This window comes from Streptomyces sp. NBC_00400 (assembly GCF_036048035.1).
GTDB lineage: Bacteria > Actinomycetota > Actinomycetes > Streptomycetales > Streptomycetaceae > Streptomyces.
In genome coordinates, this window is sequence record NZ_CP107940.1 from 1,985,012 (window position 1) to 2,042,682 (window position 57,671).

A 57,671-nucleotide genomic window follows, 5' to 3' on the forward strand; every position below is an offset into this window, starting at 1 on the left:
CGGCAAACCGGTGTACACGGGTAGGGCGCGGCAGCCACGCAACACGCGGCTGCGGCGCCCGTCCGCTCCAGGGCCAGGGCCGGCCCGACCCTGGTGTATCGGAATGTGTCGAGCGGGCCTAAGCCGCCCCCGCCCCTGTCAGCGCCCGTACCTCCGTCTCTGCATGCCGCGCCTCATCGGCGGCCTCCGGGGAAAGCACCGTTCCCAGCCACCCCAACAGGAATCCCAGCGGGATCGATACGACACCAGGGTTGTCGAGCGGGAAGAAGGCGAAGTCCATCCCGGGGAAAAGTGACTCCTGGCTGCCGGAGACCACCGGTGAGAGAACGACCAGAGTGATCGCAGGGATCAGACCGCCGTACACGGACCAGACCGCGCCCCGGGTGGTGAAGCGGCGCCAGAAGAGCGTGTACAGCAAGACCGGCAGATTGGCCGATGCGGCAACGGCGAAGGCCAGGCCCACCAGGAAGGCGACGTTGAGGTCCTGGGCCAGCAGGGCGAGGCCGATCGCGACCGCACCGACGGCCACCGCTGCGATGCGCGCCACGGTCACCTCGGCCCGCTGGGCATCCTGCGCCGTGCCGCGCGGACGCCGCAGCGAGGCATACAGATCGTGCGCGACGGAAGCCGACGAGGCGAGTGTGATGCCGGCGACCACCGCCAGGATGGTGGCGAACGCGACTGCCGCCACCACGGCGAAAAGAACCGTGCCGCCGGTCGACCCCGCGCCGCCTCCCAGATCGAGGGCCAGCAGCGGGACGGCGGTGTTGCCTGCCGTATTGGACTTACGGACGGCGTCGCTGCCGAGTACCGCCGCAGCACCGAAGCCAAGCACGATGGTCATCAAGTAGAAGCCACCGATCAGCCCGATGGACCAGACGACGGACCGACGGGCGGAACGTGCCGTGGGGACGGTGTAGAAGCGGGAGAGGATGTGCGGCAGCCCGGCGGTGCCAAGGACGAGCGCGATGCCGAGGCTGATGAAGTCCAGCCGAGAGATCCAGTCCGCACCGTATTTGAGGCCCGGCGCGAGGAAGTCGCGGCCGTGGCCACTGCGTTCGGCGGCGGTGTTCAGCAGGGCGTTGAAGTCGCCGTGAAACCGGACGAGTACCAGGACGGTCAGAGCGATGGCGCCCCCCATGAGGAGCACGGCCTTGACGATCTGGATCCAGGTCGTGGCACGCATCCCGCCGAAGGCGACGTAGACCACCATCAAGGCACCGACCCCGATCACCATCCAGGTACGGGCTTGCTGACCCGCGCCCCCCAGAAGCAGGGCGACCAGACTGCCGGCCCCGACCATCTGCGCCACCAGATAGAGCACCGACACGGTGACGGAGGCCGCCCCGGCCGCCATACGGACGGGTCGTTCCCGCATCCGGGCTGCGACGACATCGGCGAGGGTGAACCTGCCGCAGTTGCGAACCAGTTCGGCGACGAGGAAGAGGACGACGAGCCAGGCGACGAGGAAGCCGACCGAGTACAACAGGCCGTCGTAACCGAAGAGGGCGATCAGGCCGGAAATCCCGAGGAAGGAGGCGGCGGACATGTAGTCCCCCGCGATGGCGAAACCGTTCTCCATCGGAGAGAAAAGCCTCCCACCCGCGTAGAACTCTTCGGCGGAGCCGTGCCTGCGACGGCTCACCCAGGTGGTGATCGCCAGGGTGACGGCGATGAACACGCTGAACAGAACCCAAGCAAGGGCCTGGTGGTCGTCGGTCACCGTACGTTCCCTCCGGTGAGCTCCTGGGTTTCCCAGCGGATATCGAGCGCCGCGCTGTCCCTGCACAGCCGGGCATGGCGCGCGTACGCCCAGGTCAGCAGGAATGTCGTGGCGAACTGACCGAGTCCGGCCAGCATCGCGACGTTCAGGGCGCCGGCGACACGGTGGGCCATGAGGCCGGGCGCGGCGGTCGCCGCGATCACATAGGCGAGGTACCAGGCCAGAAAGACCGCCGTGCCGGGCAGGACGAACCGCCGGTAGCGGCGGCGCACCTCCTGGAAGGCCACGCTTCTTTGCACCGCAAGATAGATCTCGTCATGCGGCGAGGACCGCTCGCTCTCAGGTACCGGTACCGGCCGGGGTGACGGCCCACTGCCCCACTCGGCCGCTGCCTCCGCTGCGCCGTCCAGTTCGCCCCACCCGGAGGCGAGAGCGTCGTACCAGGGGTCGTCGAGCCGTACGCCCCCTGATTCACCGGCCGAGCGGCCGTCCTGCTTGTCCACCGAACTCTCCTTGGTGCACGGGGCTGTTGTCCGTGCGACCCAAGGTTGGACAGAAAGGAAGATCCGGGACTCTTCATTCCGAACCCTTCACCCCATCAGGTGATGGGCTGTCCGGGCGGCTGTGCCAGGCCGTGGCGGTACGCGTAGTGGATGGCTTGGGCCCGGTCCCGCAACCCTGCTTTGGCGAAGAGGTTGTTGATGTGTGTCTTCACCGTCGCGGTGGAGACGTGCAGCGTCCGCGCGATCTCCGGATTGGACTGGCCATCGGCGACCAGCCGCAGCACCTCCACCTCGCGGACGGTCAGGCCGTCCGGAGGCACGTCCGGCGGTTGCGGCAGGGGCCGTACGGGCTCCGCCACCCGCTCCAGCAGCCTCCGCTGGATCGTGGGCGACAGACCGGCTTCGCCCGAGAGCACACCGTCGATGGCGCGGACGATCTCATCGCCGTCCGCGTCCTTGGTCAGATAGCCACGGGCACCGGCCTGCAGTGCAGGAAAGAGCGAGTCGTCGTCCGCATAGGTGGTGAGCACGACGACCTGAGTACCGGGATGTTCGGCACGGATGCGCCGGGTGGCCTCGACACCGTCACAGCGCGGCATACGCAGGTCCATCAGTACGACGTCGGGGCGGAGTTCGGCGACGAGCCGGATGGCGTCCGCGCCGTCCGCGGCCGACCCGACGACCTCGATACCCGGCAGCAGTCCCAGCAGCATCACGATTCCCTCGCGCACCACCGTCTGGTCATCGGCGACCACCACCCGTGTCACTGTGCGTGCCGTCATACAGGCACCCGCAGCCGCACCACGAAACCCTCCTCGTCGGGGCCGGAATCCAGCGTTCCACCGAGAAGTTCGGCGCGCTCCCGCATCCCGAGCAGACCGTATCCGGAGCCGCTGTCCCCGAGCTCGCCGGGCTTGCCGCGGCCGCCGAAGTCACGCACCTCCAGCCCTACGCCGTCCCTCCCGTACTCCAGCCGCACATTCACCCGTGCCCCCGGTGCGTGCTTACGTACGTTCGTCAGCGCCTCCTGGGCGACCCTGCGGACCGCGAGGCCCGCCTCCGCCGGCAAGGCACGGCCCTCGCCCGCCACCTCCAGCTGAATGCCCTCAGCGGCCGCCAGGCGGCGCAGAAAGTCCTCGACCGGGATCATCTCCCCGCGTAGCGCGGAAAGCGCCTCACGGGTGCCGTCCAGCCCTTCACGGGCCATCCCCCGGCACGCGACCACCCTGTCCAGGAGCTGATCACGGTCCGCCTCGAGGTCGGTGCTGCGCTGGATCAGCTGCCGCGCCGCTTCCAGGTGCACCAACTGGGCGCTGAGGCTGTGGGCAAGGACGTCGTGGATCTCGCGTGCGATCCGCCCGCGTTCGGTGAGCGCCGCCGATTCGGCCTCCGCCTTGCGGGCAGCCCGTTCCTGGGCCAGCAGCCGCTGGGCGTTGCCGCGGGCCTCGGCATCCAGCCGTACGACATAGCCCGCCAGTGCCAGACCCACGGTGGTCGCGGTGGTCGCGATCCAGTTACCGTCGCCCACCACCGCGTACGAGCCGAGGGCTGCGGCGGCGCACGGTACCGCGACGCTCAGCGGAAGCCGCTCCAAGGCGATGACGGCACAGGCACACCACAGCACGATCGCGGGCACCTGCGCCCCGGCGAACGCGAAGCCGAAGGCCGCCGCCACCAGTAGTGCGAACAGCCCGATGGACGGCCCCAGACGGCGGGCCAGCGTCATGCGGAAGAAGCCGCGGAAAACCAGGACGGTGACGGCCATGCCGACACACGCCGCCACCCGCCCCCAGCCGGTGAAGCCCGGCCCCGTCAGGGTGATCCACACCAGGCCGGCGAGCACCACGACACGCACCGCTCGACCGATCCACACCCGGGCACCGCTGACGCCCTCACGGGACAGTGACTCCCGCAGGGGCCACCTCGTCCAGTAGTTCAGCGGCACGTACGGTCCTTCCCAAGGCGCGCGGGGGCGTCAGCCCGCAACAGGGACACGGTACGTCTGCTGCAGGGCCTGGGCCCGCCAGGTGGTGACACCGGCACGGGCCAGCAGCATCGCCGCAACGGAGAGCATGGTGGCCGCGCCGCCCTGGTGGACCCCCACGGCCGCCGCGATGCCCATGAGACCGAGCCGCAGCACCATGCCGCACAGCCACACACCGGCCGCCGCCCAGCCTCCTTTGCTCCAGACCGCGCCGTCCGCGTCCGTCCAGATGCGTGTCGTCCACGCCCACCCGACGCCGCAGGCCAGCCCGATAAGGATCTCCACGCCGAGCAGGACGGCGGATGCCGCGTGGTGTCCGGGGTCCAGGAGGCCGGGCTGCCGCACCGCCAGGGCCGTCAGGACGACCGGAATCAGCCACCACTTCTTGCCCTCCGAGGTAACACGCTGCGCCGTGAACTGCCGGATGAACACCCATGCAACCGCCGCGGTGATCACAACGATGTTGAGCAAGCCGCTCATGGACTCAGGCCCTCCGTGGGACGGGGAATTCGACGTTTCCGACGCTACGGAGCGGTATCGACGGCCGGATCGGAGACAGGGTGGGGGCCGGGTGGAAATGCCACGGGCGCCCGTCCACCCAGGGGTGGAGAGGCGCCCGTCGGGAGCTGCGTTCCGGTCAGGTGTCGATGCGCGAACGGTCGAGAGTGGATGCGGAGTTGGTGATGAACTCCTTACGGGGGGCGACTTCGTTGCCCATCAGGAGGTCGAAGGCCTTCTCCGCCGCTTCGAGATCGCTGATGTTGATGCGGCGCAGGGTGCGGTGGCGCGGGTCCATGGTCGTTTCGGCGAGCTGGTCGGCGTCCATCTCCCCCAGGCCCTTGTAGCGCTGGATGCTGTCCTTGTAGCGGACCTTCTTGCGCTGGAGCTCGAGCAGCGTCTGGCGCAGCTCGTTGTCCGAGTACGTGTAGATGTACTTTTCCTGACCCTTTTTGGGGTTGATCAGCTCGACCCGGTGCAGCGGCGGGACGGCCGAGAACACCCGGCCCTGCTCGACCATGGGCCGCATGTAGCGCTGGAAGAGCGTCAGCAGCAGGCAGCGGATGTGCGCGCCGTCGACGTCCGCGTCGGCCAGGAAGATGACCTTGCCGTAGCGGGCGGTGTCGATGTCGAAGGTGCGACCGGATCCGGCCCCTATGACCTGGATGATGGCGCCGCACTCGGCATTCTTGAGCATGTCCGAAACCGATGACTTCTGGACATTCAGGATCTTGCCGCGGATCGGCAGCAGCGCCTGGAATTCCGAGTTCCGGGCCAGTTTTGCGGTGCCCAGTGCCGAGTCGCCCTCGACGATGAAGAGTTCGCTGCGGTCAACGTCGTCACTACGGCAGTCCGCGAGCTTGGCCGGCAACGAGGAGGACTCCAGCGCCGTCTTCCGCCGCTGGGCCTCCTTGTGCTGGCGGGCGGCGATGCGCGTCCGGGCCGCGGCGACGATCTTCTCCATGACGGCGCGCGCCTGCTGCTTGTCGTCCCGCTTGGTGGAGGTGAGGAACGACTTGAGTTCCTTGCTCACCACCTGGGCAACGATCCGCGAGGCGGCGGAGGTGCCGAGCACCTCCTTGGTCTGGCCCTCGAACTGCGGCTCCGCGAGTCGTACGGTCACGACGGCGGTGAGGCCCTCCATGGCGTCGTCCTTGACGACGTCGTCCTCGGCGACGCGCAGCAGCTTGCTCGACCGCAGCACCTCGTTGACCGTCTTGGCGACCGACCGCTCGAAGCCGGAGACGTGGGTGCCGCCCTTGGGTGTCGCGATGATGTTGACGAACGACTTGAGCATCGCGTCGTAGCCGGTGCCCCAGCGCAGCGCGATGTCGACACCCAGTTCCCGGGTGACCTCGGTGGGTGTCATGTGGCCGCGGTCGTCGAGGACGGGCACGGTCTCCTTGAAGGTGCCCTGGCCGGTCAGCCGGAGCACGTCGCAGACGGCCTTGTCCTGCGCGAGGTACTCACAGAACTCACTGATGCCGCCGTCGTAGCGGAACGTCTCTTCCGTCTTGCCGGCGCCGTCGATGCCCCGCTCGTCACGGACGACCAGGGTCAGGCCGGGTACGAGGAACGCGGTCTGGCGGGCGCGGGCGTGCAGCGTCTCCAGGGCGAGCTTGGCGTCCTTGAGGAAAATCTGCCGGTCGGCCCAGTAGCGCACCCGGGTGCCGGTCTTCGTCTTGGCGATGCGCTTGCCCTTGAGCAGGCCGTTGCCCGGGTCGAAGGGGGCGTCGGGGCCCGATTCGGTGAAGATGCCGGGGACGCCGCGACGGAAGCTGATCGAGTGCGTCTTGCTACTGCGGTCCACCTCGACGTCCAGCCGGGCGGAGAGGGCATTGACGACCGAGGCGCCGACGCCGTGCAGACCGCCGGAGGCCGCGTAGGAGCCGCCGCCGAACTTTCCGCCGGCATGCAGCTTGGTCATCACGACCTCGACGCCGCTGAGGCCGGTCTTGGGCTCGACGTCCACGGGGATGCCGCGGCCGTTGTCCCTGACCTCCACCGACCCGTCGCCGTGGAGGATCACCTCGATGTGGTCGCAGTAGCCGCCCAGCGCCTCGTCGACGGAGTTGTCGATGATCTCCCACAGGCAGTGCATCAGGCCGCGACTGTCCGTCGAGCCGATGTACATACCGGGGCGCTTCCGGACGGCCTCGAGCCCCTCGAGGACGAGCAGATGCCGCGCGGTGTAGTTGGAACCGTCCCGGTCTGCCCCGGTCAGCACTGCGGTGGACGGCACGGACATCTCGGCGGTCACGCGGTTCGCTCCTCGCTGAATTTCTGGCAGCCCGCATTCCGCGGACTCGGTTGTGGCGGTGTCGCCCGTCAGAGGGTACCGAGGCCTGGTAGAGCCGATGTGACGCCACCCGTAAGCATGCCCATGGTAGTAGAATTTCGCTCGTACGTTCGATCCCTCGATGGGGTGACGTCCGAGTGACGTGCACATCACGTTCCCTTCGAGGCATGAACCATTTAGGCTCCGGGCACGTCCTCATCAACAACCGGCAAGCCAGCCGGGAGGACACAGATCCAACAACCAACGTGAATCAGACCACCACGCAATACGGCTCATTCGCCGCCACCCGGCAGCACCCGGCCCCCTCCGAGAATTTTTTCGAGGAAAAGGCACGAGCGGGAACGTTTTCGGCCTGGTTGGATGTTGACCCTGGTACGACAGCTCGTCGAGCTAGAGAAGAGGCGACGTGACTACTGTTCTGACACCCGCGAGCCCGCTGACGGCCGCTGACCGCTGCGACCGCTGCGGCGCCCAGGCATACCTGCGCGTCGTCCTGATGTCCGGCGGAGAACTGCTCTTCTGCGCCCACCACGGTCGCAAGTTCGAGCCAGAACTCAAGAAGATCGCCGCGGAAATACAGGACGAGACGGAGCGGCTGACCGCTTCTCCGGCGTCCGCGTCCGATGAGGAACGCTGACACTTCGCATCCACGACGAGCGAGCAGCGGCCCAGCGCCGTATCGCGGGCGGTTCCCCGACACCACCGGGGACACCGCCCGCACTCGTACGCGCATGCATGCCTGTCAGTGCCCCGCACCGGTCAGCCGGCCCCGTTTGCGGACACCGCCGGGAGAATGGCCGAGGCGCGCGTATAGACCCCGGGGCTGCCCGGCCGACCGCAGCCGGTCCCCCACGACACGAGACCCACCAGCCGTCCGCGCACGACCAGCGGCCCGCCGCTGTCCCCCTGGCAGGCGTCGTGGCCGCCGCGCGGCGCCCCGGCACACAGCATCGTCCGCGCCTTGTACGTACCGTCGGCACTGCCCGGGTACGCCCGCGCACAGACCGCATCGGGCAGCACATTGACGTGCGCCGCGCGCAGCCGTGACGCGTAGCTGCCTCCGCCCGTGGTGTCCCCCCAGCCGTAGACCGTGGCCGCATTGCCGGCCCGGTAGGCACTGTCCTGCCGTCCCGCCATCGGGATGGGCCGGTTCGGAACCGGCTTGTCCAGCGTGAGGACAGCCATGTCACCGTCGTTCGTGTAGCTGTCATAGCGCGGGTTTACCCACACCTTCGCCGGCTTGAGTTCCTGACCACCGCCACCGCTGATCTTGTCGCGGCCGACGACGATCCTCAGGTCCCGCACTTCCCGCCAGGGGACGCCCAGCACCTCCTTGCTCAGACAGTGCGCCGCCGTCACCACCGTCGAGTGCCCGACGAGCACACCGCCGCAGAACTGCCCGGAGCGCTGGGCCCCGAACCGCTCATGGGAGGCCAGTGCCACCGCCCAGGGGCTCTGTGACAGCGCTGCGGGCTTACCGCCGATCACCAACTCGTCCGCAGTCGCCGACACCGGCAGGACGAGGACCAGCGCGAGGGCACCGAGGGCAGCAGGTGCGGTCGGGCGCATTCGGACTCCTGACTCTGGGACAGCGCGCACACACCCAGAGTGACCCAAACGGCGGCCCGGCGCACCCCGGACGAGCGCGAGCCCGGCCACTCCAGCTAAGGAGTGACCGGGCTCGTGGCGCTCTTGGGGCGGTCGGACTAGTCGAGGTAGTCGCGCAGCACCTGGGAGCGCGACGGGTGACGCAGCTTCGACATCGTCTTCGACTCGATCTGACGGATCCGCTCACGCGTGACGCCGTAGACCTTGCCGATCTCGTCCAGCGTCTTGGGCTGGCCGTCGGTGAGGCCGAAGCGCATGGATACGACGCCGGCCTCACGCTCGGAGAGGGTGTCCAGAACCGAGTGCAGCTGCTCCTGCAGAAGCGTGAAGCTGACCGCGTCGGCCGGGACGACCGCCTCGGAGTCCTCGATGAGGTCACCGAACTCGCTGTCGCCGTCCTCGCCCAGCGGGGTGTGCAGCGAGATCGGCTCGCGGCCGTACTTCTGGACCTCGATGACCTTTTCGGGGGTCATGTCGAGTTCCTTGGCCAGCTCCTCCGGGGTGGGCTCGCGGCCCAGGTCCTGGAGCATCTGGCGCTGGACACGCGCGAGCTTGTTGATGACCTCGACCATGTGGACGGGGATACGGATCGTACGGGCCTGGTCGGCCATGGCACGCGTGATGGCCTGACGGATCCACCACGTGGCGTAGGTCGAGAACTTGTAGCCCTTGGTGTAGTCGAACTTCTCGACCGCACGGATCAGACCGAGGTTGCCCTCCTGGATCAGGTCCAGGAACAGCATGCCGCGGCCCGTGTACCGCTTGGCCAGGGAGACGACCAGACGGAGGTTGGCCTCCAGGAGGTGGTTCTTCGCCCGGCGGCCGTCCTCGGCGATGATCTCCAGCTCACGCTTGAGCTTCGGTGCGAGCTTGTCGGAGTTCGCCAGCTTGTCCTCGGCGAACAGACCCGCCTCGATGCGCTTGGCGAGCTCCACTTCCTGCTCGGCGTTGAGGAGCGGGACCTTGCCGATCTGCTTGAGGTAGTCCTTGACCGGGTCGGCGGTGGCGCCGGCCGCGGCGACCTGCTGTGCCGGGGCGTCGTCCTCGTCGTCGTCGGACAGGACGAAACCGGCGTTCTCCGTGCCCTCGGCGGCCTCGGGAGCCTCGCCCTTGCCGGGCGTCGGGGCCTCCTCGGTCACCTCGTCGTCGAGCAGCTCGTCGACGTCCTTCTTGGACGCGGTCTTCTTGGCGGTGGCCTTCTTGGCCGTGGCCTTCTTCGCAACCGTCTTCTTGGCGGTCGCCTTCTTCGCCGCTGCCTTCTTTGCAGGCGCGGACTCGGACTCATCGGCCGACGGGTCCGCCACAGGGGCGGGGGCCGCGGCGGCGGTGGTCTTCTTGACCGTGGCGGCCTTGGCCGCGACGGTCTTGGTGGCGGTGCGCTTCGCCGGACTCTTCGCTGCGACGCTCTTGCGGGTGCGCTTGGGCGCCTCTGCGGCACTGACCATCAGCGTCACACCCTCCTCGTCGAGGATCTGGTTGAGGCTGCGCAGAACGTTCTTCCACTGGGTTGGCGGAATCTGGTCAGCCTCGAAGGCCCGACGCACGTCATCGCCGGCGATCTGCCCATCTGCCTTTCCCCGCTCGATGAGCGCCATCACAGACTCGGACTCGGCGATCTCCGGCGGGAGCGTACGGGATGTGCTGGCCGACACGAACAACCTCTCGGAACGATGGAAACGGCTTCCGACCCCGTCCAGTATGGATCGGAGCCGACGACCGCCGGTGGGGATGGACCGACGGCGCAGGGGCAACCGGGGAGTTGAACAGCGTCACGAACGCCGCTCGTATTCCCTCCTCGGCTATCACCTCTTAAGTCATCGCGCTTCCCGGAAGAGCGTTACGCCCAAACTGCGTGGCCCGAGTCACACCCCATAACGACCCATTCCCAGTCATATGACATGCAATCCTCCCAAGACCTGTCGCCGGATCCGGTCGATGACGCGGATCCGGCGATATCTCTGCGCCTCGCCGCGTACGGCGTGCCCTGCCCCGAGGGGCGCGCAGGGCACGGGGCCGCGCGGCGCCTACGGTCCGTACACGGCCGGGTACGGGCCTTCAGTGCTCGCGGGGCGCGGGGACGACGTGATCCACGGGCGTCCCGGAGCCCTGGCCGCCGACCTCGCCATGGGCGGCGAGGAGCTGGCGCATCGCGGATTCGGCTGCCGTGGCGTCGCCCGAGCCGATGGCGTCGACGACCCGCATGTGCTGGCCCACGGAGGTCTCGACCGGCCGCTCGCAGCCGCCACCGGGGCCGCCGGAGACATGCAGGGCGGCGGAGACGATGCCCGAGAGGTGCTCGAGCATGCGGTTGCCGGCGAGCTGCAGCAGCAGCGAGTGGAACTCGGCGTCGGCGCGGGAGAAGGTCATGGTGTCGCCCTGGGCCGCGGAGTGCCCCATGATCTCGACCATGTCGGCCAGCCGCTGCTGGATGTCCTCGCGGCCGTGGCCGGCGGCGAGCCGGGCAGCGAGGGGCTCGATCGTCCAGCGCAGCTCGCTGAGCTCACGGCGCTGGTCGTCACGCTGAGGCCCGTAGGCCCGCCATTCGATGATGTCGGGGTCGAGGAGGTTCCAGTCGCTGACCGGGCGCACCCGGGTACCCACGTTCGGGCGGGCGCTGACGAGGCCCTTGGCCTCGAGGACCCGCAGCGACTCACGGACGACGGTGCGGGAGACCTCGAAGCGCTGGCCGATCTCCTCGGGGACGAGCGGGCGGTCCGCGCCGAGATCTCCGGAGACGATCATCTGGCCGAGCTGTTGGACGAGTTGGCCGTGCAGGCCGCGGCCGCGGCTGCCGGCGGCGCGACGGCCGACCCGGCCGATGTCAGCCTCGGAGCCGTCCCAGACCTGCGAAACGCGCTCGGCACGGTCATGGCCGGCTGCGTTGTTGGCGTTCGCGGCGTTGGCGGCGTTCGCGTAGGGGTAGCGGTCAAGCTCGCCCGGGCCTGCGAGGCCGGTGTCGCCGGGGCGAGCCGCGGTCATCATGGTGTGCGCAAGGGTACTCACGCATCTTTTGTCGGCGACACCCTGAACACCCTTGAGGTCTTTGGTGAAAAGCACACGAAAGGGTGATCGCCCCCCATCCCCGAATTGACGCTTTATCGGAAAGAAATGCGCTCTCCATGGCGAGTTGTGGACAGCGGCCGCAACAACAGGGCGCCAAAATATATGCCTTACTCGATCAGCGATAGAAGCCGCACAGCGCTGTGAGCGCATATCCGCAGACCAGACCGGTCGTCGACAACATCGTTGCGCCGCCTGCGGGTTGGGGCGTGTGCCGCATCACGAACAGGTGCGTCTTGGTCAATTGCGAAGGGGCACTTGACGCGGCCGCCGGCCGGCAGATCACACCCTTGTTGAGGGCCATGACAGTCCCTGTCGACAATCCCCGTTGTGACGGAACGGAATGCATCGAAGGGCAATAATCCAGCCTGAATCCAGCCGTTCGGCGACCCTGTTCAACTGGCAGTGAGAACAGGGCACTCGGCACAGTGCACTCCACAAGGACAATCACGGAACCCCCAGACGCCGCATCGAAGCCGAGGGGAAGCAGAGAAGGCACCGATTGCCCGGCGAGCGGACAACCGCGGGCCGGATGGGCGGCTGCCGCCGGGGCCGGCGGGACGCTAGCGGGGCGGCGGCGCGGGCGGACGGCGCTGCGCGACCGGAGGTGCCGACCGTGGCCGGATGTGGGTCACGGAGTCCGCCGGACGACCCGGCGGCGCAAGGCACCACACCGCTGACGGGGCGTGAGGCCGGCCGGAGACTGCTTGGGGCGCGAAGGGACTCACCCGGTCACAGTACCGCCATATGTCCTATTTTCCAGTAATTGTGCAACTTTGACGGCTCATCGCGTCACTGCGGGTGAACTTCAGCCCCGCGGTGCCGTGAACGCTGCCCGGGCTCAGACCTCGGGGCGCAGCATCGGCGGATTGAGCAGCGTCGCTCCACCGGCTCGGAACAACTGTGCGGGACGGCCGCCCTGACGCGTCGTCGTGCCGCCTGTGGGCACCAGGAATCCAGGGGTGCCGGTCACCTTGCGGTGGAAATTACGGGGATCCAGGGCGACGGCCCAGACCGCCTCGTACACCCGGCGCAGCTCACCCACGGTGAACTCCGGCGGACAGAAGGCGGTGGCGAGCGAGGAGTATTCGATCTTCGAGCGGGCGCGCTCCACGCCGTCGGCGAGGATCCGGGCGTGGTCGAAGGCCAGCGGGGCCGCAAGCTCGCCCTCGCGGGTGAGGGCGTCGTCCTGTTCCAGCAGAGTCTCCACGGGCGCCCAGCGCGCACTGTGGGCGTCGCCGCCGGCCGTGGGCGCGGGCAGGTCGGGGGCGAGTACCAGATGCGCGACACTGACGACGCGCATCCGGGGGTCCCGTTTGGGATCACCGTAGGTGGCGAGCTGTTCGAGGTGTGCGCCATAGACAGGGGACGGGCCGGCCGGGGACTGGGCGTGCAGACCGGTCTCCTCGGCAAGCTCCCGGGCGGCCGCGGCCTCAAGATCTTCGTCGCCCCGGACGAATCCGCCGGGCAGGGCCCAGCGGCCCTGGAACGGCGGCTCACCGCGGCGCACGGCCAGCGCGCACAGAGCATGGCGGCGCACGGTGAGCACGACCAGATCGACGGTGACGGCGAAGGGCGGGAAGGCCGACGGGTCGTAGGGAGGCATGGGCGTGATCATAGTCGTCCGCTTGACGATAAACAGGCCCCGGAGCCCGTCACGACCCCAGTTGCAGGCCCTCCGCGGCCGTCTCCACCATCCCCATGCCGAGTCTGCTGATCCGCATATCGAACGGCCGCTCGGCGACACACAGACCGGTGAGCTGCATCGCGCCGAGCGGGGCGGTCCCGAGCGGCCGCACGGACACCGTTCCGGCGGGAACGTCCGGGCGCAGGCCGGCGAGCGCGACGAGTATGTGGACCGCGCCGCCTGCCGCCACGGCAGCGGGACGACAGGCCGCCGGATGCGGTACGGGGGCACCGCCCTCGGTGCGCTGCTCGCCTGCGTACATCTCGGGGAGGCGGTACCCGAAGCTCTCCGCGGCGTCGAGCACTCCTTTGATCAGGCTGCCGGCTGCCTGCTCGTGTCCGGCTGCGGCCAGGCCGGCGGCGGCGACCGCCGTCTCATGGACACGGACCGCGCCGGTCCGGTGGCCGAAGGGGTTGTAGCCGCTCTCCTTGGTGCTCAGCCCGCGCAGGCCCCACCCCGAGTCCATGGCCGGGCCGGCCAGCAGTCCGGCCAGCTGGCCGGTCTGTGCCGCGTCCAGCAGGCCGGGGGCCGAAGTCCCGCCACCGAGCAGTCCGGTGTCGAGGAGGTGGGCCGTGGTGGAGCCGAAGTGCGGGACGGGTCGGCCGTCCGCGGTGAGCAGGGCGGCGGGCCGGCCGCCGGCCGGGTCCTCCAGCCAGAAGTCCCTGCGGAACCGGGTGCGCAGGTCGGCTGCCCAGTCGCGCAGGGCCGCCGCGTCGGAAGGCCGGGAGGCATCGAGGAGATCGGCGCCCAGGTGAGCGGCGCGATGGGCATGAGCCTGGGTCTCGCAGCGGTACGGTCCGCCGGGCACCGGGTCGGGGACGTAGCCGCTGCGGCCCCCGCCCGGCGGGTCGGTGATCCTCCTCAGCCACGTCAGGCAACGCTCCGCGGCGGGCAGCAGCCGCTCCGTCTCCTGCGGGGGCAGGCCCCAGCGGCACGCCTCCGCGAGAACGGCGGGGAACAGAAGGGTTGCCTCGATGCCGGTGCAGCTCGGTGGGGAGTGCGGCCCGGCGTCCCGCAGAGCGCCGGGAATTCGGCCGAAATCCGCTCCTGGCGCGGCTTGTTGGCTACGGGCGAGCACGCGCAGCGTGCCCGCGGCGAGCCGTGTGCCCAGGGGCAGCAGCATCCGGGCGGTCCACAGCGCCTCGGCCGGTGCAAGGCCGCAACGCCACGGGAATCCGCCGGCGACATATCTGTCCGTAGCGGCGGCCGGGTCCCGCATCAGCAGGCCGTGGAGATCGTCGAGGCTGCTCGCCATGAGCGCGTCGGCCCGGCGGTCGTCGCACTCCAGCCTGGCCGCCGTCCAGGGGCGCGGTGGCCGGTCGCTGCGCGTTCGCCGGGCGACCGCCCCCGTGCGTGGTGCGGGGATGCGGACGTCGGCCGCACGCCTGGGGTGGTCCAAGGTTCCGTCCGGTCTGTCCGGCTCGTACTCCAGTGAGGTGCGCAGTTCGATACTGCGGTAGCCGCCGGGCGGCAGCTCGAGTGCCCAGCGCAGCAGGCCCGCCGAGGCGAGCGCGTCCTCGGGCGAGGGCGTCGCGGAGGCCACCGCGTGCACACCGGTCCCGGACCAGCGGAGTCCGGCACCGTGGACGGTGGCCCGCAGTTCCGGGCCCGGGAGGCCGACGGCGATCGCTCCGAGTTCCGTGAGGTCCGTGCCCAGCCGGATCTCAACCGCCAGCCGGACGGGCCGGGTGGCACTGCTGCGGAACGTGATCTGCTCGGTGCCGTCGGCGGAGCGCAGCCGCTCCACGCGGATCTCGGGGTCCGGCCCCCGCTCTCCGGCCCTGCGGATCGTCCCGATGAACCGGGCCCGGCCGGCACCGGTCAACCGCCCTTGGACGACGAGTGGTTCATCACCCGCGACCCGCAGTTCGCAGCGGGACAGAACCCGTCGGCCGTCGCGGTAGAAGCCGTCCATGCCGCGGCCGGTCAGCTGCCCCGACGCCGGGGACACGGCGAGAGCCGGAAGGGCCAGACAGACGAGTGAGGAGTGGACGGGCTGGGGTTGCGGGGCCCGGGGCGACGGCGGGCGCCGCTCTCCGGGGAGCCGGTGGGCCGGCCGGGTAGCGGGGACGATGCCTGGCACGTGGTGCGCTCCCTGATGAGGTCGGGGCTTCGTACGGGTTGCTCCACTCGGGTGAACGGCCCGGCCGGCGCGCAGGTCACGCCGGCCGGGCCACGACGGCACGGTCACCGCCGGCTCCGGTCGCCGTCCCGGCCGGCCCGGCGCCTGCCGCGCCCGTCGGTCGTACGGGTGCCGGGGCCCGTACCGCCGCGCGGTCCGCGGGGGCGGCCGCCCGGTCCGGGCCGGCTCGGCCCGGGGCGCTTGGTGGACTGCGGCGCCTTCTTGGCGGCGGCCGCCGGGGCGGCGGGTGCGGCTGCGCTCACCGCCTCTCGGTGCTGCTCACGCAGGCAGCGGCGCAGTGGCTCCGGATCGAGGCCTTCGTTGATGGCACGGTGCAGCAGCTGGGCGAAGGTGTAGTCGGGGTCGAGGGCCAAAGCGCAGCTGAGGGCGACGCGCGCCGAGGGCCCGTCCTCGGTGGACCAGCAGACCCAGCCGGCGAGGGTGAGGGGCGCCACCGCGTGTTCGACGTAGCCGCCGGCGCAGCGGCGGGCGAGGGCACGCCAGAGCCGCAGGGCCGGCGCGGCGGCGGAGCCGTCCATCCACTCCGCTGCCCGGTCGCGGGTGACCCGGTCCTGGAGGCCGAGGATGAGATCGGCGGCCTCGGTATCGGTGATCAGCGCGTCGTCACAGGCATCCCTGGCCCGGTTGCTGCCCGAGGGGGTGTCCTGACGGAAGCGGTGGATCATGGCGCCGGCCAGGTCGAGGGTGTCCCGGCGGACTGCCGCTGCACCGTCCTGCCGGAGCATGCGCGGAACCAGCGCGCCGGCGGCCGCGTCCAACGCCTTCTCCTGTTCCACGGCCCGCGGCCCGGTACGGGGCGTGAGCCTCGCCTCCATCTCCTTGAGGGAGCCGCGCACCTGCATTCCCGCGTAGGCGGCGGCCGCGGCCATCACGGATGTGCCCGGCATGACCATGGGTGTGCCGTCCGCGGGGCAGCACCGGAAGTCGGGGCAGCAGTACGACCAGAATCGGCCGCTGGAGAGGCACAGGGCTTCGAGAACCGGTACGTCGAGCGTGCCGCAGGCGGTGCGCAGCCGCTGGGCCAGCGGGCGGAGGCGGTCTTTGACGTCCTTGCCGCTCTCCCCCGCCGCCGGCTCCTGGCAGAGGTAGACGATGATCGCCGCGGGGCGGGCGTCCCGCTCCTGGCCTGCGGAGATCAGGCACTCGGCGAGCTGGTCGGCGACGTCCGGCCACTGCGCGGTATCGGTCGGGATGCCGATCCTGACCCGGCCGCCGAAGCGTCCGCGTTCGCCGTTCAGCGCGACCATGACGATGCTGTCGTCCGGATAGAAACCCATCAAATACGGCAGGGCGTCGGCGAGCTCGGCCGGGCTGCGCAGGGTGACCTGGGCATCGGCGGACGGGGCCTTGGGGGCGTCGGAAGGGACGGAGGAGTGGGAGGGGCGGGACGGGATGGACGGGGCCGTGGGGTCGGTGAGGTGGGACGGGACCGAGACGAAGACCGGGTCGGAAGGAGTGGAAGGGCTGGTGGTTTCCGCGGGAGCCGGCGGGAGGGCGGATTCGGTGGGGTCGACCGGGTCGGTGGGCGTCGTGGGGCCGGATGTTGCGGGTGCGCTGGGCGGGTCGGCGGGGGCCTGTGGCTCCGGCGGGCGGGGAGGGCGAGGAGAGTTCGAGGGGTTCGGGGCGGCGGGGTCGGCGGACGCGGGGGTCGAGTGGCTGTCGCCGAGGCGTTTGCTCGGTTCGCTGTGCGGATTCATGGCTTGAAGATCCCGCGGCCGGCCGCTGCGCCGCGACCCCTGTGGATAACTCTCGGGCGGCGAGGTTATCCACAGCTTCGGGCGGGCGTTCGCGCGTTGTCAGTGGCATCGGGTTGCATGGGGGCATGAGCAACGAAGATCTGCGTGCCGCAGCCGACGCCGTCCTGACCCGCCTCGTCGGGGATCCCGGCGGCGAGGCCAGGCTGCGCGAGGATCAGTGGCGAGCCATCGAGGCGCTGGTCGCCGACCATCGCCGCGCGCTGGTCGTCCAGCGCACGGGCTGGGGCAAGTCCGCGGTCTACTTCGTCGCGACGGCGCTGCTGCGCGAGAGCGGCAGCGGACCGACCGTGATCGTCTCCCCGCTGCTCGCGCTGATGCGCAATCAGGTCGAGGCAGCCGCGCGGGCGGGAATCCGTGCCCGCACGATCAACTCCGCCAACACCGAGGAGTGGGACACCGTCCAGGCCGAGGTGGCGGCGGGCGACGTGGACGTCCTGCTGGTCAGCCCGGAGCGGCTCAACAACCCCGACTTCCGCGATCAGGTGCTGCCCAAGCTCGCGGCGGCCACCGGTCTGCTGGTGGTCGACGAAGCGCACTGCATCTCCGACTGGGGTCATGATTTCCGGCCGGACTACCGCCGGCTGCGCACCATGCTCGCCGATCTCCCGCCCGGCGTGCCCGTGCTCGCCACCACCGCCACGGCCAACGCGCGGGTGACCGCCGATGTCGCCGAACAGCTCGGCACGGGCGAGGGCTCCACCGAGGCGCTGGTGCTGCGCGGTCCGCTGGACCGGGAGAGCCTGAGTCTGGGTGTCCTCCCGCTGCCGGACGCCGCGCACCGGCTCGCCTGGCTTGCCGATCATCTGCACGAGCTGCCGGGCTCGGGGATCATCTATACGCTCACCGTTGCCGCTGCCGAGGAGGTCACGGCCTTCCTGCGCCAGCGGGGGCACACGGTCTCCTCGTACACCGGCAAGACGGAGAACGCCGACCGCCAGCAGGCCGAGGACGATCTGCTCGCTAACCGCGTCAAGGCCCTCGTGGCGACCTCGGCGCTGGGCATGGGCTTCGACAAGCCCGACCTGGGTTTCGTGGTGCACATGGGCTCGCCGTCGTCTCCCATTGCCTACTACCAGCAGGTGGGCCGGGCAGGGCGTGGGGTCAAGCACGCCGAGGTGCTGCTGCTGCCCGGGCGGGAGGACGAGGCCATCTGGAAGTACTTTGCCTCGCTGGCCTTTCCGCCCGAGGAGCAGGTGCGGCGGACCCTGGACGTCCTGGCGGCCGCCGGCCGTCCGGTGTCGCTGCCGGCTCTGGAGCCACAGGTCGAACTGCGCCGCTCGCGCCTGGAGATCATGCTCAAGGTGCTCGATGTGGACGGCGCCGTGCAGCGCGTCAAGGGCGGCTGGACCTCCACCGGCCGGCCGTGGTCGTACGACGCCGAGCGCTATGCGTGGGTGTCCCGCCAGCGCGAGGCCGAACAACAGGCCATGCGGGAGTACGCCACCACGACGGGCTGCCGGATGGAGTTCCTGCGGCGGCAGTTGGACGATGAGGCGGCCGTGGCGTGCGGGCGCTGCGACAACTGTGCGGGGGCACGGTTCACCGCCGAGGTGTCCGCCGCTGCGCTGGATGCGGCGCGCGGTGAGCTGGGGCGGCCCGGGGTGGAGGTGGAGCCGCGGCGGATGTGGCCGACGGGGCTGCCGGCTGTCGGTGTCGATCTCAAGGGACGTATCCCGGCAGGTGAGCTGGCGGCGACCGGCCGGGCCCTGGGCCGCCTCTCCGACATCGGGTGGGGCAACCGCCTCCGGCCGATGCTCGCGGCGCAGGCGCCGGACGGCCCGGTCCCCGACGATGTGGCGGCTGCGGTGGTCACCGTGCTCGCCGACTGGGCCAAGGGGCCCGGTGGTTGGGCCTCGGGGGCGGCGGATGCCCCGGCCCGCCCGGTAGGTGTCGTCGCGCTCTCCTCGCGCAGCCGCCCGCAGCTGATCCGGTCCCTGGCCGAGCGGATCGCCACGGTCGGCCGCATGCCGTTCCTGGGCACGGTGACCTCGGTGGACGACGGCGCCGACGGCAGGATTCCGCGCAGCAACAGTGCCCAGCGGCTGCGGGCGCTGCACGGTTCACTGGGCGTTCCGCCCGAGCTGGCGCAGGCACTGGCTTCGGCGGCCGGCCCCGTGCTGTTGGTGGACGATTACGCCGATACCGGCTGGACGCTGGCCGTTGCCGCCCGGCTGCTGCGCCGGGCGGGGGCAGCGGAGGTGTTTCCGCTGGTCCTGGCCGTGCAGGGTTAGCAGCGGACGGCATTGCACCGATGCGGCGGCGGGCAGGGACATTTGCCCTTCCCCAGGCGATTCCGGTCGTGGGCGGGAATTGCTCGTTGCCGCATGCCGGTGCGGCCGCAAGAATTGGAGTTGCTTCCCCGTACCGGCCGTCCGCGGTCAGGCAGGGCCATGCCGTGGTGCGTACCCGCGCACGGCCGCCGCCCGAGATGCGGACGCGTAGACGATGGGAGGAACGTGTCCTTCGGCTTCGCCCCGCCCCCGCAGGTGTCCCCGCCTCCGTCCGCCGACTCCGCCGCCCGACTGGGCCGGATGCTGGAGCCCGCCGAATGGGCCTCGGCCGGTATTCCTTTGCTGCGCAATCCCCGTGAGGTCGTCACCGGCCTGCACGCCCGTCATCGGCCGTTGCCGTCCACGGCCATCGTCGCGGTGCTCGACAGTCATGAGCGGGTGACGGCCAGCGCCTCCTTCACGGAGCTCACGGCCGCTCCCGACGGCTGGGAGTTCCGCAATGTACTGCTGGCGCATCTGCGCCGGGTCATCCCGCACGACCTGCGGCTGCGCGCCCCGGTCCGGACCGCCGTGCTGCTCTACTGCCGTGAGGGCGAGCCTCTTTGGACGGAGACGGACGGGGCGTGGATGTGGGGGCTGCGTGACGCCTGCACCCTGCACGGGCTCCGCTGCGGGGCGTACATCACGTTGACCCCGGACCGCTGGCAGGTCCTGGGAGAGGGGCGGGGCGGGCGCCGCCCCAGGGTCTCGTCCTTGAACGAGCCGGTCACGGAATCACGCCGTACAGCGGCCGGGTCCCAGGAGAACCGTCGCACGACGGCGCCTCCGGATGCGCCGCGCACGGCCGCGGATCTTCCCGTCGCCCGCGGCCGGCCGGTGGCGCGGCGCACGGCAGGCGGCGCCCCGGAGGCCCGTCGGCACACGGCAGCACGCTGAACGGACCAGCTGGGCATACGTCCGCGTCCGGCTTCCGTCAGACGGCGGAAGCCGGGCACCCCACCGGCCGTTCCGGCACTGGGGGCAGGGCACCCTACGGGGCACCCCGGCACACACTGCAGGGCTCACCCGCTCGGCGTGCCGGTCCCCAGCAGACAGACGGACCGCCTCGACCGGTACAGCCGCAGCCCTCCCCCGTCGAAACGCCGGGCATCCGGACCTCGCCGGACCTCGTTCGACAGGGACGCAAGCGAGCCCGACGGCCTCCGGGGCCGACGGGCTGCTGCGAACCGGCAGCGGTCAGGCGGGGGCGCCGAGAACGGTGTTGATCCGCTGCGGGTCACCGCAGACGATCAGCAGCGTTCCGGCACGGGCCATCGCCGCGGGCAGCGCCTGCGCGGTGACCTCGTCCGTACCGCCGTTGACGGCGACGACCACGACGGGCCGGCCGGTGGCACGCCCGGCCCCGGCGTCCGCGTAGAACACATCGTCCGCGGCGTCGTGTTGGGCCCAGTAGGACGCTTCACCGAAGGACAGTTCATGCGCGGCCCACGGGTGCGTTTCGCCGGTGGTCAGCACCAGGATCTCGCCCGGCGTACGCCCGGAGTCCAACAGCAGGTCGACGGCCTCGTCGGCGGCGTCGACAGCGCCGTCGGCGGGTGCCGGGATCAGCTGGAGCTGTGCTCCCGCGGCGGTGCCGGTCTTGCCGGCGGGCGGCTGCGGGGAGCTGGTGCGCTGCGCCGGCGGAGCGGCGACAGGCCCACGCGGCGGGGCGGCAGGTCCGGGCTTGCCCGGACGGACACTGGCCGCGGGAGCGCCACGCGGCGGCGCGGGGCGGGGACCGGGACCAGGAACGGGACGGGGGGTCGGCGCGGTGCGGCCGGCGGCCGGAGTTGCGCGGGGACCCGGGACACTCTCGTGAATCTGAGGCTCCTCGGGGATGAGAGGCATAAAGGGATGTCTATCAAACGTAAGTGCGGAACACGTCATCGGGTACCGAATTGATGTCCGTACCGCTCAGAAATCGAAGCCGAGTTGGCCACCGGCTTCCAGAGCGGCTGCTTCGGGGGTGATGCGCACCTTCTTCAGATGCCGCCAGCGGGGCAAGGCATCCATGTAGGACCACGACACTCGGTGGTGCGGCGTAGGACCGTACTCCTCCAGGGCAATGCGATGGGTCGGCGAGGGGTAGCCTGCGTTGGCCGCGAAGTCGAAGTCGGCGTACACCAGGCCCAGTTCGGCCATCATCGCGTCGCGTCGCACCTTGGCGATCACGGACGCGGCGGCGACCGCGATACAGGACTGGTCGCCCTTGATGACCGTGCGGACCCGCCATGGCGCGCCCAGGTAGTCGTGCTTGCCGTCGAGAATGATCGCGTCCGGCCGGACCGGCAGCGCCTCCAGGGCGCGTACGGCCGCGAGCCGCAGGGCTGCGGTCATGCCCAGTTCGTCGATCTCCTGCGGCGAGGAGTGCCCCAGGGCGTACGACGTGACCCACGTGCCGAGCACATCACACAGTTCGGTGCGGCGCTTGGGGGTCAGAAGCTTGGAATCGGTGAGTCCGTCGGGCGGTCGGCGCAGGCCGGTGATGGCTGCGCAGACGCTGACCGGACCGGCCCACGCTCCGCGCCCGACCTCGTCGATACCTGCAACGATCTTGGCGCCCGTCGTGGCGCGCAATGATCGCTCGACGGAATGGGTGGGGGGCTCGTACGGCATGGCGCCAGCAAGGTTACGCCTATTCGGCCGAGCCGTCCGCACCGGATCCCCACCTGGTGGCAAACGGTGTGGGCGACGGCGTGAGCAGCATGCGAACGGGACCCTTCGCTTCCGCTACCGAGGGGTAGCCGCGAGGAGGCCGAGGCGAGGCGAGGCCGCCACGGGACGCCGCCGTCCCCTCGGTCCGAGCGCGACCCCGCAGGGCGAAGTGGCCGCCCGGCACCGCATGTTGGAGGACATCGACAAGAGAGCAGCGGACGGACGTGGACGAGCCGCAGCAAGGCGGGGCGGGCGGCACGGACGAGTCACAGCGGGCCGGGGCGGCCGGCGGCGGGACGGAGCGATGTGATCAGCCGGCGAGGACGGGTGTCCAGGACGGGAGCGGTTCGGTGCCGTCCAGCCACGCCTCGGGCGGGTTGCCGTCGCGGCCGGCGGCGACGATGCCGCCGACGATGGCGCAGGTGGTGTCCACATCGCCGCCTGCCTGAGCGGTGGTCCAGAACGCCCGCTCATAGTTGCCCAGATGCCGGGCCGCGGCCCAGAGGGTGAACGGCACGGTGTCGTGGGCACTGGTGCGCCGCCCGCAGCCCAGGACGGCGGCGACGGTGCCGGAGTCGGCGTAGTCGAGCATGTCCCGGGCGCGGCGCAGCCCGGCTTGTACGGCGCTGCGCGGGATCAGCTCCAGCACGCCGTCCAGCAGCTGTTCGGGACCGGTGTCACGGCTCGGGTCGGCCACCAGGGCGGCAGCGGCGGCGACGGCCATGGCGCCGACGACGGCCTCACGGTGCTGGTGAGTGGTGTAGGCGGAGATCTCCGCCTGGTGGGTGGCCTGCTCGGGGTCGTCGGCGTACCAGGCACCGAGGGGCGCGATGCGCATGGCCGCTCCGTTGCCCCACGAACCCTGGCCGTTGAAGAGCTCCGACGCCAGCTCGCGCCAGTCGCCGCCCTCGCGGATCAGCCGCAGCATGCGGTTGACGGCCGGGCCGTAGCCACGGTCGAAGTCATGGTGGTCGGCGAAGGAGCGCGCGAGTGCGTCCTGGTCGACCCGGCCGTGGGCGGTGAGCACGGCCAGGACGGAACAGGCCATCTCGGTGTCGTCGGTCCACTGCCAGGGAGACGGGGGCAGCGTGCGGCGCTTGAGCGAGGGGTAATGGGCGGGGACGAAGAACTGGGATCCGAGCGCATCACCCACGGAAAGGCCGCGCAAGCTCGCCAGAGCTCGCGCACAGCGGTCTGCGTCACGGTGGTCGGGGTTCATCGCTGTGCACTCTAACCGGTGACGCCATAAGGCTCGGGTACACACCAGCGCGCGAACGGCCGGTCGAGGGCGTAGCGGCCGTCCGGGCCGAGCAACAGGGTGCGCCATTCCGCGTTGTCCGGATTGGACAGGGACTCGAAGTCGGCCACCGTCCAGTGGAACCAGCGCATACAGAACAGCCGCATGGTGAGACCGTGCGTGACGATGAGGACGTTCGGCGGGTGGTCCGGGTCCTCGAAACTGCGCCAAAGGCTCTCCAGGAACGCTCCGACCCGGTCGTAGACATCCGCGCCGGACTCGCCCTGGGCGAAGCGGTAGAAGAAGTGGCCGTAGGCGTCGCGGTAGGCCTTCTGCCGTCGTACGTCGTCGCGGTCCTGCCAGTTCCCCCAGTCCTGCTCGCGCAGCCGGGGCTCCTCGCGCACCCGGACCCTGGCCGGGTCGAGGCCGAGCGCGCGGAAGGTCTGGTGGGTGCGGCGGTAGGGCGAGACATAGCCGGAGATCCGTTCCTCACCGAACATCTCGCGCAGCGGGCCACCGGCCTCCTTCGCCTGCCGCAGACCGGTCTCGGTGAGGGCGAGCGCGTGATCGGGCTCCCGCTCGTACACGGTGTCGTCGATATTCCCCGCCGACTCTCCGTGGCGGATGAGGACGATACGTCGGGGCCGAGCCATGCCGCCAGCCTAAATCTCCTGCTTTGCACCTGCCGCGCACGGCAGGACGGCAACAGCAGGGCGGTCAGCTCCACCACCACCCCGGCAAGGCCGCGGCGACACGCAGCGAGCAGGAGCCGCACACAGGTCCGGGCGGCGTCGCGTAACGAGATCCGAGCGGACATTCCCCCTCCTCACGCAAATGCAACCTTCGTCGCATTACGATGAGAGTGGCACACTGACCCAGCTAACGCAAGAGGAGTTGCAATTGCCTGACGAGACGGTGCACGGGAGCCGGCGCGAGTCCGCCGATTCCCCGCCCACCCCCGGCACCCGGCGCCCCGGCGGCCGCACGGCCCGCACCCGCGCAGCCGTCCGCGACGCCGTGCTGGCCGGGCTCACCGAGCACGGCTATCCCGGCTTGACCGTCGAATACGTCGCGGAGCACTCCGGCGTGCACAAAACGACGCTCTACCGGCGCTGGAAGGACGTCGAGGGCCTGGTGGCGGATGCCCTCGACCTTGCGGGCGAGGACAGCTGGGTCCCGCCCGACACCGGAACCCTGGAAGGTGATCTGCATGCTCTGGCGCGCGAGGCCGTCGCTTCCTTCACCGACCCGGCGGTGGCCGCATCGGGCTCCGCGATGATCGCCGCCGCCTTCCAGTCGGAGCGGGCGGCCGTGGCGCTGCGTGACTACTACGCCGAGCGGTTCACGCGCTGCGAGGTCCTTGTCGAACGCGCCGTCCGGCGCGGCGAATTGCCGGCGGCCCCGGGCACCGTACCGACCACCCCGGACGCCGCTCCGCCGGAGACCGCCCCTCCCGGCCCCGCCTCCCCCACCGCCCCGGACAGCGCCATCGACGCCGGCGCGCTCGTCCGTTCCGTCTCCGCGCCGCTCTTCTTCCGCCTGTTCATCACCCGGGAGCCGGTGGACGACTCCCTCGCCGACCAGGCCGTGGCGGCCACACTGGCCGCCGCCCGCGCCGGGGCGTTCACCACCGGCACCGCGGTCGGCACGCCCCCCGGCACATCCCCCGGCGCGGCCCCCTGACCGCGCCGCCCCTCACACCGTCCACGACGGTTCGAGCTGCACCACATCGCCCGCGATCGCCCGGACATCCGCGGCTATCTGGGCCCGCAGCGCCAGCCGCTCCACCCGTTCAGGCCGGTACTTCCCCCGCTCTGCCGCCGACTGCCACAGCGACAACACCAAGAACTCCTCCCCCGGAGCCCGCCCCAGCATCCCCCGCAGCATTCCCGGCGAACCCGCCATCGCGGGGTTCCAGACCTTCTCCTGCATCAGCATGAAGTGCTCCACCCGGTCCTGGCGCACCTGGCAGTGCGCCAGCCGCAGCACATCCACATCGCCGAACGACGGGCGGAATCCCACCTTCACATCAAACTCGTGCTCGAACAGCCGCACTTGGGCGTCCTTGTACGTGCCGGACTGGGCGGCCGCCAGCCGGTCGTGCGAGCGCGCCATGAAGGAGTCGTAAAAAGCCCGGCTCTCCCAGAAGGCCACCAGATGCGCGACGCCCGGCCGCCCCCGGCTCCACCCACCGCCCTGCCCTCGAAATCCCGGCTCACCCAGCAGCCCCGCCCATTTCCGCTGCCCCCGTTCGAACCCTCGACGGTCCACAACGGTGAGGCGAATCCACTTGACCAGCACCGCGCCATCGTACGGCCCAAGAGCGGGGCGGGATCACTGCGCGTCACCTTCGGACCGGCCCGAACTTCCTTACGGGCGCGGGCCGATCGCCGCCAGGACGGCACCGTCGCCGCCCCACCGCCTCTCCGCCCCCGGCCGCCTCCGGCCGCCTCCGGACGCAGGCCTTCCCGGCAGGAGCGCCCGAAGCAGGGCGCTTTCCAGCCACCCGAACCCGAGGCAAAGCACGGGTGACCAGGGGCAGTTCACTCCGCGCGGGGCCCTCCGGGCGTGGCACGATGGGCAGTCAACGGGAAGTCCCGGGAAGGGGTCCGCGTGCCCGTGTGGGCCTGCGCCGCATCCCCGGGAGATGACGGGAGGGAAAGTCCGGTGAACACGTTCAACAAAGGGATCGAGAAGGTCGAGGTAACGCTCCAGTGGGACCCCAGCCCCCTCGGGACGCCGGACAATGACCTCGACATCGTCGCGGCGACCTATACGGCGGACGCGCCGCACGGCGACCCGGCCTATCTGGTGCACTTCGACAGCCGGTCGCCCGACGGGACCATCACCCTCAACCGGGACAGCAGGACCGGCCAGGGCTTCGGCTCCGACGAGGTCATGACCCTGGAGCTGGACCGGCTGTCCGACACCTACACCCGGGTGATCGTGGGGGTGGCCATCCAGCAGGGCGAGGGCCGCAAGGTCTTCGGCGACATACAGAACACGCTCGTACGGATCCGCGAGGGCTACACCGATCTGGCCGAGAACGACTTCACCGAGGTCGCAGGTGCCACCGCGGCGACGGTGGCCGAATTCATCCGGGACGAGACGGGGCAGTGGCGCCTTCGCCCGGCGCTCCGGGGGTTCGACACCGACCCGGCCGGGTTTGCCTCACTGATGGGCCGCTAACGGGAAGCGGCACCGAAACCGGAGCAAGAACCGCGGCACGAACGAGAGCACGAACCGCATCACGAAGGGGAGGGGACCGGCGCCGGCCGGTCCCCTCCCCTTCTGCCACGGCCTGTCAAAGCCCGAGTACTGCCCCGGACCGCCTCAGCCCGAGGCGCGGGCCCGCGCGGAAGGGGAAACCTCCCGCGCGGGCCCGCTCACGCTCAGCTGCAGCCGCTGGTCGACCCGCAGCCCTCGCACAGGTAGCAGCTGCCGGCCCGCTGCATCTTCGTCCCGCAGGAGAAGCACAGCGGCGCGTCGGCATTGATGCCCAGCTGCATCTCGACGAGTTCGGCGTTGGTGTGCGCCTGCTTGGGCGCAGGAACGGCGGCGTCCTCGACGACCTGCACCACCGGGGTGGACTCGGTCACCGGCTCCGCCCCCCGGGGCGCGGACTGGGCCAGGCCCTCGACGTCCACCTCGTCCTCGGAGGGCTCGTACGAGCCGGTCTCCAGGTGGCGCTGGCGCTCCTCGACGGAGTGGATGCCGAGCGCCGAACGGGTCTCGAAGGGCAGGAAGTCCAGCGCCAGGCGGCGGAAGATGTAGTCGACGATCGACTGCGCCATCCGCACGTCCGGGTCGTCCGTCATGCCGGCCGGCTCGAAGCGCATGTTGGTGAACTTCGAGACGTAGGTCTCCAGCGGCACGCCGTACTGGAGGCCCACGGACACCGCGATGGAGAAGGCGTCCATCATGCCCGCGAGGGTCGAACCCTGCTTGGACATCTTCAGGAAGACCTCACCGAGACCGTCGTCCGGGTAGGAGTTGGCGGTCATGTAGCCCTCGGCGCCGCCGACCGTGAAGGAGGTGGTGATGCCGGGACGGCCCTTGGGGAGGCGCTTGCGCACCGGGCGGTACTCGACGACCTTCTTCTCGGCCACCGGCTCGGCCTTCTTCTCCTCCTCCTTCTTCTTGGCGGAGAGGGGCTGGCCGACCTTGCAGTTGTCGCGGTAGATCGCGAGCGCCTTCAGGCCGAGCTTCCAGCCCTGGAAGTAGACCTCCTCGATCTCCTCGACGGTGGCCGTCTCCGGGACGTTGACCGTCTTGGAGATCGCACCGGAGAGGAAGGGCTGCGCGGCCGCCATCATGCGCACATGGCCCATGGCGGAGATCGAACGCACACCCATGGCGCAGTCGAAGACCTCGTAGTGCTCGTGCTTGAGGGCGGGGGCGTCGACGACATTGCCGTGGTCGGCGATGTGGGCGACGATCGCCTCGACCTGCTCGGGCAGGTAGCCGAGCCGCTTGAGCGCCTTGGGGACCGTGTTGTTCACGATCTGCATGGAGCCGCCGCCGACCAGCTTCTTGAACTTGACCAGGGCCAGGTCCGGCTCGACGCCCGTGGTGTCGCAGTCCATCATCAGGCCGATGGTGCCGGTCGGGGCCAGCACGGAGGCCTGCGCGTTGCGGAAGCCGTTCTTCTCCCCGAGGCGCAGCACGTCCTGCCAGGCCTCGGTGGCCGCCGCCCAGACGGGGTTGTCCAGGTCGTCCATGCGCACCGCGGTGCCGTTGGCGTCGGAGTGCTGCTTCATGACGCGATTGTGGGCGTCCGCGTTACGGGCGTAGCCGTCGTACGGGCCGACGACCGCGGCCAGCTCGGCGGAGCGCTTGTAGGAGGTGCCCGTCATCAGCGAGGTGATGGCACCGGCCAGCGCGCGGCCGCCGTCGGAGTCGTAGGCGTGGCCGGTGGCCATCAGCAGGGCGCCGAGGTTGGCGTAGCCGATGCCCAGCTGGCGGTAGGCGCGGGTGGTCTCGCCGATCTTCTGGGTGGGGAAATCGGCGAAGCAGATGGAGATGTCCATCGCGGTGATGACCAGCTCGACGACCTTGGCGAAGCGCTCGGCGTCGAAGGACTGGTTGCCCAGGTCGTCGTCGCGCAGGAACTTCAGCAGGTTGAGCGAGGCGAGGTTGCACGAGGAGTTGTCCAGGTGCATGTACTCGCTGCAGGGGTTGGACGCGGTGATCCGGCCCGACTCCGGCGAGGTGTGCCAGTGGTTGATGGTGTCGTCGTACTGGATGCCGGGGTCGGCGCACGCCCAGGCGGCCTCCGCCATCTTGCGGAAGAGACCCTTGGCGTCGACCTCCTCGATGACCTCGCCGGTCATCCGGCCGCGCAGCCCGAACTTCGAGCCGGCCTCGACGGCCTTCATGAACTCGTCGTTCACCCGGACCGAGTTGTTGGCGTTCTGGTACTGGACGGACGTGATGTCGTCGCCGCCCAGGTCCATGTCGAAGCCCGCGTCGCGCAGCGCGCGGACCTTCTCCTCCTCCTTCACCTTGGTCTCGATGAAGGCCTCGACGTCCGGGTGGTCCACGTCCAGGACGACCATCTTGGCCGCACGGCGGGTGGCGCCGCCCGACTTGATCGTTCCGGCGGACGCGTCGGCGCCGCGCATGAAGGAGACCGGGCCGGAGGCGTTGCCGCCGGAGGAGAGCAGCTCCTTGGAGGAGCGGATGCGGGAGAGGTTCAGGCCGGCACCGGAGCCGCCCTTGAAGATCATCCCCTCTTCCTTGTACCAGTCGAGGATCGACTCCATGGAGTCGTCGACGGAGAGGATGAAGCAGGCACTGACCTGCTGCGGCTGCTGGGTGCCGACGTTGAACCACACCGGCGAGTTGAAGCTGAAGACCTGGTGGAGCAGGGCGTACGCCAGCTCGTGCTCAAAGATCTCGGCGTCCGCCGGCGAGGCGAAGTAACCGTTCTCCTCGCCGCCCTTGCGGTACGTCTTGACCACCCGGTCGATCAGCTGCTTGAGGCTCGCCTCACGGGTCGGGGAGCCCACCGCACCACGGAAGTACTTGCTCGTGACGATATTGACCGCGTTCACCGACCAGAAATCGGGGAACTCGACGCCACGCTGCTCGAAGTTGACCGAGCCGTCGCGCCAGTTGGTCATGACGACATCACGAGACGCCCACTCCACCTCGTCGTACGGATGCACGCCGGGTGTGGTGTGAATGCGCTCGATACGCAGACCCTTGCTCGCCTTGCTGCCCTTGGCGCGGGAGCCTCGTGCCGGGCCGCTCGTCGTCTCTGTCATGCCGCCTCCCTGTATACGGGCAAACGCCCATATGTGCGCACGCATTCCGTGGCACGGTGTATGTCTTTCCGTACCGGGGCGCCCTGCTCTCGCCCCGGTAGAGGTCCTGGATACGCGCCGAGCTCAGTCGGCGGCGGTGGCGGGCACGGGAACGGCCGGGCCGCCGGCCTCCCCGTCGGTCCCGCATTCCTGCCCGGGCGGCCCCTGCTCGCGCTGCTCACGCAGCTCGGCGATGGCCGCCTCGAAGTCCTCGAGTGAATCGAAGGCCCGGTAAACGGACGCGAAGCGCAGGTACGCGACGAGGTCGAGTTCCTGCAGCGGGCCCAGTATGGCGAGCCCGACGTCATGGGTGGAGAGCTCGGCGCTGCCGGTGGCGCGCACCGCCTCCTCGACCCGCTGGCCCAGCTTGGCGAGAGCGTCCTCGGTGACCGGGCGCCCCTGGCACGCCTTGCGCACACCCGCGATGACCTTGTTGCGGCTGAAGGGCTCGGTGACCCCGCTCCGCTTGATCACCATCAGCGACGCCGTCTCGATGGTCGTGAAACGGCGGGAGCAGTCGGGGCACTGGCGGCGCCGGCGGATCGCTGTCCCGTCATCGGTGGTGCGACTGTCGACGACCCGGCTGTCCGGGTGCCTGCAGAAGGGGCAGTGCATGGCTCCACCCTCCTCACCCTCGATATACGGACGTACGTACGCCAACGAACCCGGCGTACGCCAAAAGACCTCCGACGGTCCGCGCGGGCCCTTCGGAGCAGCCTCCAGCATAGGCGATTCCTGACCCCCGGAGGGACCAGGCACCACAACTTCTGGGTGACCGATCGCATGCAACCACTAGATGTGGTGTCGGGGCGCTTACATCTGCCTACCGCGTGTCGTGGCGGCGACGGGCCGGACGGTCGCCCACGAGAGTACGGGAAGCCACCCGGCCGGCGGCGCGGCGGGGCGGAGATGACAGAATCGGCCGGGTCGCGACGACCGGCCACCGACCCCCTTCGCGCACCCCTCCACGACCCCTCGCGCCCCCTTCGCGTATCGACGGCCCGACGCACCGGACGGCCGGGACATCCGGGCGGCAGCGCCCGGCCGGGCCGGAATCACCGCTCGGCCATACACCCAGCCACTCGATCCGGGCAGCCATTCGCTGAATATTTCACTCGAACGTGTGTTTGGCGCAACCTTTCGAAAGCAACTACCGTTGGCTAACTAGGGAGAACATTTCGAGAGGGGCCGACGTGACCACCACCGCAGACAGCGCGACCATCACCGCACAAAGCCACTCCCAGAGCCGGTTCGATCCGCAACAGGCACAGCGGCCGCCGATGGACGACGCCACGTTGGACTCCGAAGAGCAGAAGCCGGCCCGTTCGCTGCCCGGCCGGCCCCCAGGGATCCGAGCCGACAGTTCCGGACTCACCGACCGCCAGCGCAGGGTGATCGAGGTGATCCGGGATTCGGTGCAGCGGCGCGGCTATCCGCCGTCCATGCGTGAGATCGGCCAGGCCGTCGGGCTGTCCAGCACCTCGTCCGTCGCCCACCAGCTCATGGCTCTGGAGCGCAAGGGCTTCCTGCGGCGCGACCCGCACCGCCCCCGGGCGTACGAGGTCCGCGGGTCGGACCAGACCACCGCTGCCGCGACGGAGACCGCCGGCAAGCCCGCCGCCTCCTATGTCCCGCTGGTCGGCCGGATCGCCGCCGGTGGCCCGATCCTCGCGGAGGAATCGGTCGAGGATGTTTTCCCGCTCCCCCGCCAGCTCGTCGGCGACGGCGAACTGTTCGTCCTGAAGGTCGTCGGCGATTCCATGATCGAGGCAGCGATCTGCGACGGCGACTGGGTCACGGTCCGCCGCCAGCCGGTCGCCGAGAACGGCGACATCGTGGCCGCCATGCTGGACGGCGAGGCCACCGTCAAGCGCTTCAAGCGCGAGGACGGCCATGTGTGGCTGCTGCCGCACAACTCCGCGTACCAGCCGATCCCCGGCGACGAGGCGACCATTCTCGGCAAGGTGGTGGCGGTGCTGCGCCGCGTCTGACCCGTCCCGACACGACCGGGCCCCGGAACCACTGCGCCGGTTCCGGGGCTTGGTTTTGCCGTCTCCGTGTCAGGAGGCGTCCGCTGCCGGCTGTGCCGCTTCGGGTGCGGGCGCCGCCTTTGCCGCTGCGTCGATGGCGGCGAGGGAGCGGCGGACCTGGTTGCGGTCGGTGGTGTACCAGAAGTCGGGCATCGACTTGCGGAGGAAGGAGCCGTACCGGGCCCGCTCCACCCGGGGGTCGAGGACGGCGACCACACCGCGGTCGCCGGTGGCGCGGACCAGACGGCCGGCGCCCTGGGCCATCAGCAGCGCGGCATGGGTGGCGGCGACCGCCATGAAGCCATTGCCTCCGGCCTCCTCCACGGCCTTCTGCCGGGCGCTCATCAGCGGGTCGTCCGGGCGCGGGAACGGCACCCGGTCCATCACCACCAGCTGGCAGTTCGCACCGGGAACATCGACGCCCTGCCACAGGGACAGCGTGCCGAACAGGCAGGTACGGGCGTCGGAGGCGAAGGCCCGGATCAGCTCGCCCAGCGTCTCCTCGCCCTGGAGCAGGATCGGCACGTCCAGCCGGCCGCGCAGCTCCTCGGCCGCGGCCTGGGCGGCGCGCATGGAGGAGAAGAGACCGAGGGTGCGGCCGCCGGCGGCGTCGATCAGCTCGGTGAGTTCGTCGAGCATGTCGGTGCGGCTGCCCTCACGGCCCGGCTGGGCAAGGTGCTTGGCGACGTAGAGGATGCCCTGCTTCGAGTAGTCGAAGGGGGAGCCGACGTCCAGGCCTTTCCAGGGCGGGACGTCCTCGCCTTCCGTGCCCTCGGGGGCCAGGCCCAGGGAGGCCGCGACCCCGTTGAAGTCGCCGCCCAGCTTGAGGGTGGCGGAGGTGAGGGTCACCGAGCGGTCGTCGAAAAGCTTCTCGCGCAGCAGGCCCGAGACGGACAGCGGGGCCACCCGGAGGGACGCGCCGAAGCGGTCGTGGCGTTCGTACCAGACCACGTCGTACTCGGAGCCGTTCGCGATGCGCTCGGCGACGGCGTGGACGTTCTCCAGCGAGGCGAGGGCCTGCTTGCGGACGGCGTCCTCGTCCTGGACCGACTTGTCACGAGTCGAGCCGAGCGCCGAGATGACCGTACGGGCCGCGTCCCGCAGTGCCATCAGGCAGTAGCCGAGATCCTCGGGGATCTCTTCGAGGCGGCCGGGCAGGGCCAGCTCCATCAGGCGCTCGAAAGTCTCCGAGGCGGTCTGGAGCTGGTCGGCGGCCTTTTCGTTGACGAGCTTGGCGGCCCGGCGGACGGCACGGTTGACCTGGCCGGGGGTGAGCTCGCCGGTGGCGACGCCGGTGACCCGGGAGACCAGCTCGTGGGCCTCGTCGACGATCAGGACCTCGTGCTGCGGGAGGACCGGCGCGCCCTCGATCGCGTCGATGGCGAGCAGTGCGTGGTTGGTGACGACGACATCGGCGAGCTTGGCGCGCTCCCGGGCGGCCTCCGCGAAGCACTCCGCCCCGTAGGCGCACTTCGAGGCGCCCAGGCACTCCCGGGAGGAGACCGAGACCTGGCCCCAGGCCCGGTCGGAGACGCCGGGGGTCAGCGCGTCACGGTCGCCGGTCTCGGTCTCGCCCGCCCAGTCGCGCAGCCGCAGCAGGTCCTTGCCGAGCTTGCTGGTCGGCGTCGCCTGCTCGAACACATCGAAGAGGCCGTCCTCCTCTTCCTGCGGGACGCCCTCGTTCAGGCGGTGCAGGCACAGGTAGTTGGAGCGGCCCTTGAGCATGGCGAACTCGGGACGGCGGCGCAGCACCGGATGCAGCGCCTCGACCGTGCGCGGCAGATCGCGCTCGACGAGCTGGCGCTGCAGCGCCAGGGTGGCCGTGGCGACCACGACTCTCTCGCCGTGCGCGAGCGCCGGCACCAGATAGCCGAGGGACTTTCCGGTGCCGGTGCCGGCCTGCACCAGCAGATGGGCCTGTTCGTCCACGGCCTCGGCGACGGCCTCGGCCATCGCCACCTGGCCGGGGCGTTCGGTGCCGCCGACGGCGGTGACGGCGGCGTGGAGCAGATCGGGGAGAGAGGGCTTCGTCATAGCGTGGCAAGCCTACGCGGGACCACTGACAGCCGGCCCGGTCACGGGTGGTGGAGCGGATTGGGGACGGTGCCGTGCACGGCCGCGTGCGGGCGGTCGCGGCGGTCCCGGTAACCGTCCACATGCAGACGGTTGCGGTTCAGGCACAGCCGCTCGATGCGCGGGGTGAGCAGGTCGAAGGTCTCGTACCGCTCCTTGAGGGCCGGGAAGCGCTCGTGGTGGCGCAGGATCTCTGCCCGTACGAGTGACCAGAACGCGACCTCGGGGACGTCCAGTTGGTCCGCACACAGCGGCGCGAGGTAGCGGAAGACGCCGACGAACAGGCCGGAGTGGATGAACTGGGTGAGGAAGGAGGGCGGTTCGGTCAGCAGCACCGCCCGTACGTCGTCCGGCATGGAGTCGTGCTCGGGGAGCGGCCGGGAGCTGGTGTTGACGTCGTCGACGAAGTCCTTGACCGCGAGGCGGGTGGGGACGTCGTGCTCGTCGAAGACGACGATGGCGTTCTCGCCGTGCGGGGAGAAGACCGTGCCGTACCGGTAGAGGAAGTGCAGCAGGGGCGGCAGCAGGGCGGCGAACAGCCGTGCCAGCCAGTCGCGCGGGGTCAGCCCCGAGCGGTGCACCAGCTCGGCGGTCAGGGCGCGCCCCTGGGGATCGGTCTGCAGCAGCGCGGCCAGGGTGCGGGCGCGTTCGCCGGGGTCCAGATGGCCGCTGACCGGCTCGCGCCAGATACAGCCCAGCAGTTCCTTGAACTGGTACGGGACGCCGGGAAGCCGGTCGTACAGGGGGTGCTCGACGGTGACCGAGGCGGTCTCGCCGAGCAGGATGACCCGGGTCTCGTCGCGGAGATAGGGGTCGGCGTCGCGCAGGCCGTGGACCCAGCGGGTGACGGCGGGCGCGGCGAGGGTGCGCTCGGTGGGCAGCCCGCGCCAGACCAGGGTGTTGAGGATGGACAGCGGCAGTTTGACCGTACGGGCCCGGGGGCGGCTGAGATTGAGGAAGGTACGGATCGACTGCTGCGGCAGGCGGAGGTCGTTGTCAGTGGGCAGCGCGATGATGGATCTGTCGGCGAGCTGCGGGGCGAAGAGCGGGGCGATGGTCTCGTCCCACTGCCAGGGGTGGACGGGGAGGTAGAGGTAGTCGGCGGGGTCGTGGCCCTCGTCGGCGATGGTGCGGGCGAAGGCGTGCCGGGTGGCGGGGGCCAGCTCCTCGCCGTAGAGACGGTCGGGGGTGGCCAGGGTGGGGATACCGCGGTAGTGGGCGATGCTGTGGTGCGCGGCGAGCCAGGGCAGGCGCTGGGGTGTGCGGGCTTCGGGGGCCCAGGTCGCCGCGTCGTGCGCGGAGAAGCCGAGCCGGCCCTTGTTCGCGACGAGCCAGGGGTGGCCGGTCTGGTGGCCTTCGAGGGTGGCGTAGTCCAGATCGGCGAGGTCGGCGGCGCTGACGGCGGTGGCGTCGAGCCGGGTGTCGGCGGCGAGGGTGGCGGTCAGCTCGCGGACGAGATGGCCGGTGGTGTCGCCGGACAGGCCCAGCACGGTGTCGTGCGCGTCGGTGAGGAAGCGGAAGAGATCGGCGTCGGGGGTGATCGAATCGGGGTCGACGCGCCAGTGGCCGTAGGCGCCGCGGCGGGCGCGGAAGCGGTAGACCAGGCCGTCGGTGACCGGCAGGCGGTATTGCGGGGTGCCGTCGGGTGCGGTGCCGTCCGCCTCGGGGGTGAGGACTTCCTCGTACGCGAACTCCGCCAGGGTCTTGGCGAACAGTCGGCGCGCGGCGTGCTGCCAGGCGCTGTGCGAAGGCTGGGGCTCGGGCGACAAGGCGGGCTCCTCGAAGCGGGACCGCCCCGGCACGTACGGGGGACAACCGGGGCAGCGGGGGTGGACGGCGGGCCGGAGCGGGGCCGTCGGCGGACGGCGCCGGGGTCAGAGCAGGTGGCGGTGGGCGCGGTCGCGGACCATCAACGCCGCGCGCTTGCCGGGCAGTTCGATCTCCTCGCCGTAGCGGAATCCGGCGCTCAGGAAGGCCGCGACGGAGGCGGTGTTGCGCAGATCGGGCTCGGCGAGGACCCGTGCGCACCGCGGCCGGTGGTCGAGTACGAGATCGGAGGCGGCGCGCAGCAGCATGCCGCCCAGCCCGCGTCCCCGGTCGCCGGCGCCGCCGATGAGCAGATGGATACCGGTGTCCTCGGGCCGGGCCGGATAGCAGCGGGCGAGGGGGTCCAGATCCGCGCGGTAGATCTCCCAGTAGCTCATCGGGACACCGGCCAGCACCCCCAGGCAGGGCACGCTGCGGCCGTCACCGTCGAGCTGGGCGCGCAGATGGGCCGCGGTGGTCTCCGGCGGGCCCGCCAGTTCCCAGAAGGCCGCCACCGCCGGATCGTTCATCCAGCCGGTGATCCGGTCGAGATCGCGGGACGGCCGGACGGGGACGAGTGCGAACGGCCCGGCGGGGGTGTCGGCCGCTCCCCAGCCCGCCAGGTTGTCGAGCAGCGGGCCGGCAGCCGGGACGTCCGGGGGCGCCTGCGGCCCGCGTCCCTCGGCGAACAGCGCGCCGAACTCGGGCGGGAGCTGCAGGTCGAGGGTGTCATCGGAGCTGGAGCCGAGGCCGGATTCGGTGGGTGGCACGGCGACTCTCCTCTCGTGGCCGCGTGCCGCGTGGCCTGGTGGGTCGCGGGGCGCCGGGGACGGGGGCTGAAGGCTGCTGTCGGAGGGTGCGGTGGGCGGCTAGAGCCTGTCTTCAAAGTCCCGCCTGCCTCGCGGTGTCTGGCACGCGCTCCCCCACGCCTGAACGGCGCGGGAGGGGGACCCCCATCCGCGTTGTCGGGATCTCCCCGGTACACCCAGTACCGGGAAGACCCTCCGCCTTGCGATCGTGCTCGGCATCCACGGACTTCATAAGGAGCCGAGACGAAGCGAGCGGAGCGAGTGAAGTGCACCAGACACCGCGAGGCCCGCCCTGCGGGCGAACGACGGGACTTTGAAGACATGCTCTAGGGGGCGAGGGGGTTGGGCAGGGTGACGTAGACGGACTGGGTTTCGACCGGGCCGACGAGTTCGTCCAGGCCGTGCAGGCGGGTCGCCAGGTTGGCCTTGCAGCGCAGCGTGCGGGCGGCGAGCAGCTGTTCCGGGAGGGGCGAGCGGTGCGCCCGCGGTGCCGCGGCGGCATCGGCGAGGAACCGCCGGAAGGCGGCGAGCAGGATCTCCTCGCGGACCAGGCGCTGGGAGCCGAAGGCGCCGATGAGGCCGAGGACGTTGTTGATGCCGAGGTAGTAGGCGAAGCGTTCGTCGGTGACGTCGTCGGCGACGAAGCTGTCGCCGGCCACGCCGATACCGGGCAGGCGCCGCTCCAGCTCGGCGCGGCGGGAGGTGCGGAAGTAGTAGCCCTGGTTGTCGCGGTAGCGGCCGCCGACCGGCCAGCCATCGGGGTCCAGCAGCACCACGGTGTTCTGCTGGTGGGCTTCGAGCACGATGCCGGCCGTGCCGTCGAGCCACAGCACGGGCCGTACGACTGCTTCCAGGTAGCGCAGGAACCACTCGGTGGCCACCGCCCCCAGGGGGCGGCCGGTGCGCGCGCCGAGCGTGCAGACGAGGTCTTCGAGCCGGGAGCGCACGCCCGAGCGGCCGGGCCAGGGCCGCGGGGAGGTGAGGCCGGCGATGCACACGGCGTCGTCGGTGGTGCTGAAGGGGTTGTGGCGGATGACGGCGTCGAGGCCCTGGACGGGTGCGCCGTCGAAGCCGTCGACGGCGAGGTAGGCCGGGTCGCGGACGATGTCGAAGCCGGGGTGGACGGTCTGCCACTGCTCGGCGAGGCCGGTGCGCAGCAGTCGGTGCACCTCGACGCCGCGGGCCAGTTCCTTGCGGAGGTTTTCCCGGCGGGAGTTGGTGATGCGCAGCCCGAGGGAGAGCTTCAGCATGGCGTTCGCGTCGGGGCGGTAGACCGTGCGGACGGAGGAGGTGGGGTGCCAGAGCGGGCCGTGGGCGCCGAGGTCGTAGAGCAGACCGGCCTCGCGGAGGGCGGCGATGTCGGCGCGGTCGGCGAGCTCCCTGGCCTGCCAGGGGTGCAGTGGCAGGGGCACGGTGTCGTCGGGGAGCCGGAGGCCGTCCCCGGCGAGGTCCCTGGCAAGCTGCTCGGCCGGTACGGGCTTGCCGCGTTCGGTCCAGGCGGAGTCGGCGGCCAGGACGGAGCGGTGCACGGCCGTCCAGTGGAGCGGGAAGGCGCCGCGGAGTTCGGGCGAATAGGCCCGGGTCTCGGCCTCGGAGAGCCCTTCGCGGCTCTTGGGGGTGGGGTGCAGCGGGTGGCCGAGGAGAAGGGACTGTTCGGCTTCGAGGAAGAGGGCGCCGTGGTCGTCGGCGGGCCGGGCACGCCGGTCGGTGAGGAAGAGGGCGACGTTGCGTACGGAGTTGGCGACCCGGCCGATGAGTTCGGCGCCGCCGCCGTCCGGTGCCGGCCGGCCCATACCGTCCGGGTCCGGCCGCTCGTCGGTGTCCGCCACCCGGTGCTCCCCGCCATCGGAGGCCCGGCGGTCGCCGTATGCGGCCTCCCGGCGCAGCAGCGCGGCGACGGTGACGGCGTCCAGCGGGGCGGCTCCGGCCGGGGCGCCGTCGAGGGTGGGGGCGCCCAGACGGTGCCAGCCCGTGGGCGACCAGTAGCGGACGGGGATGCGCAGGGCGCCCGCGGCGGCGCGCAGGGGGATCACCACCTCGCCCTCGGCGGGGTGCGGGGTGCCGCTCTCCCGGAGCCAGCAGCGCAGCAGGTGCTCGACGCCCGCGGCGTCGGCGGCGACCGCCGGGTCCGGGTGGTCGAGGGGGTCGTGGTCACCGGACACCCGGGCGCGGTCGTAGGGACCGGGGGCGCCCCGCTCCGGGGCCTCGTGGGTCTGCTGGTGGCAGGCGGCGTCGGGGGCGCGCCGTTGCTGGCGGGGTACCGACTCGATGGTGCCCGCGCCCTGGTGGGCGGGGATGCGCTCGGCGGGCTGGCCGCCGTCGGGGCCGGGGCGTTCGTTCATGGGGAGGTGCCTCGCATTGTCGTGGGGGACGAGCCCGTCGGCCCGGGGGTGGTGCGGACCGCCGCCGTGAGGGCGTCGGCGAGGCGGTCGAGGATGGCGTCCGCCTGTTCGTCGGTGATGGTCAGGGGCGGCAGCAGCCGGACGACGGCGGACTGCCTGCCGCCCAGTTCGACGATCAGGCCGCGGTCCAGGCAGGCGTGCTGGACGGCCGCCGCGAGCTGCGGGTCGGCGGGGCGGGCGCCCGTGGCGTCGGCGTCGGCGGTGCGGTCGACGAGCTCGATGCCCAGCATCAGTCCGCGGCCGCGGACGTCGCCGATGCAGTCATGGGCGGCGGCGAGGGAGGTGAGGCGGTCGAGCATCCGGGCGCCGAGCTCCGCGGCGCGCCGGTCGAGGCCGTTCGTGCGGACGTAGGCGAGGGTGGCGGCGCCGGCGGCCATGGCGAGCTGGTTGCCGCGGAAGGTGCCGGCGTGGGCGCCGGGCTGCCAGGCGTCGAGTTCCTCGCGGTAGACGATCACGGCGAGCGGCAGACTGCCGCCGATCGCCTTCGACAGCACGATCACATCGGGCACGATGCCGCTGTGGTCGACCGCCCAGAAGGCGCCGGTGCGGCCGACGCCGGTCTGTACCTCGTCCACGATCAGCGGGATCCGCCGGGCGGCGGTGATCTCCCGCATCCGCCGCAGCCAGGCGTCCGGCGCGGGGATCACGCCGCCCTCGCCCTGGACGGGTTCCAGGATCATCCCGGCCGGCCGGGGCACCCCGCTCTTGGGGTCGTCGAGCAGGCTCTGGGTCCAGCGCGCGGCGAGCTCGGCGCCGCGCTCGCCGCCGGTCTGGAAGGGACAGCGGTAGTCGTACGGGTAGGGCAGCCGGACCACGCTGGTGTGCTGCGCTCCCCCGGAGGCGGCGAGCGCTTCCGAGGTCATGCCGTGGTAGGCGCCGGAGAACGCCATCAGGCCGTCCCGGCCGGTCGCGGTGCGGACGAGTTTGAAGGCGGCCTCCACGGCGTCCGTGCCGGCCGGGCCGCAGAACTGGATGCGTCCCTTTTCGGCCAACTCCCGAGGCAGGGTGGCGAAGAGCTCGGTGGTGAAGGCGTCCTTGACGGGGGTGGCCAGGTCGAGGACGTGCAGCGGCGCGCCGGAGTCGAGGACCGTCCGGATCGCTTCGAGCACCACCGGGTGGTTGTGGCCGAGCGCCAGTGTGCCGGCGCCGGAGAGGCAGTCGAGATAGCGCCTGCCGTCGGCGCCCTCGATGGTCAGTCCGCGGGCGCGCACCGGGACGATGGGCAGCGAGCGCGCGTAGGTACGGGCGGCGGACTCGCGCAGGGACTGCCGCCGCAGGATCCCCTCATGGGCCGGCGGCGCTGCCGCCGGCACGGTTTCGGTCAACACCACGGCAGTTGTGTCCTCCTGCTGGTGAGCTGCGGAATGCCGCGCGGGCTGGGGGCAGCCCGGCCGTCCCCCGTACGTACCAACGACGGCGGCGACCCGAGATCACGGTTGTCGGCAAGATCCTTGATGGCGTGGAACCGGGGACCCGAGTACCGCCGTCCCCATCGTCACCGGCATAGTGGGGTGTTGCGCCGGGATCTTGGGGTTCATGACAAAGACCGGACCCGTGCACACCAAACGAGCCACACCGGCTCAGTCCGAATTCACCAGGGGGAGCTCACCCATGCGATCCATACGCCGGCCAGTCCTGGCCGCCGCCGCCCTCACCGCTGTCGTGGCGCTCACCGCCACCGGCTGCGGACCCGAGAGCGACAACGCGGACGCCAAGCCCGGCCAGTCCGCGGCGCAGGACTCCACGGGCGGGGGTGACTTCAAGATTCCTCAGGACATCCAGGACAAGCTCAAGGAGCACGGCTTCGACCTGGACAAGTGGAAGAACGGCGAGTGGAAGAACTGGAACCGCGACAAGTGGCTCCGGGAGGCCGGGGAGTTCATCAACCCGATCATCAAGGACTTCTGGGACAAGGACAAGATCGACAAGGTCAAGCCGCCCCAGGACCCCAGCAAGCCCGAGGACATCTCGGAGGACCAGGGCAAGACCGACCCCGAGCCCGCCGCCGTTCCGGCTCAGGCCGTCAAGACCCCGTACACCTCGACCGCTCCCGGTGTGGGCCTGCTGCTGTTCAGCACTCCCGAGGGCGGGTCGCGCTGCTCGGCCACCGTGGTCAAGGACCCGGCGCACCCCGGTAAGTCCAACCTCGTGTGGACCGCGGCGCACTGTGTGCACGCCGGCAAGAACGGCGGCTGGTACCGCAACATGATGTTCGTGCCGAACTTCAACAGGACCGGCGGCAGCGCCGGCCAGATGAAGGGCAAGCCCTACGAGGACCGCGTCCCGTCGGGCAAGTGGTGGGCGGACGACATGGCGACGTCGCAGCAGTGGATCAAGGCCGGCGGCGCCGTTCCGGGCGTGCCGATGGCTCCGTACGACTTTGCGCTGATGCATGTGAAGCCCGAGGAGAGCACGGGCGGCAAGTCGCTGGAGGAGGTCGCCGGCGGTGCGTACGCGGTGGACTTCAATGCGCCCGCGATGGCCAAGATCCCGAGCCTGACGGCGCAGGGCTACCCCGCCGAGCCGCCGTTCGACGGTGCGGCGCAGCAGCAGTGCACCGACAAGCCGACCCGTCTGTCGATGGATGCCCAGAAGCCGACCATGTACCGGATCGGCTGCACCATGACCGGCGGTTCCTCCGGTGGTCCTTGGTTCGCCAAGGGCAAGGACGGCAAGCCGGAGCTGATCTCCAACATGTCGATGGGGCCGCGCCCGGCCCGCTGGTCCGCCGGTCCCCACCTGGGTCCCGAGGCCAAGAGCATCTTCGACGCCATGAGCAAGAAGTGGGCCACCAAGCAGTAAGCGGATGAGGCGGGTGGTACCGGGGACGGCGCCGCCCGCGCCTCGCGCAGGAGCATGACGAAGGCCCGCTCCCGGTTTCCCGGGAGCGGGCCTTGTGCCGTGGTGTGCCGCCCGGCCGCTACGCCGCGGGGACGAAGCGCTGGAGTTCGGCGGCCAGCTCCTCGTGGACCCGCGCCTTGAGGACGGTGCCGTCCGCGGTGTGCTCCTCGGAGAGGACCTCGCCCTCGGCGTGCGCCCGCGAGACCAGGGCACCGTGGGTGTACGGCACCAGCACCTCGATCTCGACCCGCGGCCGGGGAAGCTCCTCGTCCAGCAGGGCCAGCAGCTCGTCCAGGCCCTGGCCCGTTCGGGCCGAGACCGCGAGGGCGTGCTTCTCCTGGCGCAGCAGTCGCTGCAGCACCAGCGGGTCGGCCGCGTCGGCCTTGTTGACGACCACGATCTCGGGCACGTCCGTCGCGCCCACCTCGCGGATCACCTCGCGCACCGCGGCCAGCTGCTCCTCGGGCACCGGATGCGAGCCGTCGACCACATGCAGGATGAGGTCGGACTCGCCGACCTCCTCCATCGTGGAGCGGAACGCCTCGACGAGGTGGTGGGGCAGATGCCGGACGAAGCCGACGGTGTCGGCGAGGGTGTAGAGCCGTCCGCTGGGCGTCTCGGCCCGCCGGACGGTGGGGTCCAGGGTGGCGAACAGGGCGTTCTCCACCAGGACACCGGCGCCGGTGAGGCGGTTGAGCAGGGAGGACTTGCCGGCGTTGGTGTAGCCGGCGATGGCGACCGAGGGGACCTTGTGGCGCCGGCGTTCCTGGCGCTTGATGTCCCGGCCGGTCTTCATCTCCGCGATCTCCCGGCGCATCTTCGCCATCTTCTCGCGGATCCGCCGCCGGTCCGTCTCGATCTTGGTCTCACCGGGACCACGGGTGGCCATACCGCCGCCCGCCGAACCGGAGCCACCGCCACCCATCTGCCGGGACAGCGACTGGCCCCAGCCGCGGAGCCGGGGAAGCATGTACTGCATCTGCGCCAGCGAGACCTGCGCCTTGCCCTCCCGGGACTTGGCGTGCTGGGCGAAGATGTCGAGGATCAGGGCGGTCCGGTCGACCACCTTGACCTTGACGACGTCCTCGAGGTGGATCAGCTGGCCCGGGGAGAGCTCACCGTCGCACACCACGGTGTCCGCCCCGGATTCCAGCACGATGTCGCGCAGCTCCAGCGCCTTGCCCGAGCCGATGTACGTGGCGGGGTCGGGCTTGTCGCGGCGCTGGATGACGCCGTCGAGCACCATGGCGCCCGCGGTCTCGGCGAGAGCGGCGAGCTCGGCGAGGGAGTTCTCGGCCTCCTGGACCGTGCCGGAGGTCCAGACGCCGACGAGCACCACGCGCTCCAGGCGGAGCTGCCGGTACTCGACCTCGGTGACGTCCTCGAGCTCGGTGGACAGACCCGCTACACGGCGTAGCGCGGCACGGGCCGAACGGTCGTACTGGTCGCCGTCACGCTCCCCGTCGATCTTGTGGCTCCAGGCGACGTCCTCTTCCATCAGGGCGTTGGCCCGAAGGCTCTCGGGGAGGCGCTGCCGGTCCTGCGGAAGGGAAGAAGAGGAGGTCATTTGATCCTTCGCGTCGTCGGTGAGCCCTCGCGGGGACCTGGGGTTCCCGCCGGGACTGTCGGTGGTGCGGCGACCGCCGCGGCGCTGCCGCGTCCGTCGCTGGTGACAACGTCCGAGCGGTCCCGGAGATTCCCGGGCCGGCCGGTGCCGTCCCGACGATGGTCCCATGCCCCGGGAAGGCCGTCACACGGGTTTTCCGGGGTGTGCGGCGGCTCCCCTGGGCGCGGGGGCCTTGGCGGCCGCCCCCTTGGGCCCGAGGCCGGCGCCCGCCCCCTTGGGGTGCCCGAGCTTTGCGACAGCCCCCTTGGGATGCCCGGACTTTGCCGCGGGCCCCTTGTGCAGCCACTCCGGATGCCCCGGCATCGGCGGGGTCCGGTCGCCGTAGAGCCAGTCCTGGAAGAAGACGGTGAGGTCCTGACCGGCGACCTGGGAGGACAGCTGCACGAAGTCGGCGGTGTCCGCCACGCCGTCGCGGTGCCGCTCGACCCAGGTGCGTTCCAGGCGGTCGAAGGCGGCGGTGCCGATCTTCTGCCGCAGGGCGTACAGGACCAGCGCGCTGCCGTCGTAGACGATGGGACGGAAGATACCGATCTTCTGTCCCGCGCTCGGGGCCTTGGGCGCGGCGGGCGGCCCGCCCTCGGCGCGCCAGCCGTCGGACTCCTGGTACGCATGACGCATACGGGCTTCCAGGGTGGCCCGGCCGTTGCTCCGCTCCTGGGCGTAAAGGGCCTCGTACCAGGTGGCATGGGCCTCGTTGAGCCAGACGTCGGACCAGCGGCGCGGGCTGACGCTGTCGCCGAACCACTGGTGGGCCAGCTCGTGCAGCATCACCGACTCCACGTACCAGGCGGGCAGCCGGTCGGTGGTGAACATGGCCTTCTCGAAGAGCGAGAGGGTCTGGGTCTCCAGTTCGAAGCCGGTCCTGGCGCTGGCGATCAGCACCCCGTACGCCTCGAAGGGGAAGGGGCCGACCTTGCGCTCCATCCAGGCGATCTGGGCCGGGGTCTTCGCCAGCCAGGGCGCCAGTGCCCGGCGGTGCGCGGTCGGGACCACATCGCGGACGGGCAGGCCGTGCGGTCCGTGCCGCAGCACCACGCTGGACTTCCCGATGGAGACCTGCGCGAGTTCGGTGGCCATGGGGTGGGTGGTGCGATAGGTCCAGGTGCGGCGCCCCGCGCGGGCTCCGGGGCTCAGGGGCAGTCCGTTGGCGACGGCGGTCAGTTCCTGCGGCGCGGTGATGTGGAAGGTGAAGAGCGCCTTGTCGGAGGGGTGGTCGTTGCAGGGGAAGACGCGGTGCGCGGCGTCCGCCTGGTTGGCCATCGCCAGACCGTCGGAGGTACGGAGCCAGCCGCCGTCCCCCGTGCCGCGGGGTTCACTGGTGTGCTCGATGGCGATCTTCACCTCCTGGCCGCTGGAGAGGTGGAAGGCCGGGGTGAGCACCAGGTCCTCGCCGTGCTGCTGGTGCGCGGCGGGCAGGCCGCCGATCTTCACGGAGCGTACGGTGCCGCGGGCGAAGTCGAGGTTGACGTGGTCGAGCTCGGTGGTGGCCCGGGCGGTGATCACGGTGGTGGCGTTCAGCGGCCGGTCGTTGTGGCCGGAGTAGTCCAGGGAGACGTCGTAGGAGGTGACGTCGTAGCCGGTGTTGCCGAGCAGGGGGAAGAGCCGGTCGCCGAGGCCTTGTGGCCCCAGGAACGGCGGTTCGGCCATGCCGAGGGTGGCGAGCGCGGCCAGCCCGAGGGCGGCGGCCCGGCGGCCGGTCCATCGGAGCCGCCCGCTCGGGTCGCGGGGCGGGGCGGCGGCGGGGCGAACGGGGTCGCGTGAAGGGCGGCGCAGGGGAAGGGACATGCACTACGGCTACCAACGCCGCCCCCTCCCCCGCGGGTGACGGGGCAAACGGCACCCGAACGGGCGGCGGATCGTGCGTCCGTCTTACGCCGCCGGACGGAGTGGCTTCCGACGGGCCGTCACCCTGTGGGCCGAACTGCCCCGTTCAGGGGCGCAGCGCCGCCGGGCGGGAGCGTCCTGCCCGCAACACGTCGAAGACTCCTGGCACTTGGCGCATGGCCCGCATCAGGGACGGCAGCCCGGCGGCGTTCGGCAGATGCAGGGTGTAGGTGTGGCGGACCCGCTGTTCGCGCGGGGGTTCGACGGCGGCGGACACCACGGCGGCGCCCTGGGAAGCGATGGCTTCGGTGAGGTCGGCCAGGAGATGCGGCCGGCTGAAGGCCTCGGCCAGGAGGGTGACCCGGCAGCCGTGACCCCCCGGGCCTGCGCCCCGCCAGCGCACCCCGACCGGCTGCCGGCCGGTGGCCGCCATCCGGGCCACGGCGGGACACAGGGCGCGGTGGACGGTGACCGTGCCACCCCGTACGGCGAATCCGGTGACGGTGTCCGGCGGCACCGGGGTGCAGCAGCCCGCCAGCCGGACCGCGGCGCCCGGCAGATCCGCCACCACGAGGACCGACGCCGCGACCGGGGCCGCTCCGGGCCGGTCGTCGTCCGCGGCCCGGCGGTCGGCCGGGGGCCCCGCGACGGGCCCCTCACCGGCACCGGCCGGGCGGGCGCCGGGCGCCTGCGGCCCGGCCAGCCAGCGGGCGATGGCGAGCCGGGCGGCGGGCGTACGGGCGTGGTCGAGCCATTCGGGCGAGGGGCCGGCCGCGGAGTCCGGGGCCATCAGCAGCTGCACGCTGTCGCCGTCGTGCAGGGCGGTGGAGAGGGTGGCGAGCCGACCGTTGACGCGGGCGCCGATACAGCAGTGCGCCACCTCGCCGTGCCGTTCATAGGCGGCGTCCACACAACTCGCCCCGGCGGGCAGACCGATGGCACCGCCCGGAACGGCCGACGAGCCGTCCGACGGGGCGTCGGTGCAGAAGACGGTGATCTCCCGGTCCTGGGCGAGGTCGTCGCGCAGCGAGGTCCAGAACGTGTCCGGGTCGGGGGTGGTGCGCTGCCACTCCAGCAGCCGGGAGAGCCATCCGGGGCGGGTCGGGTCGGCCCGCTCACCCTCGGGGGTGTCCGCGCCGTCCGTGGGGGCGTACGGGTTACCCAGCGCGATCACCCCCGCCTCGGCGACCCGGTGCATCTGGTGCGTACGGATCAGCGTCTCGGCGATCTCCCCGGACGGGCCGGTGACCGCCGTGTGCAGCGACTGGTAGAGGTTGAACTTGGGGGCCGCGATGAAGTCCTTGAACTCGGAGACGACCGGGGTGAAGCAGGTGTGCAGCTCGCCGAGGACGGCATAGCAGTCGGCGTCCTCCGCCACCAGCACCAGCAGCCGCCCGAGGTCCGCGCCGGTCAGCTCTCGGCGGGCGAGGCGTACGCGGTGCACGGAGACGAAGTGCCGGGGGCGGACGAGGACTTCGGCGTCGATGCCCGCCTCGTCGAGGACGGTGCGCACCCGCTGCGCGAGGGCGGTGAGCGGGTCGGGCCGGGTGGCGTACTCCATGACCAGGGCCCGGGTGGTGGCGTACTCCTCGGGGTGCAGGATCGCGAAGACGAGGTCCTCCAGCTCGGCCTTGAGCGCCTGCACGCCGAGGCGTTCGGCGAGCGGGATCAGCACATCGCGGGTCACCTTGGCGATCCGGGCCTGCTTCTCGGGGCGCATCACGCCGAGGGTGCGCATGTTGTGCAGCCGGTCGGCGAGCTTGATGGACATCACCCGGACGTCGTTGCCGGTCGCCACCAGCATCTTGCGGAAGGTCTCCGGCTCGGCCGCCGCGCCGTAGTCGACCTTCTCCAGTTTGGTGACACCGTCGACCAGATAGCAGACCTCCGCGCCGAACCGCTCCCGTACCTGATCCAGCGTCACTTCCGTGTCCTCGACGGTGTCGTGGAGCAGGGAGGCGGTCAACGTCGTGGTTTCCGCGCCCAGTTCGGCGAGGATGAGGGTCACCGCGAGCGGGTGGGTGATGTACGGCTCGCCGCTCTTGCGCAGTTGGCCGCGGTGCGAGGACTCGGCGAGCAGGTAGGCCCGGGTGAGGGTGTCCAGGTCGGCGTCCGGGTGGTGTCCGCGGTGCACCTTGGCGACGTGCTCCAGGGCGTGCGGGAGGCCGTCGCGCGGGGCGGGTCCGAGCAGGGCGGCCCGGCCGATCCGGCGCAGGCCTCTGAGCTCCAGCCGGCGGCGTCCGCGCTTGCGGCCCGCTGCTCCAGGGTTACCAGGGTTCGTGGCCTCTGCGCTCATGGGCACCTCCGGCAGCGTCGACCGGCGGTGGGGCGCGTCAGTTGGGGCGTCCGGGCCGGTGCTTGATGCTACCGACCCCATCACGCAGCGCTGTCCGCCTCTCGCTCAGAGTGATACGGATCACCCGTTCGAGCGACCCTTTCGGCCGTAGCCGTTCCGCGAGAAAGGCCCGGGCCCGGGAGGTCGCAGGGGTCGCGTCAGGCGAGCGCGGCGGCCAGCCAGGCGGGGTCGAAGGTGCCCTCGGCGACGATCTCGGCCGGTCCGGTCATCTCGACCGTGCCGTCGGGCAGCTCGGTGATGGAGAGGCTGCCGCCGAGCACATCAACCGTGTAGGTGGCGGGCGTGCCGGTCTCCGTGGGGGCCGGGCCGTCCCTGCGGGCGGTGGCGACGGCGACCGCACAGGCGCCGGTGCCGCAGGAGCGGGTCTCGCCCGAGCCGCGCTCGTGGACCCGCATCGCCACATGGCGCGGTCCGCGGTCGGCGACGAACTCGATGTTCACGCCGTCGGGATAAACCGACGCCGGGCTGAACGGCGGTACGGCCAGCAGATCGCCGGCGTGGGCCAGATCCTCGACGAAGACGACGGCGTGCGGATTGCCCATGCTCACGTTCCGGGCCGGCCAGCTGCGGCCGTCGACGGTGACGACGACGCTCTCCTCGAAGAGCTCGGCGCGGCCCATCGAGACCGTGACATCGCCGGTCTTGGCGACGTGGACGCGGCGCACGCCGGCGCGGGTGGCGATGGCGAGGTCACCGGCCTCGACCAGGCCGGCGTGCAGCAGGTAGCGCGCGAAGACACGGACGCCGTTGCCGCACATCTCGGCGATCGAGCCGTCGCCGTTGCGGTAGTCCATGAACCACTCGGCCTCGTCGGCCTGGCCTTGCGCCTCCGGGTGCGCGGCGGACCGGACGACGCGCAGCACACCGTCGCCGCCGAGTCCGGCCCGTCGGTCGCAGATCCTGGCGACGGCGGTCGCGGGCAGGTCGAGGCGGCCGTCCGGGTCCGGGACGATCACAAAGTCGTTCTCGGTACCGTGGCCCTTGAGGTAGGCGAGGCGCTGCGTACTGGTCACCCCTGCATCGTACGGGGCCACCGGAGGGATCGGCCTGACGGGGCCGGGCCTGCGCCCGTACACGGCACGCAGGAACCGTCCGTGGAGACAGGGACCGTCCGTGGAGAGGGGAAACCCCGCCCCCGGTTCAGCGCAGCCGGGCCACGCGCCAGATGGCCAGTGAGGCCGGGATCGCGACCACGAGGGCGTAGAGCAGCACCACGCGCCAGTCGGCGCGGCGGCCGGAGCCCGGTACCGGGAGGCCGGGCCAGGTGTGGCCGACGCGGCGGGCGGCCATCATGCCCCAGCCGGCCGCGCAGCAGCACAGCAGCAGGCCGAGCATCGCGATCATCGCACCGCCGTCGCCGCCGAGCTCGAAGGCGAGGGGGAAGGCGAACATCAGCGAGCCGAGGACCGCGAGCGCGACGATCGGCGCCAGCTGCCACAGCCGCAGCCGGGGTGGCGGGCGCAGCTCCCGGAAGGACTCGCCGCCCTCGCCGGGGCCGTCGGCACCGGAGTCCGGGGCGTCGGAGTCGTCCAGCGTGTCCGGGTCGGGTGCGGCGCCGGGCAGGCCGTCCTCGGCGTCCGGACCGTCGTCGGTCAGGGGTGCCGGGTCAGTGCCGCCGTCCGGCTGCTGCGCTCGGTTGCGAGGGCCGGCCTCCATTGCCACGCGCCCTCCCCACTGCAGACTGCACGCCTCGATCGAAGGTCGATGATGACACGCCCTCAGGGGCCCGGATGACGGCCGGAGCGTCCCGATGCCATGACGTGATCAGGCTGTGACCGGTCGTTCGAGCAACGCCAGCGCCTGCCCGGGAAGTTCCGCGCGGTGCTCGGCGGCTCCGCTGAGCCAGTGGACCCGCGGGTCCCGGCGGAACCACGAGTCCTGACGGCGCGCGAAGCGCTTGGTGGCGCGCACCGTCTCGTCGCGCGCCTCCTGCTCGGTGCACTCCCCCGCGAGCTGGGCCAGCACCTGCTGGTAACCGAGCGCCCGCGAGGCCGTACGGCCCGCACGCAGCCCCTGGCCCTCCAGCCGGCGCACCTCGTCGACCAGGCCCGCTTCCCACATGCGGTCGACCCGGCGGGCGATCCGCTCGTCGAGCTCGGGGCGCGCGACATCGACACCGATCTGCAGGGTGTCGTAGACCGCTTCGTGGCCGGGGAGGTTCGCGGTGAAGGGGCGGCCGGTGATCTCGATGACCTCCAGGGCGCGCACGATGCGACGGCCGTTGCTCGCCAGGATCGCGCGGCCGGCCTCGGGGTCGGCGGCGGCCAGCCGGGCGTGGAGGGGGCCGCTGCCCCCTGCGGCCAGTTCGGCCTCCAGCCGGGCGCGCACCTCCGGGTCGGTGCCGGGGAAGTCCAGGGCGTCGATCGCACCGCGTACATACAGGCCGGAGCCGCCGACGAGGACCGGGGTACGGCCCTCGGCGAGCAGCCGGTCGATCTCGGCGCGGGCCAGCCGCTGGTACTCGGCGACGCTGGCGGCGCAGGTCACGTCCCAGATGTCCAGGAGGCGGTGCGGGACACCCTGCTGCTCCTCGGGCGTGAGTTTGGCGGTGCCGATGTCCATGCCGCGGTAGAGCTGCATCGAGTCGGCATTGATGACCTCGCCCCCCACGTGCTGTGCGAGCGCGACGCCCAGATCGGACTTTCCGGCCGCGGTGGGACCGACGACGGCGATGACCCGCGGAGCGGGAACGACGGTGTTCACCCCGCCAGTCTCGCAAACATCGCACCCCCGTCCCGAACGAGCGACGTGACGGGCAACCGATGGGGTCGTTGCCTGTTGCGAGGTCCCGAGTGGCCGGTGCGCCTCACCGGCGCCCGCGGGCGGCGCAAGGGACCGTTCCCCGGCGGCACGGGATGTCGCCATCTGAAGAGCGTAGGAGCAGTTATGGGCGTGTTTTCGCGGTTTCGCCGCCGTAGGTCCGAAGCGTCGACGGAGGAGCCCGCCACCACGGCGGTGACGGCCGGGGCGGAGAAGCCGGCCGAGGTGGAGGAGCCCGCCGAGAAGCCGGCGGGGCCGGTCGTTCCGGCGGCCACGGAGGGTTCCGATGCCGCCGGGGAGGCCGCAGTCTCCCGCGCGGGAGACTCCTGCGCGGACGAGGGCGCCGCCGGCCACACCACGGCACCCGGGCCGGCGGCCCCGGAGGCGTCCGGAGGAGCTGCGGCCGAAGCGGCGGCCGGCGACGGGCCGCCGGCGGAGAAGGCCGGTGAGAAGGCCGGTGAGAAGGCCGGTGAGAAGGCCGGTGAGAGCGCCGGAATCCCCCGGCAGCAGTCGGCCGAGGCCGCCGCGGACAGCGAGGGCGCACGGCAGTAGCCCGCCGTGCGCACCGTGCTCGCCGTACGGAGCTCGACGGCCGCGGGGCGAAGCGCCTCGCGGCCGTCGCCGTACCCGTCCTCGGTGCCGCGGTACCCGCCCCCGGTGCCGCGCTACGACCAGGACGCCACGAAGTAGCCCACGCCGTACGGGGCCTCCTCGCACAGCAGCCGTCCGCTCAGGCCCGCGTCCTCGGCCGCGCCCGCCAGCACCTGCCAGCAGGCCCGTCCGGACGCCTGGAGGGCGGCGGCCGGCTCCTCGTCCAGGGCGGCCAGCGCCTCGGTGTCGGCGGTGCCCAGGGCGCGCGCCGCGGCGGCGTCGAAGGCCTCGGCCCGCTCGTCGAAGTAGCCGGGCGCCTTCACCGTCCGGCAGGCGCTGCCGTCGCCCATCACCAGCAGTGCCACCCGGGGCGCGGACGCCGCGATCTCCCGGCCCGCCGACAGCGCACGGTCGCGGGGCAGCGACTCGGCCACTCCCAGCGCCTCCACGGGGGCGTCGGCCCGCTCCGTACGCGACAGCAGCCAGGCGCCGACCGCCAGCGACGGCGGGAGTTCCCGCTCCGGCACGGTCTCCGCGGCGCCCAGCCGCACCTCCAGATCCACCCCGAAGCCGCGGAAGGAGCCGGGGGCGCCCTGCGGATACGGGCCCCGGCCGGCCTCGTCGGACGGGCCCAGGACGACCAGCCGGTCGGGGCGCGCCGCGGCGAGCACGCCGAGCGCGTCCAGGCAGGCGGCGCGCAGCGCATCGAGTTCGGGCGCCGCCCCGGCGGCCACCTCCGGGACGAGGAGCGGCGGGCAGGGGCAGACAGCGGCGGCTACGAGCATGCCACGCAGCGTAACGCCCCTGGTGCGGGGCCGGTCCTGGCGCCCTGCGGGGCGCCAGGCAAGACGGCCGGTACGAGGCCGGGCGGTCGCGGCCGGTCAGTCGCAGCCGCAGCCGGCGGCGGGCGCCGGGCTCGGTGCCGGGGCGCCGATGGTGGGCAGGCCCAGCAGCACGCCCTGGGGCTTCTCTGCCGGGGCGGCGTTGCGCTTCTCCCAGGCGTCACCGGCGCGGGTGCGGCGGACCGCCTTGGCCGGGCCCTCCGCCAGGAGGTGGTGCGGGGCGGCGTAGGTGACCTCGACGGTCACCGTGTCGCCGGGGCGGACCGGCTCGTCGGGGCGGGTGAAGTGCACCAGGCGGTTGTCGGGGGCCCGGCCGGACAGGCGGTGGGTCGCCTCGTCCTTGCGGCCCTCGCCCTCGGCGACCAGGACCTCCAGGGTGCGGCCGACCTGCTTCTTGTTCTCCTCCCAGGAGATCTCCTCCTGGAGGGCGACCAGGCGCTCGTAGCGCTCCTGGACCACGGCCTTGGGGATCTGCCCTTCCATGTCGGCCGCCGGGGTGCCGGGGCGCTTGGAGTACTGGAAGGTGAAGGCCTGGGCGAAACGGGACTCGCGGACCGTGTGCAGCGTCTGCTCGAAGTCCTCCTCGGTCTCGCCCGGGAAGCCGACGATGATGTCCGTGGAGATCGCGGCGTCCGGCATCGCGGCGCGCACCTTGTCGATGATGCCGAGGAAGCGCTCCTGGCGGTACGAGCGGCGCATCGCCTTGAGCACGGTGTCCGAGCCGGACTGCAGCGGCATGTGGAGCTGGGGCATGACGTTGGGCGTCTCGGCCATGGCGGCGATGACGTCGTCGGTGAAGTCGCGGGGGTGCGGGGAGGTGAAACGCACCCGCTCCAGGCCCTCGATCCGCCCGCAGGCGCGCAGCAGCTTGCTGAAGGCCTCGCGGTCGCCGATGTCGGAGCCGTAGGCGTTGACGTTCTGGCCGAGCAGGGTGATCTCGCTGACGCCCTCGGCGACCAGTGCCTCGATCTCGGCGAGGATGTCGCCGGGCCGGCGGTCCTTCTCCTTGCCGCGCAGCGCCGGGACGATACAGAACGTACAGGTGTTGTTGCAGCCCACCGAGATCGAGACCCAGGCGGCGTACGCGCTCTCGCGCCGGGTGGGCAGGGTCGAGGGGAACGCCTCCAGCGATTCGGCGATCTCGACCTGCGCCTCTTCCTGGATGCGGGCACGCTCCAGCAGCACCGGCAGCTTGCCGATGTTGTGCGTCCCGAAGACCACATCGACCCAGGGGGCCTTCTTGACGATGGTGTCGCGGTCCTTCTGGGCCAGACAGCCGCCCACGGCGATCTGCATACCGGGGCGCGCGGCCTTCTTCGGGGCGAGCTGGCCGAGGTTGCCGTAGAGCCGGTTGTCGGCGTTCTCCCGCACCGCGCAGGTGTTGAAGACCACCACGTCGGCGCCGTCGCCGTCCTTGGGCGCGGGGACGTATCCGGCCTCTTCCAGCAGGCCCGACAACCGCTCGGAGTCGTGGACGTTCATCTGGCACCCGTAGGTGCGGATCTCGTAACTCTTGTTCACGCCCACTGCCTGGCTCCGGTCGCTGCTGGTCATGCAACAAGGGTAGGCGGTACGGGAAGTACCTCCCGCCGCGGAGTCTTCGGGCCGGATCCGGCAGCCCCGGGTGTGCCGCGCCGCGGGCGGCCCGCCTCACAGGGCCAGCACGATGGCGGCTCCGACGCCGCCCGCCACCAGCGCGAAGGCCGCGCTGCCCAGGCCGCCGTGCCCCCAGCGGAAGGGGCGGTCGAGCGCGAAGCGGCCGGGTCCGGTGGCCGCGACGGCCAGCGCGACGACGGCGATGGTCAGGGGATATTCGATGCCGCCGGTCATCGCCCAGAGCCCCTTGGGCGCCGACACAACCATGGCATTGATCATCACTCCGATGAGTGCGGCGGCCGCGAGGGGCGTGAGCAGCCCTACGGCGAGGCCGAGGCCGCCGAGGAATTCCGAGACTCCGGCGAGGCAGGCGAAGGACTTGCCGGGGTGGTAGCCGAGGGCATCGAAGCCCTTGCCGGTGGCGGCGAGGCCCTGGCCGCCGAAGATCCCGAAGAGCTTCTGGGCGCCGTGTCCGGCCAGGAGCAGTCCCACGGTCAGGCGCAGGAGGAGCAGGCCGAGGTCGGCGGCGAGCGGCGGTGAGCGGAGGGTGTCGGGCCGGGCGTGGGCATCCGTCCGCGGCTCGGTGTGCGGTTTCAGCGGTTTCACGGTGACTCGCTTCCCGCACCGGCGCGTCATGGCCGCGGTGTCGGACACCGGCGCCGGTGCGCTCAGGGTGGAGGGGATCGAGTGGGGTGCGCGCCGGTCGGCGCGCGGTGGGAGACGTGCCAGGTCCCCGCTACGTCGAGAGGTCGGGAGGAGGAAACCTCCCCTATCGATCGTGCTACGCGAAGTGCCGTCTGCAAAGGGCGGTCGCACACCGGGGCGCCCCGCCCCGGGTGCCGCACCTCCCGTCAGGAGGTCCCGCACCTCCCGTCAGGACGTCCCGCACCTCCCGTCAGGAGGTCCTGCCCCTCCCTTTCCCGCCGCGGTACTGGCAGGATCCCGCCCATGGTCACAGCTTTCTCCCGCACCGGCCGCCGGGCCTTCCAGGCGGCGGTCGCGGCACTGGTCGCCCTCGGACTGGCGCTGTGGTGGCTGCTGGCGATGGGCGGTGAGCCCACGCCCCGTGGGTCACTGACGCTGGCGACGGGCGTGCCGACCGGCGTGTACGCACGGTACGGGGAGCTGCTGAAGCAGGATCTGGCGCACGACCTGCCGGACGTCGATCTGCGGCTGGCCCGCACCGAGGGCTCCATCGACAATCTGCGGCAACTGGTCTCCGGGCGCGCGGACTTCGCCATCGCGACGGCCGACGCGGTCGCCACCTACGAGGTCAGGGGCGAGCCGGGCGCGGACCGGCTGCGGGCCTGCGCCCGGCTGTACGACGACTACATGCAGCTGGTGGTGCCGAAGAAGTCCGCGGTGCGCTCGACGAAGGATCTGCGGGGGCTGCGGGTGGGGGTGGGGACCGACGACTCCGGGGTCCAGCTGGTCACCCGGCGGCTGGTGGAGGCGGCCGGGCTGGACTTCCACGAGGACATCGAGCCGGTGCGGGTCGGCATCGACCAGATGCCCAAGCTGCTGGAGCAGCACAAACTGGATGCCTTCTTCTGGTCCGGCGGGCTGCCCACGACGGCCGTGCAGCGCCTGGCACAGCGCTTCCCGGTGCGGCTGGTCCCGCTCGGTGATCTCAGCCCGGCCCTGCACCGGCAGGGCGAGCGGACCCGCTACTACCGGGCGGCGGTACTGCCCGCCGATGCCTATCCCCTGGCCCAGGACGGGCAGGCCGTGAAGACGATCGCGGTGGCGAATCTGCTGGTCACGACCGACCGGGAGGACCCGGTGATGGCCCAGGGCATCACCCGTACGGTCATCGGCAGCCGGGATTCGATCGGGCGCCAGGTCCATGCCGCGCAGAAGGTGGATCTGCGGACGGCGGTGTTCACCGATCCGCTGGAGCTCCATGAGGGCGCCCGGCGCTATTACCTGTCCCAGAAGCCGTGAGCCGGAAGCACTGACCGAAAGCACCGGGCCGGAAACGATGCGCACGAAGCGCTGAGCTCACCGCGTCCGCGAACGGACCGGGGCCCGCACCGGACGGACCGGTGCGGGCCCCGATCACGGGACGCGAGAGCGTCAGGCGGCGACGATGTTCTCCGCCTGCGGGCCCTTCGGGCCCTGGGTCACGTCGAAGGTGACCTTCTGGCCCTCGAGGAGCTCACGGAAGCCCTGGGCGGCGATGTTCGAGTAGTGGGCGAAGACGTCGGGGCCGCCGCCGTCCTGCTCGATGAAGCCGAAGCCCTTTTCCGAGTTGAACCACTTGACGGTGCCGGAAGCCATGTTTTTCTCCTTCATGGGGCAAACCGGAGACCACACTGCGCGGCCTCCTTGTCGCCGAGATGATTGCCCCACACCGGAACAGGTCCGGAAACAAGGAACGCCCGGGGCATCCAGCCTCCGGGCGCGCACAAAGTTCATCATGGGTACCACAACTGCAACGCCGTTCACGGTAGCACAGGTGCCGGGGAGGCTCCGCGGACCGTGCCCGCCGGCCCGTCACGGGCCCCGTCAGGGGGCGGTGCGCGGCACGGTGACCGTGACCTTCAGCCCGTGCGGCGGGTGCGGGGCGTAGGCGATGGTGGCGCCGCCCGCGGTGAGCAGGGCGCGGGTGATCGAGAGACCGAGCCCGGAGCCGGAGACGTTCTGGTGGCGGCCGCTGCGCCAGAAGCGGTCGCCGATCCGGGCGAGCTCGTCATCGGTCAGGCCGGGGCCGCGGTCGGCGACGGTGACCTGGACGCGCTCGCCCGCCGCTGCGACACCGACGGTGACCGGCCGGCCCTCCGGGGTGAACTTCAGGGCGTTGTCGACGACGGCGTCCAGCGCGCTGGACAGCGCGACCGGGTCGGCCCAGCCGGTGACGGCGCGCTGGCCTTCGTAGGTGAGGAGGACGCCCTTGTCGTCGGCCAGCGGGCGCCAGGAGCCGACGCGTTCGGCGGCCAGCGCCGCGACATCGGTGAGCTGGAGGTCGGCGGCGGTGTGTTCGGCCAGCGCGAGGTCGAGCAGATCGTCCAGGACGCGGGCCAGCCGCTTGCCCTCGGTGCGGACCGAGGCGATCTCCGCGTTGCCGTCGGGGAGTTCGAGGGCCAGCAGCTCGATGCGCAGCAGCAGCGCGGACAGCGGGTTGCGCAGTTGGTGGGAGGCGTCGGCGACGAAGGCACGCTGCTGCTCCAGGACATCCTCGACGTGGTCGGCCATCTCGTTGAACGAGCGGGCCAGCCGGCGCAGTTCGGGCGGTCCTGCGGTGGCCGCCACGCGGGCGTTCATCCGGCCGGTGGCGATGTCGTGGCTGGCCGTGTCCAGGACGCGTACCGGGCGCAGTACCCAGCCGGTGAGGCGGAAGGCCGCGGCAACGGCGACGAGCATGGCCGCGCACTCCCCGGCCGCGATCAGCAGCCAGCTGCGCAGGACGCCGGCGCGCAGATGTCCGGTGGGCGAATCGGTCATCACGACGGCGACCACATCGCCGTCGCGGATCACCGGTGAGGCGACCGGGATGCGTCCGGTGTCGTCCCAGGGCCAGATCTGGTGCGGATCATGGCTGCGACGGCCCGCCAGCGCCTCGCGGAAGGCCTGGGCGCCCTCGCCGTCGCGGGGCACCGGCATACCGGCCGGGGCGGCGGCCATCGGAGTGTGATCGCGGTAGAAGACGCCGGCCCGGATCCCGTAGAGGCCGTAGTAGCGCGCGAGCTCGGTACGGAGGGTGGCCAGCCGCTCGTCCTCCTCAGGGGTCTTGCTGTCGGTGTCCGTGGCGGGGCGGGCGGTGACGAACTGGGCGAGGGAGGCGAAGCGCGCGGCGTCGTCGATCCGGTCGACGACCACCCGCTGCTGCTCCACGCCGGCCGTGATCACACCCAGCGGGATGCCCAGCGCAAGCAGCACACCGGCCATGAGGACGATGAGGAGAGGCAGGAGTCGGGTGCGCACCTGGCAGCGGCGGCCTTCAGGAGGCCGGGGAGGCGGGCAGCCGCCGCCCCGCGCCGGCGGCCGGGACGACCAGGCGGTAGCCGACGCCGCGCACCGTCTCGATCAGGGCGGGCATCCGCAGCTTGGCGCGGAGTGAGGCGATGTGGACCTCCAGGGTCCGGCCGGTGCCCTCCCAGCTCGTGCGCCACACCTCGCTGATGATCTGTTCCCGGCGGAAGACCACACCGGGCCGCTGGGCGAGCAGCGCCAGCAGGTCGAACTCCTTGCGGGTGAGCGGGACCGCGGCGCCGTCCACGGAAACCTGGCGGGTGGGGAGTTCGACGGTGACCGCGCCCAGATACAGCGCCTCGCCGGGGACGCCCTCGTCGGCAGGCTGCTCGGCGCCGCCGGACGCGTTGCGCCGGCTCACCGCATGGATACGGGCCAGCAGCTCACCGGTGTCGTACGGCTTGACGACA

At 71.5% G+C, this 57,671-nt stretch carries 46 protein-coding genes (1 of these 46 cut by a window edge); 9 read left to right on the forward strand and 37 right to left on the reverse strand.

Going from position 1 to position 57,671, the window contains the following annotated elements:
* Window positions 1-118 precede the first annotated feature (118 nt).
* The 6 genes from OHS81_RS08675 to OHS81_RS08700 form a co-directional block, all read right to left on the reverse strand.
* Complete coding sequence (locus tag OHS81_RS08675; protein ID WP_328384000.1) at window positions 119-1,723, reverse strand: solute symporter family protein; 1,605 nt, start codon at window positions 1,721-1,723, stop codon at window positions 119-121.
* Entirely contained in the window at window positions 1,720-2,226 is a 507-nt protein-coding gene (locus OHS81_RS08680; protein ID WP_328384002.1) for a DUF485 domain-containing protein, read from the reverse strand. The genes OHS81_RS08675 and OHS81_RS08680 overlap by 4 nt, the downstream gene beginning before the upstream one ends.
* Before the next feature lie 95 nt (window positions 2,227-2,321).
* Window positions 2,322-3,008, reverse strand: a complete 687-nt coding sequence (locus OHS81_RS08685) for a response regulator transcription factor (protein ID WP_328384004.1) — start codon at window positions 3,006-3,008, stop codon at window positions 2,322-2,324.
* Window positions 3,005-4,171 carry a sensor histidine kinase gene (locus tag OHS81_RS08690; RefSeq protein WP_328384006.1) on the reverse strand — a complete coding sequence of 389 codons (1,167 nt, stop codon included), beginning with the start codon at window positions 4,169-4,171 and terminating at the stop codon, window positions 3,005-3,007. The genes OHS81_RS08685 and OHS81_RS08690 overlap by 4 nt, the downstream gene beginning before the upstream one ends.
* A gap of 30 nt (window positions 4,172-4,201) precedes the next feature.
* On the reverse strand, window positions 4,202-4,690 hold the full coding sequence (locus OHS81_RS08695; RefSeq protein ID WP_328384008.1) for a DUF1453 domain-containing protein: 489 nt from the start codon (window positions 4,688-4,690) through the stop codon (window positions 4,202-4,204).
* Between the two features lie 157 nt (window positions 4,691-4,847).
* Window positions 4,848-6,968, reverse strand: coding sequence for a DNA gyrase/topoisomerase IV subunit B (locus OHS81_RS08700; protein WP_328384009.1), 2,121 nt, complete (start codon window positions 6,966-6,968; stop codon window positions 4,848-4,850).
* Window positions 6,969-7,413: 445 nt separating this feature from the next.
* On the opposite strand from OHS81_RS08700, the gene OHS81_RS08705 reads away from it, so the two are divergent.
* The gene (locus OHS81_RS08705; RefSeq protein ID WP_003981845.1) at window positions 7,414-7,644 is read left to right on the forward strand and encodes a DUF7455 domain-containing protein; all 231 of its coding nucleotides are present in this window, start codon (window positions 7,414-7,416) and stop codon (window positions 7,642-7,644) included.
* A gap of 122 nt (window positions 7,645-7,766) precedes the next feature.
* Here the strand turns inward: OHS81_RS08705 and OHS81_RS08710 are convergent, their stop codons facing one another.
* From OHS81_RS08710 to OHS81_RS08740, 7 genes are all read right to left on the reverse strand, one after another.
* Window positions 7,767-8,576: a serine protease gene (locus tag OHS81_RS08710; RefSeq protein ID WP_328384012.1), complete on the reverse strand. Its 810-nt coding sequence runs from the start codon at window positions 8,574-8,576 to the stop codon at window positions 7,767-7,769.
* Window positions 8,577-8,713: 137 nt separating this feature from the next.
* A complete protein-coding gene (locus tag OHS81_RS08715) occupies window positions 8,714-10,267 on the reverse strand; it encodes an RNA polymerase sigma factor (RefSeq protein ID WP_328384013.1) in 1,554 nt (517 codons plus the stop codon).
* A 403-nt stretch (window positions 10,268-10,670) separates the two neighbouring features.
* Window positions 10,671-11,672, reverse strand: a complete 1,002-nt coding sequence (locus tag OHS81_RS08720; RefSeq protein WP_328384015.1) for a FadR/GntR family transcriptional regulator — start codon at window positions 11,670-11,672, stop codon at window positions 10,671-10,673.
* A gap of 121 nt (window positions 11,673-11,793) precedes the next feature.
* Window positions 11,794-11,979, reverse strand: a complete 186-nt coding sequence (locus OHS81_RS08725; protein ID WP_328384016.1) for a hypothetical protein — start codon at window positions 11,977-11,979, stop codon at window positions 11,794-11,796.
* 537 nt (window positions 11,980-12,516) lie between these two features.
* Window positions 12,517-13,281 carry an NUDIX hydrolase gene (locus tag OHS81_RS08730; protein WP_088802384.1) on the reverse strand — a complete coding sequence of 255 codons (765 nt, stop codon included), beginning with the start codon at window positions 13,279-13,281 and terminating at the stop codon, window positions 12,517-12,519.
* 49 nt (window positions 13,282-13,330) lie between these two features.
* The gene (locus OHS81_RS08735) at window positions 13,331-15,334 is read right to left on the reverse strand and encodes a glycogen debranching N-terminal domain-containing protein (protein WP_328390994.1); all 2,004 of its coding nucleotides are present in this window, start codon (window positions 15,332-15,334) and stop codon (window positions 13,331-13,333) included.
* Between the two features lie 215 nt (window positions 15,335-15,549).
* Complete coding sequence (locus OHS81_RS08740) at window positions 15,550-17,202, reverse strand: DUF4192 domain-containing protein (protein WP_328384019.1); 1,653 nt, start codon at window positions 17,200-17,202, stop codon at window positions 15,550-15,552.
* Between the two features lie 125 nt (window positions 17,203-17,327).
* Here OHS81_RS08740 and OHS81_RS08745 point away from each other — a divergent pair, with 125 nt between their 5' ends.
* Entirely contained in the window at window positions 17,328-19,493 is a 2,166-nt protein-coding gene (locus OHS81_RS08745; protein WP_328384021.1) for a RecQ family ATP-dependent DNA helicase, read from the forward strand.
* A 225-nt stretch (window positions 19,494-19,718) separates the two neighbouring features.
* The gene (locus OHS81_RS08750; RefSeq protein WP_328384023.1) at window positions 19,719-20,429 is read left to right on the forward strand and encodes a hypothetical protein; all 711 of its coding nucleotides are present in this window, start codon (window positions 19,719-19,721) and stop codon (window positions 20,427-20,429) included.
* Between the two features lie 300 nt (window positions 20,430-20,729).
* Here OHS81_RS08750 and OHS81_RS08755 read toward each other — a convergent pair whose 3' ends face one another.
* The 4 genes from OHS81_RS08755 to OHS81_RS08770 all read right to left on the reverse strand — a co-directional run bounded on the left by OHS81_RS08755 (window position 20,730) and on the right by OHS81_RS08770 (window position 24,077).
* Window positions 20,730-21,380 carry a hypothetical protein gene (locus OHS81_RS08755; protein ID WP_328384024.1) on the reverse strand — a complete coding sequence of 217 codons (651 nt, stop codon included), beginning with the start codon at window positions 21,378-21,380 and terminating at the stop codon, window positions 20,730-20,732.
* A 66-nt stretch (window positions 21,381-21,446) separates the two neighbouring features.
* Window positions 21,447-22,148, reverse strand: a complete 702-nt coding sequence (locus OHS81_RS08760) for a ribonuclease HII (protein ID WP_328384025.1) — start codon at window positions 22,146-22,148, stop codon at window positions 21,447-21,449.
* Window positions 22,149-22,497: 349 nt separating this feature from the next.
* Window positions 22,498-23,406, reverse strand: coding sequence for an ADP-ribosylglycohydrolase family protein (locus OHS81_RS08765; protein WP_328384027.1), 909 nt, complete (start codon window positions 23,404-23,406; stop codon window positions 22,498-22,500).
* An 11-nt stretch (window positions 23,407-23,417) separates the two neighbouring features.
* Window positions 23,418-24,077, reverse strand: a complete 660-nt coding sequence (locus tag OHS81_RS08770; protein WP_328384029.1) for a histidine phosphatase family protein — start codon at window positions 24,075-24,077, stop codon at window positions 23,418-23,420.
* A gap of 247 nt (window positions 24,078-24,324) precedes the next feature.
* Here OHS81_RS08770 and OHS81_RS08775 point away from each other — a divergent pair, with 247 nt between their 5' ends.
* Window positions 24,325-25,107 (forward strand): TetR/AcrR family transcriptional regulator, encoded by a 783-nt coding sequence (locus tag OHS81_RS08775; RefSeq protein WP_328384031.1) that lies wholly within the window; start codon window positions 24,325-24,327, stop codon window positions 25,105-25,107.
* A 12-nt stretch (window positions 25,108-25,119) separates the two neighbouring features.
* Here the strand turns inward: OHS81_RS08775 and OHS81_RS08780 are convergent, their stop codons facing one another.
* Window positions 25,120-25,725, reverse strand: a complete 606-nt coding sequence (locus tag OHS81_RS08780; RefSeq protein ID WP_328384033.1) for a YdbC family protein — start codon at window positions 25,723-25,725, stop codon at window positions 25,120-25,122.
* A gap of 318 nt (window positions 25,726-26,043) precedes the next feature.
* Between OHS81_RS08780 and OHS81_RS08785 the strand changes: the two genes are divergently transcribed.
* Entirely contained in the window at window positions 26,044-26,613 is a 570-nt protein-coding gene (locus OHS81_RS08785; protein WP_328390996.1) for a TerD family protein, read from the forward strand.
* Window positions 26,614-26,816: 203 nt separating this feature from the next.
* Here the strand turns inward: OHS81_RS08785 and OHS81_RS08790 are convergent, their stop codons facing one another.
* Together OHS81_RS08790 and nrdR are read right to left on the reverse strand one after the other, a co-directional pair.
* A complete protein-coding gene (locus tag OHS81_RS08790) occupies window positions 26,817-29,693 on the reverse strand; it encodes a vitamin B12-dependent ribonucleotide reductase (RefSeq protein WP_328384035.1) in 2,877 nt (958 codons plus the stop codon).
* A 123-nt stretch (window positions 29,694-29,816) separates the two neighbouring features.
* Window positions 29,817-30,347, reverse strand: coding sequence for a transcriptional regulator NrdR (gene nrdR / locus OHS81_RS08795; protein ID WP_018092899.1), 531 nt, complete (start codon window positions 30,345-30,347; stop codon window positions 29,817-29,819).
* A 578-nt stretch (window positions 30,348-30,925) separates the two neighbouring features.
* On the opposite strand from nrdR, the gene lexA reads away from it, so the two are divergent.
* Complete coding sequence (gene lexA, locus OHS81_RS08800) at window positions 30,926-31,723, forward strand: transcriptional repressor LexA (RefSeq protein WP_328384037.1); 798 nt, start codon at window positions 30,926-30,928, stop codon at window positions 31,721-31,723.
* Between the two features lie 69 nt (window positions 31,724-31,792).
* Here the strand turns inward: lexA and OHS81_RS08805 are convergent, their stop codons facing one another.
* The 5 genes from OHS81_RS08805 to OHS81_RS08825 form a co-directional block, all read right to left on the reverse strand.
* A complete protein-coding gene (locus tag OHS81_RS08805; RefSeq protein ID WP_328384039.1) occupies window positions 31,793-33,796 on the reverse strand; it encodes an ATP-dependent DNA helicase in 2,004 nt (667 codons plus the stop codon).
* Window positions 33,797-33,837: 41 nt separating this feature from the next.
* A complete protein-coding gene (locus OHS81_RS08810; RefSeq protein ID WP_328384041.1) occupies window positions 33,838-35,604 on the reverse strand; it encodes an IucA/IucC family protein in 1,767 nt (588 codons plus the stop codon).
* A gap of 105 nt (window positions 35,605-35,709) precedes the next feature.
* Window positions 35,710-36,411, reverse strand: a complete 702-nt coding sequence (locus tag OHS81_RS08815; RefSeq protein WP_328384043.1) for a GNAT family N-acetyltransferase — start codon at window positions 36,409-36,411, stop codon at window positions 35,710-35,712.
* 365 nt (window positions 36,412-36,776) lie between these two features.
* Window positions 36,777-38,792 carry an IucA/IucC family protein gene (locus tag OHS81_RS08820; protein ID WP_328384045.1) on the reverse strand — a complete coding sequence of 672 codons (2,016 nt, stop codon included), beginning with the start codon at window positions 38,790-38,792 and terminating at the stop codon, window positions 36,777-36,779.
* Complete coding sequence (locus tag OHS81_RS08825; RefSeq protein ID WP_328384047.1) at window positions 38,789-40,183, reverse strand: diaminobutyrate--2-oxoglutarate transaminase family protein; 1,395 nt, start codon at window positions 40,181-40,183, stop codon at window positions 38,789-38,791. Before OHS81_RS08825 ends, OHS81_RS08820 begins: the two co-directional genes overlap by 4 nt.
* A 280-nt stretch (window positions 40,184-40,463) precedes the next feature.
* On the opposite strand from OHS81_RS08825, the gene OHS81_RS08830 reads away from it, so the two are divergent.
* On the forward strand, window positions 40,464-41,654 hold the full coding sequence (locus OHS81_RS08830) for a trypsin-like serine peptidase (RefSeq protein WP_328384049.1): 1,191 nt from the start codon (window positions 40,464-40,466) through the stop codon (window positions 41,652-41,654).
* 118 nt (window positions 41,655-41,772) lie between these two features.
* Here the strand turns inward: OHS81_RS08830 and hflX are convergent, their stop codons facing one another.
* From hflX to miaA, 6 genes are all read right to left on the reverse strand, one after another.
* Entirely contained in the window at window positions 41,773-43,260 is a 1,488-nt protein-coding gene (hflX, locus tag OHS81_RS08835) for a GTPase HflX (protein WP_328384051.1), read from the reverse strand.
* A gap of 183 nt (window positions 43,261-43,443) precedes the next feature.
* On the reverse strand, window positions 43,444-45,105 hold the full coding sequence (locus OHS81_RS08840) for a M1 family metallopeptidase (RefSeq protein ID WP_328384053.1): 1,662 nt from the start codon (window positions 45,103-45,105) through the stop codon (window positions 43,444-43,446).
* Window positions 45,106-45,250: 145 nt separating this feature from the next.
* Entirely contained in the window at window positions 45,251-47,440 is a 2,190-nt protein-coding gene (locus tag OHS81_RS08845; protein ID WP_328384055.1) for a RelA/SpoT family protein, read from the reverse strand.
* A 197-nt stretch (window positions 47,441-47,637) separates the two neighbouring features.
* The gene (dapF, locus tag OHS81_RS08850) at window positions 47,638-48,513 is read right to left on the reverse strand and encodes a diaminopimelate epimerase (RefSeq protein WP_328384057.1); all 876 of its coding nucleotides are present in this window, start codon (window positions 48,511-48,513) and stop codon (window positions 47,638-47,640) included.
* A 127-nt stretch (window positions 48,514-48,640) separates the two neighbouring features.
* Window positions 48,641-49,156 carry a hypothetical protein gene (locus tag OHS81_RS08855; protein ID WP_328390998.1) on the reverse strand — a complete coding sequence of 172 codons (516 nt, stop codon included), beginning with the start codon at window positions 49,154-49,156 and terminating at the stop codon, window positions 48,641-48,643.
* Between the two features lie 108 nt (window positions 49,157-49,264).
* Window positions 49,265-50,203 carry a tRNA (adenosine(37)-N6)-dimethylallyltransferase MiaA gene (gene miaA, locus OHS81_RS08860; protein ID WP_328384059.1) on the reverse strand — a complete coding sequence of 313 codons (939 nt, stop codon included), beginning with the start codon at window positions 50,201-50,203 and terminating at the stop codon, window positions 49,265-49,267.
* Between the two features lie 183 nt (window positions 50,204-50,386).
* Here miaA and OHS81_RS08865 point away from each other — a divergent pair, with 183 nt between their 5' ends.
* Window positions 50,387-50,812, forward strand: coding sequence for a hypothetical protein (locus OHS81_RS08865; RefSeq protein WP_328384061.1), 426 nt, complete (start codon window positions 50,387-50,389; stop codon window positions 50,810-50,812).
* Window positions 50,813-50,925: 113 nt separating this feature from the next.
* On the opposite strand, the gene OHS81_RS08870 is transcribed toward OHS81_RS08865, so the two are convergent.
* From OHS81_RS08870 to OHS81_RS08880, 3 genes are all read right to left on the reverse strand, one after another.
* Window positions 50,926-51,636, reverse strand: coding sequence for a class III extradiol dioxygenase subunit B-like domain-containing protein (locus tag OHS81_RS08870; protein WP_328384062.1), 711 nt, complete (start codon window positions 51,634-51,636; stop codon window positions 50,926-50,928).
* A 96-nt stretch (window positions 51,637-51,732) separates the two neighbouring features.
* Complete coding sequence (gene miaB, locus OHS81_RS08875; RefSeq protein WP_328384064.1) at window positions 51,733-53,247, reverse strand: tRNA (N6-isopentenyl adenosine(37)-C2)-methylthiotransferase MiaB; 1,515 nt, start codon at window positions 53,245-53,247, stop codon at window positions 51,733-51,735.
* 96 nt (window positions 53,248-53,343) lie between these two features.
* Window positions 53,344-53,886 (reverse strand): DoxX family membrane protein, encoded by a 543-nt coding sequence (locus OHS81_RS08880; RefSeq protein WP_328391000.1) that lies wholly within the window; start codon window positions 53,884-53,886, stop codon window positions 53,344-53,346.
* Window positions 53,887-54,237: 351 nt separating this feature from the next.
* Here OHS81_RS08880 and OHS81_RS08885 point away from each other — a divergent pair, with 351 nt between their 5' ends.
* Window positions 54,238-55,233: a TAXI family TRAP transporter solute-binding subunit gene (locus OHS81_RS08885; protein WP_328384066.1), complete on the forward strand. Its 996-nt coding sequence runs from the start codon at window positions 54,238-54,240 to the stop codon at window positions 55,231-55,233.
* A 132-nt stretch (window positions 55,234-55,365) separates the two neighbouring features.
* Here OHS81_RS08885 and OHS81_RS08890 read toward each other — a convergent pair whose 3' ends face one another.
* The 3 genes from OHS81_RS08890 to OHS81_RS08900 all read right to left on the reverse strand — a co-directional run.
* The gene (locus OHS81_RS08890) at window positions 55,366-55,569 is read right to left on the reverse strand and encodes a cold-shock protein (protein ID WP_006602702.1); all 204 of its coding nucleotides are present in this window, start codon (window positions 55,567-55,569) and stop codon (window positions 55,366-55,368) included.
* A 228-nt stretch (window positions 55,570-55,797) separates the two neighbouring features.
* Window positions 55,798-57,213, reverse strand: a complete 1,416-nt coding sequence (locus OHS81_RS08895) for a sensor histidine kinase (protein WP_328384068.1) — start codon at window positions 57,211-57,213, stop codon at window positions 55,798-55,800.
* Between the two features lie 16 nt (window positions 57,214-57,229).
* On the reverse strand, window positions 57,230-57,671 hold the 3' portion of the coding sequence (locus OHS81_RS08900) for a response regulator transcription factor (protein WP_328384070.1). The gene runs 299 nt beyond the window's last position; the window shows 442 of its 741 coding nt (coding positions 300-741); its start codon lies beyond the right edge, outside the window; its stop codon occupies window positions 57,230-57,232.

Bases quoted from the DNA above. Each gene is read 5' to 3' on its own strand.
- OHS81_RS08685 (WP_328384004.1), bottom strand. From the start codon at position 3,008: ATGACGGCACGCACAGTGACACGGGTGGTGGTCGCCGATGACCAGACG.
- OHS81_RS08695 (WP_328384008.1), bottom strand. From the start codon at position 4,690: ATGAGCGGCTTGCTCAACATCGTTGTGATCACCGCGGCGGTTGCATGG.
- OHS81_RS08710 (WP_328384012.1), bottom strand. From the start codon at position 8,576: ATGCGCCCGACCGCACCTGCTGCCCTCGGTGCCCTCGCGCTGGTCCTC.
- OHS81_RS08725 (WP_328384016.1), bottom strand. From the start codon at position 11,979: ATGGCCCTCAACAAGGGTGTGATCTGCCGGCCGGCGGCCGCGTCAAGT.
- OHS81_RS08730 (WP_088802384.1), bottom strand. From the start codon at position 13,281: ATGCCTCCCTACGACCCGTCGGCCTTCCCGCCCTTCGCCGTCACCGTC.
- OHS81_RS08740 (WP_328384019.1), bottom strand. From the start codon at position 17,202: ATGAATCCGCACAGCGAACCGAGCAAACGCCTCGGCGACAGCCACTCG.
- OHS81_RS08745 (WP_328384021.1), top strand. From the start codon at position 17,328: ATGAGCAACGAAGATCTGCGTGCCGCAGCCGACGCCGTCCTGACCCGC.
- OHS81_RS08755 (WP_328384024.1), bottom strand. From the start codon at position 21,380: ATGCCTCTCATCCCCGAGGAGCCTCAGATTCACGAGAGTGTCCCGGGT.
- OHS81_RS08760 (WP_328384025.1), bottom strand. From the start codon at position 22,148: ATGCCGTACGAGCCCCCCACCCATTCCGTCGAGCGATCATTGCGCGCC.
- OHS81_RS08765 (WP_328384027.1), bottom strand. From the start codon at position 23,406: ATGAACCCCGACCACCGTGACGCAGACCGCTGTGCGCGAGCTCTGGCG.
- OHS81_RS08770 (WP_328384029.1), bottom strand. From the start codon at position 24,077: ATGGCTCGGCCCCGACGTATCGTCCTCATCCGCCACGGAGAGTCGGCG.
- OHS81_RS08790 (WP_328384035.1), bottom strand. From the start codon at position 29,693: ATGACAGAGACGACGAGCGGCCCGGCACGAGGCTCCCGCGCCAAGGGC.
- nrdR (WP_018092899.1), bottom strand. From the start codon at position 30,347: ATGCACTGCCCCTTCTGCAGGCACCCGGACAGCCGGGTCGTCGACAGT.
- OHS81_RS08805 (WP_328384039.1), bottom strand. From the start codon at position 33,796: ATGACGAAGCCCTCTCTCCCCGATCTGCTCCACGCCGCCGTCACCGCC.
- OHS81_RS08820 (WP_328384045.1), bottom strand. From the start codon at position 38,792: ATGAACGAACGCCCCGGCCCCGACGGCGGCCAGCCCGCCGAGCGCATC.
- OHS81_RS08830 (WP_328384049.1), top strand. From the start codon at position 40,464: ATGCGATCCATACGCCGGCCAGTCCTGGCCGCCGCCGCCCTCACCGCT.
- hflX (WP_328384051.1), bottom strand. From the start codon at position 43,260: ATGACCTCCTCTTCTTCCCTTCCGCAGGACCGGCAGCGCCTCCCCGAG.
- OHS81_RS08840 (WP_328384053.1), bottom strand. From the start codon at position 45,105: ATGTCCCTTCCCCTGCGCCGCCCTTCACGCGACCCCGTTCGCCCCGCC.
- OHS81_RS08845 (WP_328384055.1), bottom strand. From the start codon at position 47,440: ATGAGCGCAGAGGCCACGAACCCTGGTAACCCTGGAGCAGCGGGCCGC.
- OHS81_RS08855 (WP_328390998.1), bottom strand. From the start codon at position 49,156: ATGGAGGCCGGCCCTCGCAACCGAGCGCAGCAGCCGGACGGCGGCACT.
- OHS81_RS08865 (WP_328384061.1), top strand. From the start codon at position 50,387: ATGGGCGTGTTTTCGCGGTTTCGCCGCCGTAGGTCCGAAGCGTCGACG.
- OHS81_RS08870 (WP_328384062.1), bottom strand. From the start codon at position 51,636: ATGCTCGTAGCCGCCGCTGTCTGCCCCTGCCCGCCGCTCCTCGTCCCG.
- miaB (WP_328384064.1), bottom strand. From the start codon at position 53,247: ATGACCAGCAGCGACCGGAGCCAGGCAGTGGGCGTGAACAAGAGTTAC.
- OHS81_RS08885 (WP_328384066.1), top strand. From the start codon at position 54,238: ATGGTCACAGCTTTCTCCCGCACCGGCCGCCGGGCCTTCCAGGCGGCG.
- OHS81_RS08890 (WP_006602702.1), bottom strand. From the start codon at position 55,569: ATGGCTTCCGGCACCGTCAAGTGGTTCAACTCGGAAAAGGGCTTCGGC.